The 46105-nt window shown below is 57.3% G+C and carries 48 protein-coding genes and 6 pseudogenes; 24 read left to right on the plus strand and 30 right to left on the minus strand.

Going from position 1 to position 46105, the window contains the following annotated elements; genetic code table 11:
- From KHQ23_RS25415 to KHQ23_RS25425, 3 genes are all read right to left on the minus strand, one after another.
- Positions 1–437, minus strand: a 437-nt coding sequence (locus KHQ23_RS25415) for a PTS transporter subunit IIC (RefSeq protein WP_277394868.1), incomplete at its 3' end; no start/stop codon positions are given.
- A gap of 30 nt (positions 438–467) precedes the next feature.
- Positions 468–734 (minus strand): PTS sugar transporter subunit IIB, encoded by a 267-nt coding sequence (locus KHQ23_RS25420; RefSeq protein WP_004176134.1) that lies wholly within the window; start codon positions 732–734, stop codon positions 468–470.
- An 11-nt stretch (positions 735–745) separates the two neighbouring features.
- Positions 746–1183: a PTS sugar transporter subunit IIA gene (locus tag KHQ23_RS25425; RefSeq protein WP_020802856.1), complete on the minus strand. Its 438-nt coding sequence runs from the start codon at positions 1181–1183 to the stop codon at positions 746–748.
- 217 nt (positions 1184–1400) lie between these two features.
- Here KHQ23_RS25425 and KHQ23_RS25430 point away from each other — a divergent pair, with 217 nt between their 5' ends.
- The gene (locus KHQ23_RS25430; RefSeq protein ID WP_004151868.1) at positions 1401–2453 is read left to right on the plus strand and encodes a LacI family DNA-binding transcriptional regulator; all 1053 of its coding nucleotides are present in this window, start codon (positions 1401–1403) and stop codon (positions 2451–2453) included.
- 97 nt (positions 2454–2550) lie between these two features.
- Here KHQ23_RS25430 and KHQ23_RS25435 read toward each other — a convergent pair whose 3' ends face one another.
- Positions 2551–2769 (minus strand): hypothetical protein, encoded by a 219-nt coding sequence (locus KHQ23_RS25435; protein WP_211776853.1) that lies wholly within the window; start codon positions 2767–2769, stop codon positions 2551–2553.
- A gap of 216 nt (positions 2770–2985) precedes the next feature.
- Between KHQ23_RS25435 and oxlT the strand changes: the two genes are divergently transcribed.
- Entirely contained in the window at positions 2986–4284 is a 1299-nt protein-coding gene (oxlT, locus tag KHQ23_RS25440) for an oxalate/formate MFS antiporter (RefSeq protein WP_073553715.1), read from the plus strand.
- Between the two features lie 37 nt (positions 4285–4321).
- On the opposite strand, the gene KHQ23_RS25445 is transcribed toward oxlT, so the two are convergent.
- Both KHQ23_RS25445 and KHQ23_RS25450 read right to left on the minus strand, forming a co-directional pair.
- Positions 4322–4855, minus strand: a complete 534-nt coding sequence (locus KHQ23_RS25445; RefSeq protein WP_023287654.1) for a GNAT family N-acetyltransferase — start codon at positions 4853–4855, stop codon at positions 4322–4324.
- 111 nt (positions 4856–4966) lie between these two features.
- A complete protein-coding gene (locus KHQ23_RS25450; protein WP_002905214.1) occupies positions 4967–5155 on the minus strand; it encodes a hypothetical protein in 189 nt (62 codons plus the stop codon).
- A 338-nt stretch (positions 5156–5493) separates the two neighbouring features.
- Between KHQ23_RS25450 and KHQ23_RS25455 the strand changes: the two genes are divergently transcribed.
- Positions 5494–6072, plus strand: coding sequence for a TetR/AcrR family transcriptional regulator (locus tag KHQ23_RS25455; RefSeq protein ID WP_032434548.1), 579 nt, complete (start codon positions 5494–5496; stop codon positions 6070–6072).
- Here KHQ23_RS25455 and KHQ23_RS25460 read toward each other — a convergent pair.
- The gene (locus tag KHQ23_RS25460) at positions 6048–7148 is read right to left on the minus strand and encodes an iron-containing redox enzyme family protein (RefSeq protein ID WP_004184110.1); all 1101 of its coding nucleotides are present in this window, start codon (positions 7146–7148) and stop codon (positions 6048–6050) included. The two genes, KHQ23_RS25455 and KHQ23_RS25460, sit on opposite strands and share 25 nt — an antisense overlap.
- A gap of 201 nt (positions 7149–7349) precedes the next feature.
- On the opposite strand from KHQ23_RS25460, the gene KHQ23_RS25465 reads away from it, so the two are divergent.
- On the plus strand, positions 7350–8264 hold the full coding sequence (locus KHQ23_RS25465; RefSeq protein ID WP_020805176.1) for a DMT family transporter: 915 nt from the start codon (positions 7350–7352) through the stop codon (positions 8262–8264).
- A 40-nt stretch (positions 8265–8304) separates the two neighbouring features.
- Here KHQ23_RS25465 and KHQ23_RS25470 read toward each other — a convergent pair whose 3' ends face one another.
- Positions 8305–9537 carry an MFS transporter gene (locus KHQ23_RS25470; RefSeq protein ID WP_004148411.1) on the minus strand — a complete coding sequence of 411 codons (1233 nt, stop codon included), beginning with the start codon at positions 9535–9537 and terminating at the stop codon, positions 8305–8307.
- Between the two features lie 275 nt (positions 9538–9812).
- Between KHQ23_RS25470 and KHQ23_RS25475 the strand changes: the two genes are divergently transcribed.
- The gene (locus KHQ23_RS25475) at positions 9813–11420 is read left to right on the plus strand and encodes an FAD-NAD(P)-binding protein (protein ID WP_020805167.1); all 1608 of its coding nucleotides are present in this window, start codon (positions 9813–9815) and stop codon (positions 11418–11420) included.
- Positions 11421–11527: 107 nt separating this feature from the next.
- Positions 11528–12628, plus strand: coding sequence for an NADH:flavin oxidoreductase/NADH oxidase (locus tag KHQ23_RS25480; protein ID WP_032434552.1), 1101 nt, complete (start codon positions 11528–11530; stop codon positions 12626–12628).
- A 232-nt stretch (positions 12629–12860) separates the two neighbouring features.
- Here KHQ23_RS25480 and KHQ23_RS25485 read toward each other — a convergent pair whose 3' ends face one another.
- Complete coding sequence (locus KHQ23_RS25485; protein ID WP_004179939.1) at positions 12861–13394, minus strand: hypothetical protein; 534 nt, start codon at positions 13392–13394, stop codon at positions 12861–12863.
- Between the two features lie 64 nt (positions 13395–13458).
- On the minus strand, positions 13459–14349 hold the full coding sequence (locus KHQ23_RS25490; RefSeq protein ID WP_004218747.1) for a LysR family transcriptional regulator: 891 nt from the start codon (positions 14347–14349) through the stop codon (positions 13459–13461).
- Between the two features lie 174 nt (positions 14350–14523).
- Here KHQ23_RS25490 and KHQ23_RS25495 point away from each other — a divergent pair, with 174 nt between their 5' ends.
- A complete protein-coding gene (locus KHQ23_RS25495) occupies positions 14524–15501 on the plus strand; it encodes a nitronate monooxygenase family protein (RefSeq protein WP_032434557.1) in 978 nt (325 codons plus the stop codon).
- Between the two features lie 32 nt (positions 15502–15533).
- Here the strand turns inward: KHQ23_RS25495 and hpxK are convergent, their stop codons facing one another.
- The 7 genes from hpxK to hpxU all read right to left on the minus strand — a co-directional run bounded on the left by hpxK (position 15534) and on the right by hpxU (position 21935).
- The gene (gene hpxK / locus KHQ23_RS25500; RefSeq protein WP_032434558.1) at positions 15534–16793 is read right to left on the minus strand and encodes an allantoate amidohydrolase; all 1260 of its coding nucleotides are present in this window, start codon (positions 16791–16793) and stop codon (positions 15534–15536) included.
- Positions 16790–18031, minus strand: a complete 1242-nt coding sequence (locus KHQ23_RS25505) for an alanine--glyoxylate aminotransferase family protein (RefSeq protein ID WP_004179945.1) — start codon at positions 18029–18031, stop codon at positions 16790–16792. The genes hpxK and KHQ23_RS25505 overlap by 4 nt, the downstream gene beginning before the upstream one ends.
- 15 nt (positions 18032–18046) lie before the next feature.
- The gene (locus KHQ23_RS25510) at positions 18047–18784 is read right to left on the minus strand and encodes an amino acid ABC transporter ATP-binding protein (RefSeq protein ID WP_004143660.1); all 738 of its coding nucleotides are present in this window, start codon (positions 18782–18784) and stop codon (positions 18047–18049) included.
- On the minus strand, positions 18765–19421 hold the full coding sequence (locus tag KHQ23_RS25515; protein ID WP_004176118.1) for an amino acid ABC transporter permease: 657 nt from the start codon (positions 19419–19421) through the stop codon (positions 18765–18767). Before KHQ23_RS25515 ends, KHQ23_RS25510 begins: the two co-directional genes overlap by 20 nt.
- On the minus strand, positions 19421–20086 hold the full coding sequence (locus KHQ23_RS25520; RefSeq protein WP_004176117.1) for an amino acid ABC transporter permease: 666 nt from the start codon (positions 20084–20086) through the stop codon (positions 19421–19423). Before KHQ23_RS25520 ends, KHQ23_RS25515 begins: the two co-directional genes overlap by 1 nt.
- 9 nt (positions 20087–20095) lie before the next feature.
- Positions 20096–20881, minus strand: coding sequence for a transporter substrate-binding domain-containing protein (locus KHQ23_RS25525; RefSeq protein WP_004143665.1), 786 nt, complete (start codon positions 20879–20881; stop codon positions 20096–20098).
- A 214-nt stretch (positions 20882–21095) separates the two neighbouring features.
- The gene (gene hpxU / locus KHQ23_RS25530; protein WP_004176115.1) at positions 21096–21935 is read right to left on the minus strand and encodes a MurR/RpiR family transcriptional regulator HpxU; all 840 of its coding nucleotides are present in this window, start codon (positions 21933–21935) and stop codon (positions 21096–21098) included.
- Positions 21936–22114: 179 nt separating this feature from the next.
- Between hpxU and hpxW the strand changes: the two genes are divergently transcribed.
- The 5 genes from hpxW (at position 22115) to KHQ23_RS25555 (ending at position 26182) form a co-directional block, all read left to right on the plus strand.
- The gene (gene hpxW / locus KHQ23_RS25535; protein ID WP_032434561.1) at positions 22115–23701 is read left to right on the plus strand and encodes an oxamate amidohydrolase; all 1587 of its coding nucleotides are present in this window, start codon (positions 22115–22117) and stop codon (positions 23699–23701) included.
- 10 nt (positions 23702–23711) lie between these two features.
- Positions 23712–23897, plus strand: a complete 186-nt coding sequence (gene hpxX, locus KHQ23_RS25540) for an oxalurate catabolism protein HpxX (protein ID WP_004179955.1) — start codon at positions 23712–23714, stop codon at positions 23895–23897.
- Positions 23894–25291 carry an AtzE family amidohydrolase gene (locus tag KHQ23_RS25545; RefSeq protein ID WP_032434563.1) on the plus strand — a complete coding sequence of 466 codons (1398 nt, stop codon included), beginning with the start codon at positions 23894–23896 and terminating at the stop codon, positions 25289–25291. The genes hpxX and KHQ23_RS25545 overlap by 4 nt, the downstream gene beginning before the upstream one ends.
- On the plus strand, positions 25288–25674 hold the full coding sequence (gene hpxZ / locus KHQ23_RS25550) for an oxalurate catabolism protein HpxZ (RefSeq protein ID WP_002905421.1): 387 nt from the start codon (positions 25288–25290) through the stop codon (positions 25672–25674). Before KHQ23_RS25545 ends, hpxZ begins: the two co-directional genes overlap by 4 nt.
- 85 nt (positions 25675–25759) lie before the next feature.
- On the plus strand, positions 25760–26182 hold the full coding sequence (locus tag KHQ23_RS25555) for a GNAT family N-acetyltransferase (protein WP_004176111.1): 423 nt from the start codon (positions 25760–25762) through the stop codon (positions 26180–26182).
- A gap of 37 nt (positions 26183–26219) precedes the next feature.
- Here KHQ23_RS25555 and asd read toward each other — a convergent pair whose 3' ends face one another.
- Complete coding sequence (gene asd / locus KHQ23_RS25560) at positions 26220–27338, minus strand: aspartate-semialdehyde dehydrogenase (protein WP_032434565.1); 1119 nt, start codon at positions 27336–27338, stop codon at positions 26220–26222.
- Between the two features lie 201 nt (positions 27339–27539).
- Between asd and KHQ23_RS25565 the strand changes: the two genes are divergently transcribed.
- From KHQ23_RS25565 to fabF, 4 genes and pseudogenes are all read left to right on the plus strand, one after another.
- Positions 27540–27662 carry a hypothetical protein gene (locus tag KHQ23_RS25565; protein WP_032434567.1) on the plus strand — a complete coding sequence of 41 codons (123 nt, stop codon included), beginning with the start codon at positions 27540–27542 and terminating at the stop codon, positions 27660–27662.
- Positions 27659–28216: a helix-turn-helix domain-containing protein gene (locus KHQ23_RS25570; RefSeq protein ID WP_032434570.1), complete on the plus strand. Its 558-nt coding sequence runs from the start codon at positions 27659–27661 to the stop codon at positions 28214–28216. The genes KHQ23_RS25565 and KHQ23_RS25570 overlap by 4 nt, the downstream gene beginning before the upstream one ends.
- 41 nt (positions 28217–28257) lie before the next feature.
- A pseudogene (locus KHQ23_RS25575) lies at positions 28258–28433 on the plus strand (EmrB/QacA family drug resistance transporter); the annotation flags it as partial.
- A 19-nt stretch (positions 28434–28452) separates the two neighbouring features.
- Positions 28453–29727 (plus strand): beta-ketoacyl-ACP synthase II, encoded by a 1275-nt coding sequence (gene fabF / locus KHQ23_RS25580; protein WP_032434571.1) that lies wholly within the window; start codon positions 28453–28455, stop codon positions 29725–29727.
- 3 nt (positions 29728–29730) lie between these two features.
- On the opposite strand, the pseudogene KHQ23_RS26435 reads toward fabF, so the two are convergent.
- Positions 29731–29898: pseudogene (locus KHQ23_RS26435) on the minus strand (EamA-like transporter family protein); the annotation flags it as partial.
- 177 nt (positions 29899–30075) lie between these two features.
- Between KHQ23_RS26435 and KHQ23_RS25585 the strand changes: the two are divergent.
- Together KHQ23_RS25585 and KHQ23_RS25590 are read left to right on the plus strand one after the other, a co-directional pair.
- The gene (locus KHQ23_RS25585; protein WP_072143287.1) at positions 30076–30432 is read left to right on the plus strand and encodes an ASCH domain-containing protein; all 357 of its coding nucleotides are present in this window, start codon (positions 30076–30078) and stop codon (positions 30430–30432) included.
- A 202-nt stretch (positions 30433–30634) separates the two neighbouring features.
- Entirely contained in the window at positions 30635–31534 is a 900-nt protein-coding gene (locus tag KHQ23_RS25590; protein ID WP_072001618.1) for a hypothetical protein, read from the plus strand.
- A gap of 464 nt (positions 31535–31998) precedes the next feature.
- Here the strand turns inward: KHQ23_RS25590 and KHQ23_RS25595 are convergent, their stop codons facing one another.
- Positions 31999–32772 (minus strand): helix-turn-helix domain-containing protein, encoded by a 774-nt coding sequence (locus KHQ23_RS25595; RefSeq protein WP_032435292.1) that lies wholly within the window; start codon positions 32770–32772, stop codon positions 31999–32001.
- 119 nt (positions 32773–32891) lie between these two features.
- Here KHQ23_RS25595 and KHQ23_RS25600 point away from each other — a divergent pair, with 119 nt between their 5' ends.
- Positions 32892–33617 carry a type 1 glutamine amidotransferase gene (locus KHQ23_RS25600; RefSeq protein ID WP_032434575.1) on the plus strand — a complete coding sequence of 242 codons (726 nt, stop codon included), beginning with the start codon at positions 32892–32894 and terminating at the stop codon, positions 33615–33617.
- Between the two features lie 134 nt (positions 33618–33751).
- On the opposite strand, the gene KHQ23_RS25605 is transcribed toward KHQ23_RS25600, so the two are convergent.
- On the minus strand, positions 33752–34501 hold the full coding sequence (locus tag KHQ23_RS25605; protein WP_306299044.1) for an SDR family oxidoreductase: 750 nt from the start codon (positions 34499–34501) through the stop codon (positions 33752–33754).
- Positions 34502–34820: 319 nt separating this feature from the next.
- Here KHQ23_RS25605 and KHQ23_RS25610 point away from each other — a divergent pair.
- A pseudogene (locus KHQ23_RS25610) lies at positions 34821–35328 on the plus strand (isochorismatase family cysteine hydrolase).
- Between the two features lie 45 nt (positions 35329–35373).
- On the opposite strand, the pseudogene KHQ23_RS26440 reads toward KHQ23_RS25610, so the two are convergent.
- The 5 genes and pseudogenes from KHQ23_RS26440 to KHQ23_RS25630 form a co-directional block, all read right to left on the minus strand.
- Positions 35374–35478, minus strand: a pseudogene (locus KHQ23_RS26440) (LysE family translocator); the annotation flags it as partial.
- Between the two features lie 110 nt (positions 35479–35588).
- On the minus strand, positions 35589–36209 hold the full coding sequence (locus tag KHQ23_RS25615) for a histidine phosphatase family protein (protein ID WP_211776854.1): 621 nt from the start codon (positions 36207–36209) through the stop codon (positions 35589–35591).
- Between the two features lie 71 nt (positions 36210–36280).
- Positions 36281–36424, minus strand: a complete 144-nt coding sequence (locus KHQ23_RS25620) for a hypothetical protein (protein WP_004184140.1) — start codon at positions 36422–36424, stop codon at positions 36281–36283.
- Between the two features lie 4 nt (positions 36425–36428).
- Positions 36429–36653, minus strand: coding sequence for a hypothetical protein (locus tag KHQ23_RS25625; RefSeq protein WP_023287665.1), 225 nt, complete (start codon positions 36651–36653; stop codon positions 36429–36431).
- Positions 36654–36855: 202 nt separating this feature from the next.
- Entirely contained in the window at positions 36856–37623 is a 768-nt protein-coding gene (locus tag KHQ23_RS25630; protein WP_004176100.1) for a helix-turn-helix domain-containing protein, read from the minus strand.
- Positions 37624–37732: 109 nt separating this feature from the next.
- Here KHQ23_RS25630 and KHQ23_RS25635 point away from each other — a divergent pair, with 109 nt between their 5' ends.
- Complete coding sequence (locus KHQ23_RS25635; protein WP_004184144.1) at positions 37733–38524, plus strand: sulfite exporter TauE/SafE family protein; 792 nt, start codon at positions 37733–37735, stop codon at positions 38522–38524.
- Positions 38525–38612: 88 nt separating this feature from the next.
- On the opposite strand, the gene puuE is transcribed toward KHQ23_RS25635, so the two are convergent.
- The 3 genes and pseudogenes from puuE to KHQ23_RS25650 form a co-directional block, all read right to left on the minus strand.
- Positions 38613–39545 carry an allantoinase PuuE gene (gene puuE, locus KHQ23_RS25640; protein ID WP_004176098.1) on the minus strand — a complete coding sequence of 311 codons (933 nt, stop codon included), beginning with the start codon at positions 39543–39545 and terminating at the stop codon, positions 38613–38615.
- Positions 39430–40301, minus strand: a pseudogene (gene hpxA, locus KHQ23_RS25645) (allantoin racemase). Before hpxA ends, puuE begins: the two are co-directional and overlap by 116 nt.
- Positions 40301–41017, minus strand: a complete 717-nt coding sequence (locus tag KHQ23_RS25650; RefSeq protein WP_004179987.1) for a GntR family transcriptional regulator — start codon at positions 41015–41017, stop codon at positions 40301–40303. Before KHQ23_RS25650 ends, hpxA begins: the two are co-directional and overlap by 1 nt.
- A gap of 144 nt (positions 41018–41161) precedes the next feature.
- Between KHQ23_RS25650 and KHQ23_RS25655 the strand changes: the two genes are divergently transcribed.
- Both KHQ23_RS25655 and guaD read left to right on the plus strand, forming a co-directional pair.
- The gene (locus tag KHQ23_RS25655) at positions 41162–42658 is read left to right on the plus strand and encodes an NCS1 family nucleobase:cation symporter-1 (protein ID WP_004176095.1); all 1497 of its coding nucleotides are present in this window, start codon (positions 41162–41164) and stop codon (positions 42656–42658) included.
- A gap of 101 nt (positions 42659–42759) precedes the next feature.
- Entirely contained in the window at positions 42760–44070 is a 1311-nt protein-coding gene (guaD, locus tag KHQ23_RS25660; protein ID WP_073553754.1) for a guanine deaminase, read from the plus strand.
- 98 nt (positions 44071–44168) lie between these two features.
- Here the strand turns inward: guaD and KHQ23_RS25665 are convergent, their stop codons facing one another.
- The gene (locus KHQ23_RS25665; RefSeq protein ID WP_021314003.1) at positions 44169–45425 is read right to left on the minus strand and encodes a sensor domain-containing diguanylate cyclase; all 1257 of its coding nucleotides are present in this window, start codon (positions 45423–45425) and stop codon (positions 44169–44171) included.
- A 398-nt stretch (positions 45426–45823) separates the two neighbouring features.
- On the opposite strand from KHQ23_RS25665, the pseudogene KHQ23_RS25670 reads away from it, so the two are divergent.
- Positions 45824–46105, plus strand: a pseudogene (locus KHQ23_RS25670) (LacI family DNA-binding transcriptional regulator); the annotation flags it as partial.

The raw sequence follows: 46105 nt of genomic DNA on the forward strand, positions 1-46105 counted from the left end.
ACCCATCCCCCTGACAACCCCCCTACAGACAGGATAACCGCCAGCATCGCAGCCATATAAAGCGTATGATGTCCGGTCAGAAAGATGTACTTTAATGGCGTTAGACGCGCCAGGGCGATATTGATCAGCATGCCCAATACCATAATGGTGGCGGTTTCCGTGCCGTAATTCTTCTGCGCCAGAGCGGCCATGGCATCAGTGTTGGGCACCACGCCCTGAATATGGAAAGAATGTTCAAATAACTGGCTAAAGATGGTTAACGTATAGGCTATAATACCGGCGCCGGCGGTCAATATGACAAAACCCATGATGGTTTTCAGCGTGCCTGAAATAACGTCTGAAATTCCTTTTTTTTGCAACAGCAGACCGATCAGTGAAAATAAACCAACCAGTATCGCCGGTGTTCCTAGCACATCATAAATAAGAAAATGAAGCATGTTAAACTCCACGAATCAGATAGCCGTTGCTTAAATGTTTTCTGCTAAAATTTCTTTAATTTTATTGTTATCAAGTAAATTACTTAATCCAACGACCTTTGCAGAGTGACTGCTAAGATGTTCTGCAATGTCTTTGGCGCTGAGAATAAGATCGGCAGTTTCGCTTTTTGCCGACGTCAGATCGGTATGTGCGACTTCAGCTTCTTTATTCATTTCGGCAAGGATCTTTTTGACATTCATTTCAACGATGAAGCTGCTGCCTAAACCATTACCGCACACGATAAGCACTTTTTTCATTCTGTTTTCCTTCAGTCAATAACGGCCTGAATCGCCTTGCTATCATCGGCATTTAACAATCGGTGTAACTTTTGCTGATCGCTAAAGATTTCAGCCAGTTCACCGATCATCGTGATATGTTCATTCCCGGAACGAGCGCATAGCATGATTACCACGTATACCGGATCGTTCTCTTTCGAGCCGAACGACACCCCTTCTTTAATATGAAGAAGCGATAATCCATTTCTTAATACCCCCTGTTCAGGACGGGCATGAGGCATCGCCAAGCCGGGAGCTAATACGTAATAGGGCCCAAGTTCTTTATGGCTTTGCAAAATCGCCTCAATATACGACCCGGCTATATACCCTTGCATCAGCAAGGGTTCTGCTGCAAGTCGAACGGCATTTTCCCAGCTATCTATTGAGTTAATGACTTTAATTTTATCCGGGGTTAACCAGTCTCTGATCATATGCTCTCCCGAGGGGGTCTATGTGCTGCACTATAAACAGCTAAATAAAATGCAACTGTGATACACCTCCCAAAGTTAGCGCTAACAAAGAAAAATGTTAAAAAGTGCGTTACCGCTAACACTGGCTATAATGTGCTTTCCCCCTCGCTGTGGTAAGTTATAATGCGATTCGCAGATATACTTTCGTTATATTTTATTTTTCAAACGGTTGGTGATTTTGGTGAAGAGTTTAGACGCGGACGGTAGCCCGAAAGAAAAACGACGTAAAGGAACGGGTAAGATAACCCTGACCGAGGTGGCTGAGTTTGTCGGTGTGAGCGCCATGACCGTCTCGCGAGCGCTGAGAATGCCTGAAAAAGTGAATCCTGAGCTTCGCGATCGCATCGATGCGGCCGTCAGTCAACTCGGCTATGTCCCTAATCTGCAGGCACGTAATCTGGCGTCGGTCCATTCCGATCTTATTCTCGCCGTCGTCCCCACCTTCTCTTCACCGGGTTTTTTGCCGGTCTCTGAAGCGCTGCAAAAAGTGCTGACCGAACGCGGATATACCATGATGTTTATGGAATCCGGGCATGACGGTCAAAGTGAACAAAAGACGTTTGAAAAAATGCTCGCCTATAACCCGGCGGCCATTATTCAGTTCAATATCGATACCATTGAGAGCTGCACCCAGCTGCTGGCCAACGTGGATGTTCCTATTCTGGAAATTGGCGCGCTAAATACCCACCCTGTGGGTATGTGCATCGGCGTGGATTACGGTAAGGCCGTAAAACAGATCGTGACTCATCTGGCCGACGCCTCATTAAAAAACATCGCACTGCTCTGTACCCCAGCTAATAACACAATGTTTCGCCAGTTGCTGAGCGGATGGAATACGGCGATGCTCGCTCTGAACCGCTCCCCGCACCGGGTGGTAACCACGCATTTGCCATCCACCATCGCCACAGGCGTCAATATATTCAAGGATATGATGATTACCTGGGGCGATCTGGATGCGTTAATTTGCACGTCGGATGAAATGGCCTGTGGATGTATGATGGCCTGCCACAGTGCCGGCATTAAGGTGCCCAATACCGTAGCCATTGCGAGTTTAGGCGGAGGAGTGTTATCGACAGTCTGTTCCCCTGCCCTGACAACCGTTGAGTTTCCCTGGCATGACATTGGGGTGAAAGCCGGTAAAGCTCTTCTCGAACTGCTTAACGATAAGCCTGGTGAAAAGTTCATTGAAATTCCGTCAGTGCTCAAAGTCCGGGCCAGTACCGCGGCATGAGCTTAATATGGGGCGGTAAGGCTTCCCGTGTGTAGTAGCCAGGCTTTCTACCAGGAAGAATGTCTCTCTGCGAGAGTCCATACAATAAATGCCCAGCTCATAAAGCAAAAAATAGTCGGGACAGTAGCGTTTTTTCGCTACTAAGCGGGTAAAGCGCCAGCCTCATTTCCCGTTTATCTTGCCAGCCGCCCCAGGCGGTGATTTCGTAGCCTCGACCCGCCTGGGCGGCTTTGCACTGAAGTCCGTCTAGCGCCAGTCCAGGATATACGATGTCTCCTACGCCAGTTAGCAGGTAAAGCGCACCGCGATAATTCATTTGCACCGCCCTGGTGCCGCACATTCACCATGCCGCCCCCCGTCAGACATGCCCTCATTACATTAACCAGTTGAATATAAAAAATTATTTTATATGGCACGTTTAATGCTCTTCGCTTGTATACCGCAATGTGGACAAGAACGTATGCCATATGGCCACAACAGGTCGCCAGTCTGCGGTCGCAACCTTCCCCTTTCTGTGAGGCATCCAGGGTGGATGCGTTTCACGGAAGCCTGCTTACTGAAAACGGAGAACAACATGACGACACTCAGCGAACCGTTGGTTACCCCGAAATATGGCAAGTGGCGCCAGCTGGTGCTGGGCCTGATCTGTATGGCCGCCATCTCCAGTCCGCAATATGTCTGGACGCTGTTGACAAAACCCCTGGCCGCCAAACTTGGCGTCGGTCTGCCAGAATTGCAGGTCACCTTCTCGCTGCTGATCATCCTGCAGACCTTCTTTTCCCCTTTTCAGGGACGGTTAGTGGAAAAATTTGGCCCGCGGCGGCTGATCGCTATTGGCACGGTGATGGCGGGAATGAGCTGGGTGCTTTCCGCGCAGGTGAATGGCCTGGCAACGCTCTGGCTGGTTTATGGCTGCATGGGCGGCCTCGGGACCGGGATCGTCTACATCGGCGTTGTCGGCCTGATGGTCAAATGGTTCCCACAGCAGCGGGGATTTGCCGCCGGCGCGGTGGCGGCGGGCTACGGGATGGGGGCCATCATAACCACCTTCCCCATCTCCCTGTCGCTGACCAATAACGGCCTTGAACACACGATGACGACTTTCGGGATCCTTTTCGCCCTCGTCGGCTTCCTCGCCAGTCAGGGGCTGAAGCTGCCGCCGCCCGCTGTCTCCCAGCCCGTCAGTCAGACGGTGGTGCAGAGCAGCAGATCGTTTACTTCCCGGGAAATGCTGCGCCAGCCGCTGTTCTGGCTGATGTTCGTCATGATGGCGATGATGTCGACTTCCGGGCTGATGGTCACTTCGCAGATGGCGGTGTTCGCCGAGGATTTCGGCATTAGCCAGGCGGTGGTGTTTGGCATGGCGGCGCTGCCGCTGGCGTTAACGATAGACCGCTTTACCAACGGCTTAACCCGGCCGCTGTTTGGGTTTATTTCCGACCGCTTCGGCCGCGAGCAAACCATGTTTATCGCCTTTGCGCTGGAGGGGGTGGCGATGATGCTCTGGCTGGCGTGCCGGGAAGATCCGCTGCTGTTTGTCCTGCTCTCCGGGGTGGTGTTCTTTGGCTGGGGGGAGATCTTCTCGCTTTTCCCGTCGACGCTCACCGATACGTTCGGCAGCGAGCATGCCGCCAGCAACTATGGCTGGCTGTATATTTCGCAGGGCATCGGGTCAATCTTTGGCGGTCCGCTGGCGGCACTGCTCTATCAGCACACTCACGGCTGGCATGTGGTCTTCAGCTGCGCGATTGGCCTTGATTTTGTCACCGCCGCCCTCGCGCTGTGGGTGCTAAAACCGTGGCGCGCGCGCTTTATCCGCCAGCATAGCTAATCGTACGCCGGGCAGAAGTGACGGCTCGCCCGTCACTTCACTGATATTCGCTACGCAACAGCGCGTACAGGTACTCATCGCCCCACTCGCCTTTAAAAAAGATATTCTGCCGGTAATGCGCCTCGCGACGAAAGCCCAGCCCTTCCAGGAGTTTGATCGCGCCGGTATTGCGGGTATCAACCACCGCCATCAGCCGGTGATGGGCTAACTGTTCAAAGAGTAAGGCCATCACCGCCCGCATCGCTTCCCGGGCATACCCCTGATGCTGATACGTCGGGGAAAAGGTCATCCCCAGCTCGGCTTGTCTGCCGTGATCTAAGAAGTGGATCCCCACATCTCCCGCCAGCGCACCGTTGGCCTGAATCTCTACGGCAAGCTGGAACCAGCTCTCATCCTCAGCAAAGGCCTGCGAACGCTGTTGTTCATAGAAGGCTGTCGCCTCTGTCATGCCGTAGTGGGTCCAGCTCTGAAAGCGGGCCACCTCCGGCAGATTGCGATAATGGCTGAAAGACGGCAGATCTTCCGTTCTGAACCGGCGCAGCAGCAGCCGGGGCGTGGTCAGGGGTAACATTATCTTTACTCTTCTTCCTCAGAGGTCAATCACAGGGCCATCTTAACCTGCGCAGCCTCAACCCAGCCATCGCACTTCCTTGTCAATTTAATATAAAGTTAAATTTCGATATTAAAATTTCACAAACCGATAAAACATTACAATAACAAATACGAAAAACAGGGGAACAAGCCAGAGAGGCGTCTCTGGAAAAAAGAGCCCTTGCGCCACGGCGAAGAGGATGGTCAGTACAGCTGGGCCATAATATGAAATTAACGACCTGAATATTCTTCGCAGCAATCTTTTAATAAGATTCATCATAGTTATCGGATCATCCTGGTAATGATGTCTGTAATACCCTCATTCGATGCCTGTCCTGCTGTAACCGTCTCAGACTTCAGAAATAGTGCCTATCAGAAAGTACATCATTCACAGCTTATGTGTATAAAGGTCCGAATAATACGTCGGTTCAGAAACATAAGGACATGACTTGTGTATGTCTACGCAATCTTGTTTTTATTGAGGGAACCGACGCCGCATAAACCGCGGCTGATTTACTTTTTGCCCGTCTGGCGGCAAGATCCGGCATAATGCACCGCTGTCGCAGGACGGCCGTGTCACCGGCAGTCGTGACAGCGAACCATTCGACAGGAAAACGCATGAAGCCAAAACAAGCGGACATTCTCCGCCACGCCAGCACGCTGTTTAATCGCGAAGGATATCAGTCGCCCAGCATCGAGCGGATTGCTGAACATGCTGGCATCTCCAAAATGACCTTCTACCGCTATTACGCCGATAAAGAGTCGCTCATTCTGGCTATCCTCAAGCAGAAAGAGAGCGAATTTATGCAGGATTTGGCGCAGATCACCGCGGATAAAGCCAGCGCACGGGAAAAGCTGTTCGCCGTGTTCGACTACTACCATCGCTGGTTTACCTGCGAAACGTTCCACGGCTGCATGTTTACTCGCGCGCTGTTTGAATATGGCGCGTCATCGCCGGCGATCCGGGAGCAATGCTCCCGATTTAAGTCGCTCCTCTGGCAGTTCTTCCGCGATATCCTCCTGCAGGTGTTAAAACCGGAACCTGCCGAGCGGGTGGCCATGATGATGGTGATGCTCATCGATGGCGCCATCGCCGCCCAGCAGGCCGAGTCCGCCGAATGCCGGGAGATCCCGCCAGGGGTGACCGCCTGGAGCGCGGCCAAAGCGCTTATTTACTCAGAAGGCGGTACGCTGTGAGATGATAAACTGCCGCCCAGCGACTGCAGGGCCGCCAGCAGACAATCATAGTAATCGTTGCAGGTTTGCAGACGCAGCGCGGCGCCAAAGAAGACCTCCTCCATCGCCGCCGGATGTTTTTTGCCAATCGGCACAATCACATTGTTCAGCCAGCCATCCGCATGACCGATGTCGACCGTGATATGTTCGGCATAGTAATGCACGTCGCGCTCGGAAAGCCCAATCCGCCGACAGCCCGCCACCAGTTTTTCATACTGCGGCGGGTCGAGCAGCTCGGTCATCGCCATCACGCCCAGCGATTTGTAGTAATGCTGACGGTTTACGCCGCCCAGCATAAAGGCGTTATACCCGGCCAGCCCCTGCCACTCGTACAAATGGGCAAAATGATTGTCCGGTAAGGCGATATTTCGCCGCTTCAGTAAATCTTTATACAGATTAACGTGGGTGATCTCGGTGCTGCCCTGGCCTATCTCATCCCACAGATTTTGCGCAATCTCAGCGCGGGTTTCCGGCAGCGAGCCCACCAGCCCCATCGCCACCAGATCGAAGAAAAGCAGATTGAGGGCGCTGTCGCTTTTGAAGAAATAGTCGATTTGCGCCGCAGAGGCCTCGCTGGCAAGGAAATCGAACAGCGGATGATGAGACGCCGGGTGCTGCTGGCATAAGGCGCGCAGTTCGTCGACGATATTGCCGGCGTTAAGCATTGGTCTCTGGTGGTGGAAGCGTTTGCTTTCCGCCCGCAGCCACTCAGACTCGATGTAATTTCTGATCCCGGAAAGCAGCGGATGAAACTGATTGGCAGCCGCTGGCGAGAGCGGGTCGGCAAGCCAGGACTGATAGAGAATGAACAGCGCGTGGTGCGCACGCTTTTTGGCCTGTGGATCGTCAGCGGAGAAGGCGCGGATGCAGGTATTCTCAGTGAGATGCCAGGCTCTGTCGGCCACCAGCGGGTTGGCCGTCAGCTTCAGCGACAGCGCGTTGCTGTGCAGAAGCTGGTCAATTAACTCATCCAGCGCCAGCCTGGCCATCACCGCGGTCTGGTCGCTTCCAATCACCCCATTATCTGTGTTACGCATGATTTATCCCTGTGAAATACATGGCTACTATACGGTATAGTACCGTCCATAATGCGGCAACGCATATTTCACACGCATTATCAATTTACTGTTTATTAAAGAATTTAAATGAATACAATAAAAACCACTAAAATATTATTGATATTATAAAAACAATAACATTACCATTCAGTACAGTGACAAACGACACAAGGAATCATCATGCCTTATCTGTTACTGACGCTGGCGGCTCTGTTCTGGGGCGGGAATTATGTTGTCGGGCACGTGCTGGTGCAGGGCGTGGATCCGATCCTGATGACCGAAGCGCGCTGGGCGCTGACGGCGCTGCTGCTGGGCCTGCTCTACCGACGGCAAATCGCCGGCAGTCGCCACCTGCTGCGGGCAAACGCCCCGGCGGTGGTGGTGCTCACCCTCTGTGGCCAGGTCAGCTTCCCGCTTACGCTCTATATTGGCCTGCAAACCACCTCTGCCCTTAACGCCGCCATCTATATGTCCGCCACGCCGAGCATGGTACTGTTGATTAACCGACTATTTTTCCGCGATCCGGTATCAGGGCGTAACTGGCTCGGAGTGGCTTTTAGCACCCTCGGCGTGATGATCCTCTTATTTCAGGGAAATCCGCTGCACGCCGCCTCTCTGCACACCTTTGCCGTCGGCGACCTATGGGCGATGGGGTCGGCGCTGAGCTGGGCGCTCTACTGTTCGCTGTTACGTCTGAAGGACCGCCGAATCCCGGCGAATGGCTTTGTCGCCGTCAGCTCGCTGCTCGGCGCCCTGATCCTGGTGCCAATCGTCATCTTCTGGCTGATGCGCCACCCGGCGCAGGACTGGGCAGCCTGGCGCGAGCTGTTTTTCCTCAGCGGCCTGGCGTATCTGGTAATTTTCCCATCGTGGCTGGCCTATTTGTTCTGGAACAAAGGTATCGCCACCATTGGCGCCACGCGGGGCGAAATTTACACCCACATCATCCCCCTCTCCGGCGGGGTGTTGAGCATCCTCTTCCTGCATACCCAGCCGCATGCCTGGCATCTGTTTAGCGCGCTGTTCATCATGGTGGGGATTGGGATCTGCTCGCTGGAGAAACGCCAGGCGGCGTCTATTTGTCTGCGTGACTAATGTATGCGACCGGGCGCCTGGCCACGCCCGGTCACAAAAGTTAACGGCTGGTGGAGAGCGGCTGGTGATGTCCCGCTCCTGCGGATTGGATCACCCGGCCTTCGCGACCAAAAAAGGTCAGGACGGTAATGACAATCGCCACCGTCCCGGCCACCAGGGCCATTGCCAGGCCGTAGTTATGCCCATGATGCTGGGCGATTGATGCCTGCAGCGTGGCGTTCACCGAAGCCAGCAGATTGCCCAGCTGATAGACGAAGCCGGGCAGCACCGCCCGGGTGTTGGCCGGCACCAGTTCGTTGAGCCAGGTCGGGATCACCCCCCAGGCGCCTTGCACCATAAATTGCATCAGAAATGCCCCAGCCCCCAGCGCCAGCGAGCCGCTGGCGAAGGCCCACAGCGGGATAACCGGCAGCGCCAGCAGAGCGGCAATCATAATCGCTTTGCGCCGGCCAATTTTCTCCGACAGCGAACCGAAGAACACTCCACCAATGATCGAGGCGATGTTATAGCAGACCGCGATGATGCTGACCGTTTTAGGCTCGAAGCCGTGCTGAACTTTCAAAAAGACCGGGTAAAGATCCTGCGTCCCGTGGGAGAAGAAGTTGAAAGCCGCCATCAGCACCACCAGGTACAGGCACAGCTTCCAGTGGCTACGCAGTACCGGCAGCAGGGCCGTACTCTCTTTATTCTGCCTGGCCGCCTGCCAAACCGGAGACTCCTCGACGCAGAAATAGATAAACGGCAGCAGCAGCACCGGCGCGGCGCCAATGACAAACATCCCGCGCCAGCCGAGTTGTTCAAACAGCAGCCCATAGGCGACGGCCGCCAGCAAATAGCCGAAGGGGTATCCCGCCTGGAACAGGCCGGACATCAGGCCGCGCGAGCGGTCGGGGATCGTCTCCATCGCCAGCGAAGAGGCCACGCCCCAGATCCCGCCCATCGCCACGCCGTACAGCACCCGCAGCAGGAAAAACAGCATCAACGACGGCGCGGCGGCGGAGAGCAGCTCAAAAGCCGAGAAGAACACAATGTTGAGCATCAGGATTGGTTTGCGACCAAACTTCTCCGCCGCCCTGCCGAAAATTAGCGCGCCGACGGGCCGCACGGCCAGAGTCAGCAGAATCGCCAGGGTGACCTCCTCAAGGTCGACATGAAACGAGTGGGCGATATCGCTCAGTAAAAAAACTAACAGGAAAAAGTCGAAAGCATCGAGCGTCCAGCTTAAAAAACTGGCTATCGCCGCATTACGCTGTCGTGAGGTCCAGCCGTGCATCTTGTCATCCCTATCCCGACGGCATTGCCGGGAGTGTGCGCGGCGTCCAGCAGAGCGAGCTGGGGTCACCGCCTGTGTAAATTGTTTGTATAGAAAGTTGCTCTTTTGTTAATTACACCCCTTTTACGACAATCGGCAAGTTTATTAGCATGCTAATTTGTTTCAAATTGCGTGTTCCCCTCACCGGTTCGGTAATTTTCGACCAGAATTAAAACCAGGTTCGCTTAAGCGAAGCGTCATCAATGCCGCATCTGCCCACAGGAAGGGAGAGAATCATGAAGAGAATTGCCATCGTCGGCGTGGGGCCGACGGGGATTTACACCTTTTATGAACTGGTGAAGCGCGGTGAGCCGCTGGCCATCACTCTGTTTGAAAAAGAGGCGCAGGCCGGGGTGGGTATGCCCTACAGTGACGATAATACCGCGGCGCAAATGCTGGCCAATATTGCCAGCATTGAGATCCCCCCCATCGACCTGACCTACCTGCAATGGCTGCAGCAGCAAAGCGATGACTGGCTGGCGGCGCGCGGGCTTGAACGGCACGCCCTGCATGAGCGCCAGTTTCTGCCGCGGGTGATCCTCGGCGAATACTATCGCGACCGTTTTCTGTACCTCGTTGAGCGGGCCCGGGACGTCGGCTTTGTGATTAGCGTTTGTGAATCCTGTGAAGTCACGGATATTGCGGTTCAGCCCACCGGGATCGCCATCCACACCGATAGTGCAGCAGACCCGGTAATTGTCGACCTGGTGGCGATTGCCACCGGCCATCTGTGGCCTGAAGAAGAGCGCGCCAGCCGACAGTACTTCCCCAGCCCGTGGACCGGCCTGATGGAGGCCCGCATTGCCCCCTGTCGGGTGGGGATCCTTGGGACTTCATTAAGCGCGATTGATGCCGCCGTGGCGGTAGTGGCCCGCCACGGCGTTTTCCATACCGAGGACGACAAAACGACCCATTTTTCCCTCCATCCAGGCAGCGAAGCGCTGGAGATCACCCTGATGTCACGCCACGGCGTGCTGCCGGAGGCCGATTTTTACTGCCCGATCCCGTGGGAGCCGCTGGAGATTGCCACTCCCGCCGCCCTCGAAGCGGCCATTGCGGAGGGTAGCGACGCTCTGTTAGATCGGATTTTTGAGCTGATCGTTAAAGAGCTGGAATATGCTGCCCCCGGCTGGAGCGAGGCGATCGGGCTTCGTCAGCTGACGCCTGACAGTATCGCCGACGCCTGGTTTGCCGACCGCCTCACCCATGACCCCTTTCAGTGGGCGCAGCGCAATCTGCAGGAGGTGGAGCGCAATAAGCGCGAACACCACACGGTGCCCTGGCGCTATGCCATTCTGCGCCTGCATGAGGCGATTGAAACCGTGGTGCCGCAGTTCAACGACGCGGACAGCCGTCGCTTCCGCCAGGGCCTCGCTCGGGTATTTATCGATAACTACGCCGCCATTCCGCCGGAGTCCATACGTCGGCTGCTGGCCTTGCACCGGGCTGGCATTCTGCGGATCCTGACGCTGGGCGAAGATTATGAGCTGCAGCGGGAGCCTGACCGGACGCTGATTGTTCATCATCGTCAGCGCTGCGAATTCGATGTCTTTATCGATGCCCGCGGACAAAAAGCGCTGAAAACCCGGGATCTGCCCTTCCCTTCACTGCGCCAGCAGCTGCTGGCCTGCGGCGACGACATTCCGGACGTCGGTGATGACTACACGCTGCAGGCGCCGGAGACAGTGCGCGGCCGGGTCGCCTTCGGCGCCCTTCCCTGGCTGATGCACGATCGCCCCTTTGTGCAGGGGCTGACGGCCAGCGCCGAGATTGGCAGCGCAATGGCCCGCGCCGTGTCGCAGCAGGCCGCCGGCCGACGGCGCCGTCTCTGGTATATCGAATAGCGGAGCGCTTAAGCGCAATATCTGAATACTGGGGGGGTGAACAGGCGTGCTATAAACAGCAACTGTCCGTCCCCTGCACGACCACGTTTAACATTTACGAGGTATTCATGAGTCATCTTTTTAGCGCGACGCGAATTGGTCAACTCACCCTTGATAACCGTATCGTTATCGCCCCGATGTGTCAGTACTCCGCCGACGAGGGTAAGGCGACCTCCTGGCACCGGATCCATCTTGGCCAACTGGCTTTCTCCGGCGCCGGCCTGTTAATTCTGGAAGCCACGGCGGTAGAGCCTGCGGGGCGTATCTCCCCGGGGGATCTGGGGCTGTGGGATGATGAAACCGAAAACGCCCTGCGCGGCGTAGTCGAAGATATTCGGGCCTGGTCGCCGATCCGTCTGGGGATCCAGCTGGGTCATGCCGGACGCAAGGCATCCTGCGCCGCCCCGTGGCAGGGAGGCCATCAGCTGGCGCTCAACGATGGTGGCTGGCAGACCGTCGCCCCTTCCGCCGTGGCGTTTCACGATGGCGATCGCGCCCCCGCTGAACTGAGCCATGCCGATCTGGCGCGCATCAAAGCGGCCTTCGTCGCCAGCGCGCTGCGCGCCCAGCGGCTGGGCTTTGAGCTGATTGAACTGCACGCCGCCCACGGCTATCTGCTGCACCAGTTTCTCTCGCCGCTCAGCAACCAGCGCCGCGACGAGTACGGCGGTTCGCTGGAGAACCGAATGCGCTATCCGCTGGAAGTCTTTAAGGCGATCCGCGAGGCAGTGGGCAACACCATGGCGGTTGGCGTCAGGCTGTCGGCTACCGACTGGGTCGAAGGCGGCTGGGACTGCGAGCAGTCCATTAAGTTTAGCCAGCAGCTGGAAACGCTGGGCAGTGACTATATTCACGTCTCCAGCGGCGGTTTGTCGCCGCAGCAGGCGATCGCCGTTGGGCCGGGATACCAGTTGCCTTTCGCCCGCGATATTCGCCAGCAGGTAGCCATCCCGGTGATTGGCGTGGGGCTGATCACCGACCCGCAGCAGGCGGAAGCGGCGCTGGAGAATGGCGATGCCGACCTGATCGCCCTCGCCCGCGCGGTACTCTACGATCCGCACTGGCCGTGGCACGCAGCGGCCAGCCTTGGCGCCCAGGTCCGTGTCCCGTCGCAGTATTTGCGCTCTGAGCCGCACGGCCTGAAAGGCACCCTGCTGCCAAACCGTTGAACCCACGGCGGGCATAAAAAAGGGGTATCGTAAGATACCCCTGAGCAGGATGTTATTGCCGTCCATGTGCCGGGCGGCGACGACGCCTTGCCCGGCCTACAAAAGGGTGATACCCGGTCATTGCGCAGCCAACCCGCCCCCTGCGTAGGCCGCGCAAGCGCAGCGCCGCCGGGCAATCTATCAGGCTCCGCTCCCTATATTTCCGGGCGGAGGGTCAGACAAACACCGCGAGTTACTGCTGTGCGGCAGGCGGTGCGGCGTTCTGTTTATCCTTCGCGATACTGTCCTGGATGGCTTTGGTTTTGCTCGCCGCTTCAGCCGAGAGCTGATTGGCGTCACCGATGGCGTTGTCTTTGATCTGACCCGCCTCTTTGACTATACGGTCACTTTCCTGCTTTGCGTTCTGCTTCACCGCATCGGCCTGGGCTTTCGCCTGCTGGGCGATGGCGTCCGCCTTCTTGTCCGCCTCGGCCTTGATGGCGCTGGCCTGATCCTTCAGGCGATCGGCCTCGGCGTCAGCCTGGCTTTTCAGCGTATCGATTTGCTTATCCGCATCCTGTTTAATTGCCTGCGCTTTATCCGCCGCGGCATCCTTCATCTGCTCCGCATTATCTTTAGCCTTATCCAGTTTGTTATCAACTTTCGACGCATCGTCGCAGCCAAACAGGGTCAGGCACAGGGCGGAAGCGAGTAGTGTTTTATTCCAGAGTTTCATCAGCATTCCCTTACAGGTTAAGTCGTTATCCAGCTTTGTGATTCGTTGCATTAATAGCATTCACATTTTATATATAAACGCTCAGCCGATAGAGTCAAGGCGACAGCGCCGATTGTCAGTCCAGGGTCGCCACCAGCCCCTGCAGCCAGTCGGCAAAGACCCGAACCTTATGCGAGAGATGCCGGTGCGGATAGAGCAGCGACAACGGTCGACGCGGCGCCGGAAAGTCCGGCAAAACTTCCACCAGTTGCCCGCTGTCGATATAAGGTTGCAAAAAGAAACGCATCCCCTGCAGCATTCCCAGCCCCGCCAGCCCGGCAGCAGTAAAGACTTCAGAGTTGTCCAGCACCAGTTTACCGGGAATGGCGATCTGCCTGATGCCCTCCGGGGTCTGGAATCGCCAGGGCATAATCTGCCGGCTGCTGCTGTTCACCCAGTTCACCGCCAGATGCGACTGCAGGTCCTCCAGCGTCGCGGGCGCCCCATAGCGCGCCAGATAGCCCGGACTGGCGCAGGTGGTTAACGCCACCTCCCCCAGTGAACGCGCCACATAGTCGCCATCCTCAAGATCCCCCACCCGCAGCAGGCAATCCAGACCATCGCGTAGCATATCCCGGCGTACGTCGGAGCTGCTGAGGACAATCTCCACCTCCGGATGGGCCTGATAAAAATCCGGCAGATGCGGGATCACCAGCAGCCGGGCAAAGGCGATCGGCATATCAACGCGCAGCTGACCGCGGATCGGCCGGTCCGGCGCGAACGACTCCAGCAGATCGTCGGCCTGGGAGAGCAACGGTTTGCTGCGACGATAAAACTCTTCCCCCTCCGGCGTAAGATACAGACGCCGGGTGGTGCGCTGCAGCAGCCGGACCCCGCTCTCCTGCTCCAGCTGCTGCAGTGCTTTGGTCACCGCCGGTCGGTGGATCTGCAAATTTTCCGCCGCCTGGGCAAAGCTGCCGGCATCGACGATTTCAATAAAAATTTTAATATTTTCAAACAGATTCATTTGCATGATGGCCCGCCTACCACCTCTTCATCAGTTCACATTATTACTAATTTAATAATAGCGATGAAAGTTTTTGCTCATTTTTTAAAACAATAAAGACGCCTACACTGCCCTCATTGCCGCATCGCTGGGGCGAACAAATTTATAACTTATTAACATACAAGGAAAAATAGCATGCAACCTAACCGCGTCGCCCGCATTCTGGGTATTGAAAAACCGGTGGTCCAGGGGCCCCTCTCCTGGCTAACCGATGCTCGTCTGGTGGCGGCCGTCGGCAACGCCGGTGGGCTTGGCGTGCTGGGCCCGAACGCCGGACTGACGGCGGCAACCGCCGTCTCCACCCCGGAGGCCACCGCCGAGAAAATGCGCGAAGAGATCCGCAAAACCAAACAGCTGACGGAGAAACCCTTTGGCGTCAACCTGATCCCGACGGCGGTAAATGACATCTGGACGCCGGCGATCCTCCCGGTGATCAAAGAGGAAGGGGTTAAGGTGGTGGTCTACACCGGCTACGGCGACGGTTCGTTAAAACCGGCGCTGTTCGACGAACTGAAAGCCGCCGGGATCACCATTATCTATCGTGACATCAACCCGACGCCGGAGAACAGCCGCCGCGCGGAGCAGGCCGGAGCGGATATTATTGTCGCCACCGGCTTTGACGAAGGCGGCACGCTGCCGGGTACCGCCCTCGGGACCTTCACCATCGTCCCGCTGATCGTTGACGCGGTACAGCGGGTTCCGGTGATGGCCGCCGGAGGGATCACCGACGCCCGGGGCGCGCGCGCCGTTCATGCCCTGGGGGCGGAGGGCGTCTTCGCCGGTTCGGTATTTATCAGCACCATCGAAAGCCGGGTTCCCGACTCGGTGAAAGCGAAAATTGTGGCCGCCAACGGTCTGGATCTGCGCCTGTTCCGTACCCTGCCGGACTACTACCGCGCGCTGCCCGGCAAACTGAGCGACACACTGGTGGCCATGGACCGGGCCGGCGCCTCAAAAGCCGAGCTGGCCCAGGCGATGGGCGGTCTGCGCGGGATGCGGCTGGGCATGCTGGAGGGGAATACTGATGAGGGGTATATCTCGGTGGGCGCGGGGATCGGCAACATCCATGCCATCACCTCCGTCGCCGAGGTAGTCAACCAGCTGGCGGTGTAAAGCCGCCAGCCGGGGCACGGTGACCGGCGCGATCAGGCGTCGGCCACCTTCTCTACTGCCCGGGAGAAAGCGTCGATAGCCAGCCCGACGTCGGCGGCGGTCACCGACTCCGCCGGGTGATGGCTGACGCCCCCCAGGCAACGCACAAACAGCATCGCCGATGGCCAGCGCTCGGCGATGGCGATAGCATCATGCCCTGCGCCGCTCGGCAGCGTCAGGGAACGCCCCTGCACCGCCGCCACCGCCTCGCTCAGCACCGCCTGCAGGTGACTGTCGCAGGCGGTGGCGGCGATGCGATAATACTCCTCGGCGGCGAAACGCAGCTGGCGACGCCCGGCAATGGCCTGCGCCTCGCCCAGCAGCTCATCCAGCAGCGCCGTCAGCGGCGCATCCTGCGGGCCGCGAATATCCAGCGTCAGCTGCACCTCGCCCGGTATCACGTTTACCGCGCCCGGCGCACAGCGCAGGGTGCCGACCGTCGCCACCAGGTTACCGCCGCGCTGCCGGGTCAGGTTTTCCACCTGCATCATCCATTCCGCCGCCGCGGCGAGGGCGTCCTTGCGATGGAGCATCGGCACCGTGCCGGCATGGCCAGCTTCGCCGGTAAAACGGCAGTTCAGCCGTCTGGCGCCGTTAATCGCCTCCACCACGCCGAGCGCCAGCCCCGCCTGCTCCAGGCACGGCCCCTGCTCGATATGCAGTTCCAGATAGGCGGCGATATCCCGCGGGTGACGGGCCGCGTGGGCGATCCGCGCCGGATCGAGTCCGGCATTCACCAGCGCCTGGGCGACGCTCACCCCGTCGGTATCGCACTGTGACAGCCAGCTTTCAGGCCAGGTGCCGGTGACGCCGCGACTGCCGAGCAGGGTGATGCCAAAGCGGGTGCCCTCTTCATCGCCAAAGCCGACGATCTCGATTGCCTTCGCCAGCCGTCGCCCCTGCTGGTGCAGACGCTGGACCACCTCAATCGCCGCCAGCACGCCGAGCATGCCGTCGTAGCGTCCGGCGTTGCGCACGGTGTCAAGATGAGAGCCCAGCAGCACCGCCGGCGCGCCCTCCTGCACGCCTTCATAGCGACCGCAGATATTACCGACGCTGTCCTGCCATACCATCATGCCGGCGGCCTGCATCCACTGGCCCACCAGCTGGTTGGCCTGCAGATGCTCGGGCGACAGATAGACCCGGGTCAGGGCGTCGGCGGTTTCGCTGAAGGCGGCCAACTGGTCGGCGCGCGCCATCACCCGGCTGGCCGCCGCCTCTCTCTCCGCCTGCTGGCGGACGGTGTCACTCATAGGGTGGCCTCGGTGCGGTAGTGATCCCAGGCCGCCTGCATCGCCGCGCCCTGAGTGGTGGTGAACCTGAGGTAGTTCAGGACCGCTTCCAGCGCGCTGAGCGTCTGCATCACGCAGTCTTTACGCGCGTTATAGCCCATGGTGCCAATGCGCCAGACTTTACCGTGCAGCGGACCAAACGAGGTGCCAATTTCAATGCCGAAATCTTCCAGCATCAGTTTGCGTACCTGATCGCCGTTGACCCCGTTGGGGATCACCACCCCCAGCACGTTATTCATTTTGTGCCGCAGGTCGCCAAAGGTCTCGAGCCCCATCGCCTGGATGCCCTTCAGCAGCGCATCGCCGTGCAGTTTGTGGCGGGCGATGCCGTTGTCGAGTCCCTCCTGGAGGATCAGGCGCGCGCACTCCCGGGCGGCGAACAGCGCCGAGGTCGCTTCGGTATGGTGGTTAAGGCGCTCCGGCCCCCAGTAATCCATCACCATGCCGAGATCGAAATAGTTGGAGTAGATCATCTCGTCGACGCCATCGTGATGGGCATCGGTGCGGATCCCCTGCTCAATGCAGCGGCGGCGGCGGATGACCTCTTCCATCCGCGGGCTGAGGGTGATGGGCGAGGTGCCGGAAGGACCGCCCAGGCACTTCTGCATCCCGGCGGACACGGCGTCCAGCTGCCAGGCGTCGGTTTCCAGCGGGTTACCGCCGAGCGACGCGGTGGCGTCGGTATAGAACAGCACATCGTGACGACGGCAAATCTCTCCCAGCTCCGCCAGCGGCTGCAGCATGGTGGTGGAGGTATCGCCCTGCACGGTGAGCAGCAGGCGCGGCCGCACGCGCTTGATCGCATCCTCAACCTGATCCGGCGTAAAGACCTCACCCCACGGCACCTCGATGGTGTGCACCTCTGCCCGGCAGCGACGCGCGATCTCGCACAGCAGATGACCAAACCGGCCGAACACCGGCACCAGCACCTTGTCACCGGGACGGATCGCCGACAGCAGAATCGCTTCGATCCCGGCGCGCGAGGTGCCGTCGACCAACATCGTCCAGCGATTTTCGGTGCGAAACACGCCGCGGTAGAGCGCCATGACTTCATTCATGTAGTGGGTCATCGCCGGATCGTACTGGCCAACCAGCTGGCTCGACATGGCGCGCAGCACGCGCGGGTCGGCATTGATCGGCCCCGGCCCCATCAGCAGGCGCTGCGGCGGGTTAATTTGCGAAAACTGAGTGATATCCATCTGCCATTCCTTACGTTAGTTAAGACCGCGCACCGAGGAGATAAACTGTTTCAGTTCGCTGGTCTGCGGGCTGGCGAACAGCGTTTTGCTGTCGCCCTGCTCCCAGACGCGTCCCTGATGCATAAACACCACGCGGTCGCCCACTTCGCGGGCAAAATTCATTTCATGGGTGACGAGGATCAGCGTCATACCTTCCGCCGCCAGTTGCTCCAGCACCTTCAGCACTTCACCCACCAGTTCCGGGTCGAGCGCCGAGGTGATTTCGTCACAGAGTAAAACTTTCGGCGACATGGCCAGCGCCCGGGCAATGGCCACGCGCTGCTGTTGGCCGCCGGAGAGGTTGGCCGGGTAGTAATCCAGACGGTCGCCGAGCCCGACCTTCTCCAGCATCCGCTGCGCCAGCTCCCGGCATTCGGCCTGGGACTTCTTCAGTACCCGCCGCGGAGCCAGCATGACGTTCTCCAGCGCCGTCATGTGCGGGAACAGGTTAAAGTTCTGGAACACCATGCCGATGGAGCGGCTGATCTCCCGGGCCTGTGAATCGCGGTTGGTGATGGTCATGCCCCCGAGCTTGATGCTTCCCTCCTGGTAGCCCTCCAGACCATTGATACAGCGCAGCAGGGTGCTTTTACCCGAGCCGCTGCGGCCGATGATCGAGATCACTTCCCCCATGTCGATATCCAGATCGACGCCCTTCAGCACATGGTTGTCGCCGTAGTACTTCTGCATCTGATTAATGGTGATGAGAGGCATTGAATTTGTTCTCCAGATAGCGGCTGTAGCGGGACAGCGGATAGCACAGAATGAAATAGCCCAGCGCCACAAGGGCAAACACTTTAAACGGCTGATAAGTGACGTTGGTCAGCATCGTCCCTGCCTTGGTCAGCTCCACAAAGCCGATAATCGATGCCAGCGCCGTGCCTTTGATCACCTGTACTGCGAACCCGACGGTCGGCGCGATGGCAATGCGCAGCGCTTGCGGCGCCACCACCCGGTACAGGGTCTGGCCGAAGCTCAGCCCGAGACAGCGCGAGGCTTCCCACTGGCCTTTCGGCAGCGCGCGAATGCTGCCGAACCAGATATCCAGCAGAAAGGCGCTGGTGTAGAGCGTCAGGGCGACCGAGGCGGCGGTCCACGCCGAGACGTCGACGCCGAACAGCGCCACGCCAAAGAATGCCAGAAACAGCTGCATCAGCAGCGGCGTGCCCTGGAACAGCTCAATATACCCGCGGATCAGCCGTTTCACCTGGCGTCCGCCGGTGAGGCGCAGCAGCAGTAACGGTAAGGTCACCAGCGCCCCGCCGGTGAACGCGACCAGCGACAGCAGCACCGTCCAGCGACCGGCCAGCAGCAGGTTGCGGATAATGTCCCAGTCAGTAAAAGTGGTCATCAGGCCTGTACCCCCAGCCATTTACGCCCCGCCGCCATCAGCAGCTGGCGCATCGCTATCGATAACGCTAAGTAGATCCCGGTGGTCACCAGATAGACCTCAAAGCTCAAAAATGTCCGCGACTGGATCAGGTTGGCGGCGAAGGTCAGCTCCTCATAGGAGACCTGCGACACCACTGACGAGCCGAGCATCACAATGATGCACTGGCTGACCAGCGCCGGGTAAATCCGCTGCAGCGCCGGGGGCAATACGACGCGAACGAAGGTTTGCGTCCGGCTAAGCCCGAGCACGCGACCGGCTTCCCACTGGCCCTTCGGCGTCACCTGAATACCGGCGCGGACGATCTCGGTGCTATAGGCGCCGAGGTTAACCACCATCGCCAGCAGCGCCGCTTCACCGGCGGTCATCTTCAGTCCGAGGTTCGGTAAACCAAAGACGATAAAAAAGAGCTGCACCACAAACGGCGTATTACGGATGATTTCCACATATCCGCCCCATACCCGGCTGAGCATTCCCGGGCGACCGCTGCGGATCGCCGCCCCAAGGATGCCGATCGCCAGTCCGCCGATCGTCGCCAGCACCGTCAACTGCACCGTCACCCACAGGCCGGCCAGCAGCTCCGGCCAGTGCGGCCAGAGCTCAGAGAAATGAAGTTGCTCCGTCATCCCCAGACCTTACGCGCCGAGGCTGGCAGGCAGTGGCGCTTTCAGCCACTTCTCAGACAGACCGTTGAGGGTGCCGTCCTTAATGCCCTGCTCGATGAGGGTATCCACTTTTGCCTTCAGCGCCGGTTCGTTCTTTTTCAGACCGATAAAGCACGGCGAGTCCTTCAGCATAAAGCTCGGGACCGGCGCTTTGTCGGCGTTCTGCCGGGAGATAGCCGCCACCACCAGGTTTCCGGTGGCGACATACTGCACCTGACCGGACAGGTAAGCCGACAGCGTAGTGTTATTGTCCTCGTAGCGCTTAATCTGCGCCGCCTGCGGCGCCACGCTGGTCAGCACCATATCTTCCACCGCCCCACGGGTCACGCCGATGCTTTTGCCGCTCAGCGCGGCCGCGTCCTTCAGCTCCGCCCCTTTCGGGCCAAACACCCCGAGGAAGAACGGGGCGTAGGCGCGGCTGAAGTCGATCACCTTCTCGCGCTCGGCGTTCTTGCCGAGGCTGGAGATCACCAGGTCCACCTTATCGGTCTGCAGATACGGCACGCGGTTGGCGCTGGTCACCGGGACCAGCTGCAGCTTGAGCTTCATCGATTTCGCCAGATAGCGCGCCATATCGATGTCATACCCCTGCGGCTGCAGGTCGGTGCCCACCGAGCCGAACGGTGGAAAGTCCTGGGGTACGGCAATGCGGATGACGCCGCGTTTTTCAATATCCTGGAGCTGGTCAGCCTGCGCGGCAGAAACAGACGATAGGAGACAAGCGGCCCCGGCCAGCGCGATCAACAGTTTCTTCATGATGTTTACCCGTTACGTTAGCATGAAACAAAAGATTCTTTGAATCTGTTTTTGCAACTAATGTGCCAGATACAGACGAGGCGAGGGTTGGCGAGAAATTAAAACAAAAAGTGAGAAAGGACAAGCGTTAACGGAAAAGTGCTCAGAGAGCGGCGGCGCCATGACGTGGTTTTTATTGCACCATAATAATGCACAGCACCACGCTGGCGCCCCATCAGCGTTGTTCCAGCTCGTCCAGCTGCTGGTAAAGCGTGGCGATATCGTGGATGCGCGGACGACCGCTGTCGAGCGTTTCATGGAGAAAGGCATTGGCCAGCAGATTAATCAGGCTGTTGACCGAGGCATAGCTATCGTAGGCGGAGACGCTGTCCAGCGGCGCGCAGAGCTGCCAGCGGGAGAGCGGAAACAGGCTGTGGGCCTGCGGCTCGCACATTAACAGGACCGGCACCCCGTCGCGCTGCAGCTGCTGCAGCAGCGGGCGTACTATTCGCGGCCGGCGGCGAAACGCCATCATTACCACCAGATCATCGGCGGTCAGATCGACCAGCTCTTCGCTGAGACTCTGACCCGGCTGGGGCAGCACCAGCACCTGGCCGCGGGCCTGCAGCAGCTGCTGGCGCAGATGCAGCGCCGCCGGATAGGCGTTGCGCATGCCAATCACCACAATGCGGCGGGCGGCCACCATCGCCGTCAGCGCCTCAGCGAACTGGCGGGCGTCGAGGGCGTTGACCCACTGGGTGAGGTTTGCCATCTCCTGCTTATAATGGCGCGCCAGCAGCGTGTTACCCTGCACCGCGTCGCGCTGGTCGGTGAGCGGCATCCCGCTCTGACGCAGAGTGCGCAGTTCATCGCGCATATCCTTATATTTGTCGTAACCGAGGCGCTTAAACAGCCGGCTGACGGTGGCTTTCGACACGCCGCTCAGCTGCGCCAGCTCGGCGCTGTTGTAGCTTATCAGGTCGTCAAAGTGGTCAAAGATGAAATCCGCCACCCGCTGCTCCTGCGGCGACAGCGAGGCGTATTGCCCTTTCAGTCGTTCATCGAGTTGTTGCATAGCGCCCCTGTAACTTTCGTTTCATCATCCATTCCTCATCATACTGTATCTGCTATGCCTTACACATAGCGTGCCAGTGGGAAAATTCTGGTCATCGTTTTTATCAATGAAACAAAACGTTCAGAGATGGAACAGCTTTTGCAGTGTTCTGCGGGTGATTCGTTCAGAAAGGATAATTTATGCACAGTAGCAACGTTTCGACCCACGGCATGGCGGTGGCCCCCCACCACCTCGCCAGTCAGAGCGCGCTGGCGATCCTGCGCGAGGGCGGCAGCGCCATTGAAGCGATGGTGGCTGCCGCGGCGGCCATCGCCGTCGTCTATCCCCATATGAATGGCCTCGGCGGCGATGGCTTCTGGCTGATCGTGCCGCCTGAGGGAGACCCAATCGCCATTGACGCCAGCGGGGCCGCCGGATCGCTGGCGACCCTCGAGGCCTACGCCGGACAGCGGCATATTCCCCACCGGGGACCGCAGGCCGCGCTGACCGTCGCCGGCACCGTCAGCGGCTGGGACGAGGCGCTGCGTATTTCACGGGACTTAACCGGCCGCGCGCTGCCGGTGGCCCGCCTGCTGGCCGATGCGATCGGCTATGCCGAAGACGGCATTCCGGTCACTGCCTCGCAGGCCCACGCCACCGCCAGCAAACTGGAAGAGCTGCGCCATCAGCCGGGCTTCAGCGAAACCTGGCTGGTCGCGGGCGAGGCCCCGCGGCCCGGCAGCCGCTTCCGCCAGCCCGCCCTCGCCGGTACCCTGCGCATGCTGGCCAGCGACGGTCTCGACAGCTTTTATCGCGGGCCGCTGGCCGAGCGTCTGGCGCAGGGTATGGCCACGCTGGGGATGCCTGTCACCCTCGGCGACCTGCAGGCCCACCGCGCCAGGCGTCCGGGGCCGCTGACGCTCCAGCACCAGCAGGGAACGCTGTGGAATCTTGCCCCTCCCACGCAGGGACTGGTGTCGCTGGCGATCCTTGGCATCACCGACCGCCTGAACATGGCCGATGCCGACGACGCGCAAACGGTGCACCGTATCGTCGAAGCCACCAAGCGGGCGTTTGCCCTGCGCGATGCGCATATCACCGATCCGCGCCATCTGGATGTGGATGTACAGCAGTTGCTCACCCCGGAAGCCCTGCAGCCGCTGGCCGACAGCATCGACGACGCCAGCGCTTCCCCCTGGGGCGGCGGCAAAGGCCCGGGCGATACCGTCTGGATGGGCATCGTGGATAACAGCGGACTGGCAGTGTCGTTTATTCAGAGTATCTATCACGAGTTCGGCAGCGGCGTGGTACTCCCGGACACCGGGATCGTCTGGCAAAACCGCGGGGCGGCCTTCAGCCTCGATCCGCAGCATCTCCTGGCGCTGGCCCCTGGCAAACAGCCATTCCACACCCTCAACCCTGCCGCCGCCCGCCTGAACGATGGCCGGGTGATGGTCTATGGCTCGATGGGCGGCGACGGTCAGCCGCAAACGCAGGCGGCGCTGTTTACTCGCTATATCCTGCAGGGGGTGCCGTTGCAGGAGAGCATCTCCCGTCCGCGCTGGCTTCTGGGCCGCACCTGGGGCCAGTCCTCCGATTCACTGAAGCTGGAGGGACGCTTTGCCCCCGCCTGTATCGCGCGCCTGCGCGAGCTGGGGCACGACGTAGAAGTGCTGGCTGATTTCAGCGAAGCGATGGGCCACGCCGGCGCCATTGTACGCCATCCCAACGGCCTGCTTGAAGGGGCGACCGATCCACGCAGCAACGGCGCCGCCGCCGGATACTAAGGAGCAGACTATGACCACACAGCCAGACTGGAGCGAGTATCTGACGCAGATGACTCACCTGTTGGATATGGAGCTGGATGCGCCGCGCCGTGAGGAGCTGGAGCGCCAGTTTGCCCGCATCGCCGCCATGGCGCAGCCGCTGATGGACTATCCCCTCGGGCCGCGCGAGGAGATTGCGGGGGTGTATAAAGCATGACACTTCAACATTTCACCATCGCCGAGATCCAGCGTGCGCTGCACGAAGGCGAACTGAGCGCCCGGGAGATCGCCCGCCAGACGCTGGACGATATCGCCCGCGTGAATCCGCAGATCAACGCCTGGACCGAGGTCACCGCCCAGCGCATGCTGGCGGAGGCCGACAGCATCGACGCCCTGCGCCGGGAAAAGCGCCCCCTGCCGCCGCTGGCAGGCATTCCTTACGCGGTGAAAAATCTGTTTGATGTCGCCGGGCATACCACCCTCGCCGGCGCCGAACTGCTGAGCGATCGGCCGCCGGCAGCCAGCGACAGCTGGGCGGTGCGCCAGCTGCACAGCGCCGGCGCCCTGCTCAGCGGGATGCTCAATATGGACGCCTACGCCTACGGCTTTACCACCGAAAACAGCTACTATGGCGCGACGCGCAACCCGCACGATCTGTCGCGGATCGCCGGCGGTTCTTCCGGCGGTTCGGCCGCGGCGGTGGCGGCCGGGCTGGTTCATTTCAGCCTCGGCAGCGACACCAACGGCTCGATCCGTGTCCCCGCGTCGCTGTGCGGGATCTTTGGCCTGAAACCCACTTTCGGGCGCCTGTCGCGCTCTGGCAGCCATCCGTTTGTCGCCAGTCTGGATCATATTGGTCCTTTTGCCCGCCGGGTGGCCGACCTCGCCGCGGTGTATGACGCCCTGCAGGGGCGCGACCCGGCCGATGACTTTCAGGCTGATAAAGCCAGCGAGCGCACCGGCAATCTGCTGGAACGCGGACTGGAGGGGCTGCGCTGCGCGCGGCTGGGCGGCTATTTCACCACCTGGTGCGATGACGACGCCCGGGCGGCCGTGGATCGGGTCGCCCACGCGCTGGGCGCCGACAGCGAGCTGCAGTTCGCGGATGCCGCGCTGGCCCGCTCGGCGGCCTTTATCATCAGCGCCAGCGAAGGCGGCAATCAGTACCTGACGGATCTTCGCCACTCGCCCGAGCGCTTTGAACCTCACTCCCGCGAGCGGCTGCTGGCCGGCGCGATGATCCCCTCCGCGTGGTATCTGCAGGCTCAGCGTTTTCGCCGTCATGCCCGTCAGGCAATGAAATCCCTGTTCAGCCAGGCCGACGTGCTGATCGCCCCGGCCACCCCATGCAGCGCCACGCCAATAGGCGCGGAGGAGATGGTGATTAACGGCCAGCCGCTGCCGGTGCGCGCCAGCATGGGAATGCTGACGCAGCCGATCTCCTTCCTCGGGCTGCCGGTGGTGACCGTGCCCCTGCGTACCGCCAGCGGTAAGCCGATTGGCCTGCAGCTGATTGCCGCGCCGTTTAACGAACAAGCCTGTCTTCGCGCCGCGCGGGCGCTGGAAGCGATGGGCATTACCGATGCCCGAGTGGCGGAGAGTGCAGCATGATCAATCTGGATAATGTAGACCGCCCGGCGATCCTCGCCGAGGTGACGGCGGCGTTTTATCAGTATGAAGAGGCGCTGGTCAGCAATAACATCGAGGCGCTGGATGCGCTGTTCTGGCACGACCCGCGCACCGTACGGCTGGGAGCCGGCGAAAATCTGTATGGCATCGAGGCGATCCGCGCCTTTCGCGCCGCCCGCCCCGCCGCCGGTCTGGCCCGCGATCTGCGCCATACCACCATTACCACCTTTGGTGCGGATATGGCGGTGTGCAGCACCGAGTTCACCCGCGAGGGCAGCGCCCGCCTGGGCCGCCAGCAGCAGACCTGGGTACGCTTCCCCTACGGCTGGCGGATTGTCGCCGCCCAGGTCAGTCTGATGGACTGAGTGGCGTATACGGGAGCGGACCGGAGACTAAGGTATCCACCGGCCCGCTTCCGGTCCGGTAACACGCTATTTGGAGTCGAATATCATGGTGTTCATCAGAGCTGCGGAAGCAAAAGATATCCCCTCGCTGCAAACGCTATTTCTGCAGCTGGGCTATCAGACGGAGACGGCGATCTTAGCGCAACGCATCACTGCCCCGCAGAGCATGATGAGTGCGCTGGTGGCGGAAACAGAAAACGCCGTGTGTGGCGTAATCGTTATCAATTTTATTTTACCGGTACATGAGAACCGTTTATGGGCATTAATTTCCGCGCTGGTCATCGAGGAATCGTCACGTGGATCAGGGATAGGCCAGCAGCTTCTCCAGGCCGCAGAGCGCCTCGCCCGTGATAAACAATGCGCTCAGATCGAGCTTTCAAGTAGTGAAAAAAGAATCAGAGCGCATCAATTTTATGAAAATAACGGCTACAAGGAGGTTCGCAAACGCTTCGTTAAACATTTGTCTTAACCGCCTGCGCGCGAGGGCTTTCCCCGGATGACCGTAACTATATTTTGCCCAGCAGGATATTTAACATGCGGCGCAGGGGTTCCGCCGCCCCCCACAATAGCTGATCGCCAACCGTTAACACCGAGTAGACTGGGTCATTATTTAGCGATATTTTCTTGTAGCGGCCAATACCTACCTGCAGCGAACCACTAATAGCAGCCGGGGTCAATTTACTGACACTCTCTTGCTTATTATTGCGGACATAGTTTACCCACGGATGGGAATGGGTGACTAACTCAGCAAATTCTGCTTCGCTGACCTCACGTTTAAGTTTCAGCGTAATCGCCGCGCTGTGACAGCGGATCACCCCGACCCGAATGCATAAACCATTGACCGGGATGGTACCCGGCGCAAGGCCAAGAATTTTATTAGTTTCCGCCTCGCCCTTCCATTCTTCGCGGCTGTTTCCATCGCCCAGATCGCTGTCGATCCACGGAATGATGCTGCCCATGAGGGGGACGCCAAAATTCTCCACCGGCATGCCCGCGCTGTTAATCAACTCACTCACTTTATTTACCAATGGCAGCACGGAACCTGATGATGTCAGTTCATCAGCGGATAAATGCTGACTGATATAAGCGCTTTGCGCGATTAATTCCCGCACCTGTTTGGCGCCCGCCCCGGAGGCAGACTGATAGGTCATCACGCTCATCCATTCGATAAGATCCGCTTTTATCAGCCCGGCCAACCCCATCAGGCTCAGCGTAATGGAGCAGTTGCCGCCGACAAACAGTTTCACTCCCGCTTTCACTGCGCGATCGATATTATCGCGGTTGACCGGGTCGAGAATAATGCAGGCTTTTTCATCCATCCGCAGCGCCGAAGCGGCGTCAATCCAGTAACCTTGCCAGCCATGGTTAATTAACGCCGGATAGATGGCTTTGGTATAATCCCCGCCCTGACAGGTGATGATGATATCCATTTCGGCGAGGGCGCTAAGGGAATTCGCATCTTTCAGTTTGTCGCTTTTACCATTAATAACCGGGCCCACGCCGCCCGCACTGGAGGTGCTAAAAAAATGCGCTGAAATACCGTCAAAATCATTTTCTTCGATCATGCGTTGCAACAATACTGAGCCCACCATCCCTCGCCAACCAACAATACCCACCTGCTTCATTTATTTAACCTTTATAAGTTATGAGAATGTTAATTTGAGTGTCGCCATACCTTATATCGTATCCCCCAATAAAGGTCATTACCCAGCACATCGATTTTTATCATTATTAAAATGTTTCATCTGCCATCAGCGATATTTATCTCTTATTACGGTCAAGCAGATATAAGGCGGCGGCGACTGTCCAGTTTTCGGCATTCAAAGGTGAAACGGCGTAGCGAAACGGCAGCAGCTTCTTCTCTGGGTACCATGAAGAGTAACTTGCATTTTGATAGTGACTATGTCAATTTGCTGGCAAAAGCCACCTGCTACCTGGACCGCCCATGAAAAATGAACCGCTTTGCCGCGCTCCCTGCCCCATCGCCCGCAGCCTTGGCCGCATCGGCGACAGCTGGAGCATCATGATCCTGCGCGATGCCTTCGCGGGCTTTACCCGCTTTGACGAGTTCCAGAAAAGCAGCAACGTCGCGCCCAATATTCTGTCGCGCCGCCTGAAGGAACTGGTCGATGACGGACTGCTGGAGAAGGTGTGCTACAGCAGCACCCCGCCGCGCTACGAATACCACCTCACGCCGCGCGGCCGCGATTTCCGCATGGTGCTGCTGGCGCTGGCGGAATGGGGTAATCGCCACTTCGCCCCCGAAGGGCGTCAGATGCAGCTGGTGGAAATGGCAACCCAGCGCCACGTGGAGCCAGTCATGGTGGATAAAGCGACTGGGGAAGAGATTATCCCGGGTAAATACGCCATGGTGCCGGGCCCCGCCGCCTCGCCGCTGATGAAATATCGTCATGAATATCTGCTGCGCAAACGCGAAGGCGATAGCGGACAAAAATTCCAACCGAAACCTTACAGAGATGCCAGCAATGAATCCGGCCAGTAAGAAAAGCGTCCTCGTTCTGGCGGCCATCTGAATAACGCCAGGATTTTGTTCAGCGCAGCGCGGCAAACTTCGCCACGCGGGGATCTCACCGGATGCCGCGCTGGCGCTGCGGGAGGCGCGAACCCAGGCCTTTTCCGATGCGTTCTACCTCATCATGATGGGTTTTTTACTTGCCGCGCTGCTGGTTCCCTTGATGAAAAAGCCGCCGGCACACTGATACTACAGGAGAGTTAACTATGGGCGTTTCCGTTAAACGCATTGTCGTCACCGGGATGGGGATTGTCAGCCCGCTGGGCTGCGGCGTACAGCACGTCTGGCAGTCGCTGCTGGCAGGAAAGTCAGGGATCACCCGACTCAGCGAGCAGTTGGTCGCGGATATTCCCTCCAAAGTGGCCGGCCAGGTGCCGTCCATTGACAGCGATCCGCTGCACGGCTTCGACCCGCTGGCGACCATCCCGGCGAAAGAGCGCAAAAAGATGGATCGCTTTATTGAGTTTGCGCTGGTCGCCGCCCGCGAAGCGCTGGCCCAGGCCGGTTGGTCGCCAGCATCCGAGGCCGAACAGGAACGCACTGCCACAGTGATCGCCACCGGGATTGGCGGGTTCAGCGAGATCGCCAATGCGGTACATACCACCGATGAACGTGGGCCGCGTCGTCTCTCGCCGTTCACTATCCCCTCTTTTCTGGCCAACCTGGCCGCCGGGCATGTGTCTATCGCCCACGGCTTCCGGGGCCCCATCGGCGCGCCGGTCACCGCCTGCGCAGCGGGTGCCCAGGCCATCGGCGATGCAGCGCGGATGATCCGCAGCGGCGAGGCGGATATTGCCCTCTGCGGCGGCGCGGAAGCGGCAATTCATCGCGTTAGCCTGGCCGGGTTTGCCGCGGCAAGGGCGCTGTCCAGCGCCTACAGCGACCAGCCGGAAAGCGCTTCCCGCCCCTTTGACCGTGACCGCGATGGTTTTGTGATGGGAGAAGGCGCCGGGCTTATCGTGATCGAGTCGCTGGAGCACGCGCTGGCGCGCGGCGCCACGCCGCTGGCCGAGCTGGTCGGCTACGGCACCAGCGCAGATGCTTATCACCTGACCGCGGGCCCGGAAGACGGGAACGGCGCACGTCGGGCCATGGAGACCGCAATTCGCCAGGCCGGGGTGACCGTCGACGAGATTGACCATATCAATGCCCACGCCACCTCGACGCAGGTCGGTGATAAAGGTGAGCTGGCGGCGATTAAAACGCTGTTTGGCGCGCATCCGGTCGCCATTACCTCGACGAAATCCGCCACCGGCCATCTGTTAGGCGCGGCCGGCGGGATCGAGGCCATCTTCACCATTCAGGCCCTGCGTGACCAGGTGGTGCCGCCGACGCTGAACCTGCATCACCCCGATGAAGACGCGGCAGGCATGAACCTGGTGGCGCTGCAGGCCCGCCCGCAGAAGATGCGTTATGCGCTGTCGAACGGTTTTGGCTTTGGCGGCGTTAACGCCAGCCTGCTGCTGAAACGCTGGCAATAATCGTCAGCTCCCCTGCGGTACTGGCCGACGGGGGATTTCCACCGTTGCGGCTTTTGCCCTGCTGCTGGAGTAAATCAAGTACAGCGCGATACCCAGGGAGACAATGGCGCCGATTCGGCTCATCGAGAATGGAATCGACGCATTGTCCAGCCAGCCGAAGTTATCGATCAAGGTCAGTTTTGAGCGAAGAACGGACCACACTATCTAAAGAATGATATCGCCTATTATGTTGGGACCGCTCATGTTAAAAAAGGGATAGCTTTTCTTTTCATTGACGATAACGAAGGAATTTTCATGGTTGAGGTTGAGGAAATAAAAAAGAAATATCCCGGCGCAGATGCCTGGCAAATGGGTGACAGTCCGCAACTGGCTAACGAGCTGGCTGACCTGATCAAAAAAGGGATCAAAACGGCCTCTTGCGGATCTTTTGCCTCTTACCAGCAGGAAGAATCCGCCCCGAGAATCGGGAGTTATAACATTATTCTTGATGGTCAGAATGTTCCAGTTTGCGTGATCAGACTGATTTCGATGCAGCTGGTTCGTTTTTGTGATGTCACTGAAGCGTTCGCCCGCAAAGAAGGTGAAGGCGATTTAAGCCTTGAATACTGGAAGAAAGAGCATCAGAGATTTTTCAGCTCTGAAGGTCATTTTTCTGAAGATATGGAGTTGATCGCAGAAGAATTTGAAGTGGTTGAGGTGCTGTAAGGCAAGGTCAACGGGCTGACGTTTTATCACTAGCCACTCATAACACTGTTCGCTTCTGGCGCGGAGCGGACAAGCTGTCGAGCTAAAGGTCCGCATTGAGCAAGGTGCTGACGTGCCAGCTATAATTGGTAATAAAGTGAGAGTAGAACTATTCTTATTTGTTTAAAAAAACATTTTTACATCCAAGGGCAAAATATTTTTTATGCTATCTTACATGCTATCTCAATATGCCAGGCTACCTGTGCCTGAAGTTACTCTACGTTCATGGTTAAAACAATGGTTGTCAGAGCAGGAATCGAGGTGTACAGATAGAAGTTTCTCGGCGCGATTTCCCTGGAGAGAAACTGGATTATGTCAGGCATATTTTTTACAACGAAAACTCAAAATTGATGGAAAGCAATTTCTTACTGGCCCCCGTTATCAGGGCGGAAATATTAACAAACCTTTTATTGATATTGTAGGTATGGATTCTGACCTAAATCATACTGCATTAGAACTCATTAGTAAGGAATGGTCACAACTCAGAGCTCAGTATGTCCGCATTCTTGTACCCGGCCAGTCCTTCCTGCAGGGTATTCCGGACCAGTATATATATGCCGCGTCTTTTTCTGAACCCCCTGAATTCAATGATAAATCTCTTACTTTGCAAGTGGCGACATACGAAGATTTTGACTGGTGTTGTCAGGCCCTGGGTGATGCCTATAAGCATACATGGCAGACAGTTCGCGAACTGTCTGCAAGCAATTTGGTAGCAGTTGATGACGAAGAGTTGTGTGACCATATTTCAGAGAGAGAAGTATATATTATCTATGAAAACGATGTTCGCGCCGGGTTGCTAATATGCCAGAAAGGAAACATCGCTTTTCTGAGAGGATATCGTATTACTGACAAAGTAATACTTCCTGCTTTTCGTGGTCGATCATTGTCGGCCCGAGCGCAACGCCTGCTGTACCGATTATTAACTCATTCCGATTCGGAACTATCTTTGTATATGGGCACAATTATTCCGCAGAATATCCCCTCGATGAAAACTGCAGAAAGAGCGGGACGAACTTGCATCCTAAGTTATCAATTTCTACCCATCTGCAGAACCCACGACTAACAGCAATGCTAATTTATCTTCAGCCTACTTCCGCTTTTGGCACACAGGGGATGTCCAGGGCCCGGGAGTACTCCCCTGGACGCATTAATGGGCAGGATGTGATTGTTGCGCAGGCGATCATATGGCCTGAGGTACAGCAGAATCAGGCTTCGTAGCAATGAGTCGGCTCACAGCGTCCGGAATCCACCACCCGGTGCCGTAAATCACCGCAAGGTCTGTCATAAGGTAATTTCATCACACATCGCGACACCTTTTTTCTTCATGCAGGCCTTCTCTTTCACGGTTTGTCAGAACTGTGGACCGCAGTAATCTCCACTCCGTGCTTTAATCAATGAGAGTGTGTCGGGTGCAAATTAAACTACCTTTCTCAACAGCAAAGGCGGGATACCCCTGCCCTCGCAGGGTTTCTGCGTCTGGTAATATGCCCATGACAGTCTCAAAGACCGCTTTGAGGGTTTCCCGGTTTATGGCACATAATCGCGTGGCGTTGCCCCCAAAATGCAGCGAAAAGCAGCGGTAAAGGCCGCCGGGCATGAGAAACCAAGCTGGTAAGCGACCTGTTTGATTGGAATACCGTTCGCGAGAAGATCCAACGAAGCGCAAATTCTGGCTCTCTGCTTCCATGTTCTAAAACTAAAGCCTGTATCCTTCATAAACAATCGGGAAAAGGTCCGTTCCGACATGGCCGACATAAAAGCCAGCTCGCTCAGCGATGCTTCCCAGCGCTGATTGACCAGTAGCGATCTGGCCGCGCTGAATAATCGCTCATCATTCGGCATGGGAAGCGCCATCGTTAAAGGTGGAGCCTCGCTGAGAATTTCCAGAAGCAACAACGCTATCTTCCGTTGACTCGGTCTGGCGTAGTCCTCACTGAACAGCCCAGCGATAAGCTCTTTGACTAACGGCGTAGCCGTGATCACATGTACCTGCTGACTCTTCGTAAAGCTCGTACATTCTGCGATAAGGCTACTGCTGAAATAGATCGCCTTGAGATCGGTTTGTGAAAGCAGATGATAACTATGGATATGCAGAGGCGGTAGCCATAATGCCCGCTGAGGAGGGATCACCCAACGGTCGCTCTCTGTTTGCACCAGCATAACCCCTCTGGTGGCGAAGAGTAGCTGCCCCTCAACATGATGATGGGGAGGATCTGCCTCGCCGCGTTGATAGCTTATCGCAGTACTGGACCAGCCTGTGGCTTCATCATGTCTTGGCGCTTTATCTATACTACCTGGCATTTCAGATTTAGCCCCTGCCATTATCATATCGAAACTGGAACCACCCGGAGTAGAGCCTTAGGCAATGGGTGCGTGACTTATCATACTGATCATCAAAGATATTACAGGAGCTTAACCTCATGCGTGTACACTTTATCGTACATGAAAGTTTTGAAGCCCCGGGCGCATATGAAACCTGGGCAATAAACCAGGGTCATGATGTAACTTACTCACGCGTCTATGCAGGCGATCGGCTACCTGATGACGCCGTAGGCATCGATTTTCTTATCGTTATGGGCGGTCCGCAAGATCCGGACACCACGCTTGAAGCGTGCCCGCACTTTAATGCTAAAGCGGAACAGGCGCTGATTGCTTTCGCGGTTAAAACCGGTAAGGCGGTGATCGGTATCTGCCTGGGTTCACAGCTCATTGGTGAAGCGCTGGGCGCGCCGTTCTCTCATAGCCCGGAAAAAGAGATTGGTAAATTCCCGATCACATTGACCGAAGACGGCAGGAAGGATGAGATGTTCTCTCACTTTGGGAAAACACTTGAAGTGGGTCACTGGCATAACGATATGCCAGGTTTGACGCCAGAGGCTAAAATTATCGCTTACAGCGAAGGCTGTCCCCGGCAGATCGTTGCCTATTCAGACCGAGTCTTTGGTTTCCAGTGCCACATGGAGCTCACATTGGACGTTGTAGAACGGCTGATCGCTCATTCTGAGAAAGACCTGAGCCGTGCAGCAGAATATCGTTTCGTTGACACGCCTGAAGCGCTCCGGGCGCACGATTACAGTGAAATGAACCAAGTGCTTTTTGACTTTCTGCATAAGCTGGAAGCACGTTACAAAGCAGCGCAAACATAATGTTATGCTCGGTGAGCTTGCCATCGGTTTTGATTTTAATGTCCGCTCCTGGCACAGAGCGGACAAGCTATCTGAGTTGAAGGTCTGATATGAGCGATCAGCGGACGTTGGCTACACTGTTAAACGTCGCAGACTCAGCTTCTGACTGCCATTTTTTCGCGAGTTGGGCCTTCAAAGTAGATGCTCCTGATATGGCAATTACGGGGTTGAGTCAGCACAAAGCGAATTGTTTCCCAGACTGAACGCCCATTCATCAGACGTTCCCCCATTTTGGGCTGGCTATCGACAAACGCCTCTAACCCTGTCAGCTCGAAATCCGGGGGATACAACCCAGTCACACGTATATTTTCTTTAGACAACTGGTACGAAAGTTTAGTTGTAAACCCGCTAAGCCCGTGTTTACTGGCAAAAAAAGCGGGGTGCGCAATTGAATCTGTAAAATTAGGAATCCCACATGAAGATATAATTGAGACGATATCCGCACTTTCTGAACGTCTTAACCCGGGTAGCAATGCCTGAGTCAGCAGAATAGAACCTGTCAGGCCTGAACTGATAGTATTTATGATTTCTGTGTCTGATTGATCGTCTAACGTTCCTGAAAGCCACTGAGCAGCATTGAGGATTAAAATGTCTATGGGCTTGTCTAAAGTTAACAACTGTGAAGAAAACTGAGAAAGGGATTCAGGTAGGGTTAAATCACAGAGATGCCCTTTCGCCATTCCGCCTTCAGCCGTAATGATACTGCAAGTTTTTTGAATGTCATCAGCGCGCCTCGCGCAAAAATCCACCTCGACGCCTTCTCGCGCTAACCATACGCTCAGCGCCTGACCAAATCCCGTGCCACCACCGGTAATTACAGCTCTTTTACCTCTCAGCATCTTCATCCATCCTTTATTAATGAATAGGGGGGGATGTAGATATATATGAGGAAGCAGATTGACATCTTTCAGTTAGTGCCATTTTTTGACGATAGGGATAAGTTGTACTGCTACATTTCCATCGCGCTCCTGTGGGCATGCAACATCCGCTCCTGGCACTAGTCTGCCGTAAAGGGCAGCTTTAAGGGAGGAGCGGACGAGCTAACGCAGGTGAAGATCCGCTGTGAGCGAAAAGCGGATTTTTGTCGTTCTGTCATCAAAACTGGCGACTTATATTAGGATATCGCAATACCCCTCGCCCTCAGGCTACGTCTGCTTGAATTGATTGCCTCAAGAAGGCGGAGGCGGCTTTCCGCTGATTGCCGCTACGCACAGCAGGCGTACCGGTCATTTATGTCAGCGTCGGATTCCGCAAGGGGTATCCAGAGGTCAGCAAAAACAACACTATCTTCGCTTCGATTAAGGAGAATGGAGTTTTTATGGCTGATAACGAGAGCACGGCTATTCATCCTGATGTTGCTCCAGCAGAAAATGAAGTCGTCATCGTCAAACGCAGAGTCGGAGCTTTCTCGTTTACTGAACTTGAGATGATCCTTCGTGCTCAAGGCATCGAAAACCTGATTCTTACGGGTGTAACTACCAGTCGTGTGGTGCTTTCCACAGTCGGACAAGCTTTTGATCTGGATTACCACCTTATCGTTGTGAATGATTATTGCGCAGATCCAGATCCTGACACCAATATGTTTTTACTTAAAAAAGTTCTACCTCAACATGCTTTTGTTACCAGTTCCTCTGAAATATCAAAACCTGGGCATAAAACTATGAATTTCTGACGTCAAAAAACGGGAGGATATAACCGGGGATCCCCAGTCATCTGAACGTCCGCTCCTGGTGGCGATAGTCAGCATCATGTCTGGCCCAGGAGAAATCTCCAGAAGCGTCAGTGCGAGAAGGAAAGTCATAAACGTTTCGATGGAAGGCATCCTGGTAGAGTCCGAAAACATATTTCCGCTACGTTACCTCCGTTCGATGCGGGCAAGAAGCGGACGTTGTACTTCAATCATCATCGATTTGAATGACAGCAAGGTAACGGCTAATCCAGGTGACGTAAATGTGTCGCGATCCCCCAGCTTAGAACGGTACAGCTTCCATTAATCAGCTCGAAAACGGCGTAACTCGCATTGGGTTGTGCATAGCGGTGAAAATCATCCACAGATCCACTTTTTAATGTCGCAAGCACGCCCTGAATGACCTGCCCGTGAGACACAATACATATTGTTCGATGATGATGTTTTTTTTCCAGACTGGATAAAAAATGTATCATTCGCTGCGAAGCATCTGAGAGAGACTCACCCCCTGGCGGACAATACTCTGCATCCAGGGTGATTAATGCTTCTGCGGCGTCCGGATTATTTTGCAGCAGCGCTACGGTTGTCATGCCTTCAAACTGACCAAAAGCCTGTTCTTTCAGAGCCGGTTCAGCTATCAGTGAACAATAAAAACGCTCAGCCAGGCGCTGTCCCATTTGCCAGGCCCGGCCAAGTGGAGACGCGTAAACACATTCTACCCGGTAATCACTCTCTGCAAACGCTGCCAATAAAGCTGATGTTTGACGCTCCCCACGAAGCGTCAATGCGCTATCACTGTGTCCCTGAATAATATTTTTTACATTCCATTCGGTTTCCGCGTGTCGAACCAGTATCACTTGCATCATTGCAGGGTCACATAAGCCGTTATTTGAAATGTTATCATCTAAAAACCCTCCTTTGATATGCAGGCAAGTTCTCAGCTCTCGACGAAAAACAGGAACAAGTGTAGCTGATAATGGTTATGTTCAGCTTCAGAAGTGACGTAGTTATCGACGTTAACGTCTGCTCTGGCACAGAGCGAACGCTTCCCCTTGTCGACGCGAAAAGCAACTCTGCCCATGCCTCTATCTCAGTAATACCTGTATCAGTTGAACGAGGATATACACTCCCGCTACCACCTGTATGATCCGAAACCCCCATCTCAGATAGCGCCATTGATGGCGTTCGCTGGCATCAGCGGCTTCAATCGCGGGATCATAACGTTTTCTTTTCCTGGTTCTAAATGTATCGAATCCCCACAGGACGAGAAGAAAGATGATGATTATTTTTTCAACGATAAGATGGTTCACAAAGAGAGACTCCGGTCTTCTCACGGTTACAGGCAGAATAGATAAACCGCCTGGATGTAGCCACCACTAAATGTAGGGGTACCTGAATACGAAGCCAGGCCTTCCCGGATTATCTGTCTTATGACCGCGTAAACGCATAGCAACGCCATAAAAGCGACATTCATTTCCGACACATGCTGCCGGAGTCCCCTTCTCCGACGCATCAGGCTGGGTGATAAAACGACGGCGGCTGCCCGGTCACGCGGCGGAACATGGTGGCGAAAGAGGACGCATTGTCGTATCCAAGGGATAATGCCACTTCGTTCACCGGTTTGCCTGCTATCAACCATGCCAGGGCGCTCACCACGCAGGCTCGCTGTCGCCAGGCGGAAAATGACAGGCCCAGCTGCTTCAGGAAATGGCGGCGAAAGGTACTAGGACTCATAAACAGCGCCCTGGCCCAGCGCGCCGCAGGATCATGGATAGAGGGGTTAAGCAAAAAAGCCTGACAAAGCGCCAGCAGCGCCGGATGCTGCGGCAACGGAATGTCAAATTCGCGGACCGGCATGGCGGCCAGTTCCAGCAACATCAACTGTATCAGCGTGCGATCGCGTGGGCTGTCGTACAACGGTGGTAAATCCACAGCCTCAAGCAGTAGCTGGCGCAACAGCGGCGAGACGCTGATCACTTCGCAACGACGGTGTTTAATGAAAGCGGCCACACAATCTGGCTCAATATACAAGCTACGCGTGGTCACCCCTGCAAATCTGACGGCATGCACGGTTTCAGGGGGGATCCAGACAGCGTGTTGCGGAGGAACCACCCATTCTCCGTCCTGCGTAGTGACATACATCAGTCCGGTCGCGCCATACAGTAGCTGTGCGCGACGATGCTGGTGCGGGGGCAGGATAAATCCCTGCGCATAGTCATTACCTAACGCCACCACATCACGATCGAGTCGATCGACCTCGTCAATTTTTACGTTGCGCACACCTGCCTCCCTCTGACCGATTTACAAAGGTAATTGAGCGCTACGCAAATGGGAAGCAGTACGCGACCGGTATAAGCTGCTCGCTCATTTTCAGGTCGGGGATACTCTCTTGAATGAGATCGTTATTATTGCGCTGGCAGGCTTTACTACCGGCATTACCACGGTGCTGTTCGGCTTCGGCGGCGGCTTTGTGGTGGTGCCCTTTGTCTATCAACTGATGCTCCGGCAGCCGGCGATCGCGGGCAACGCCATGCATGTCGCGGTGGCTACCTCAACGGCGGTGATGATATTTAACGCCGGCTGGGTCAGCTATCGAAACTGGCGGGCGGGCAGGCTTGCCGCGCAGACGCTGTTTCCGTTGTTATGGTTTATTGCCATTGGGGCGGTGGTGGGCTCCTGTCTGGCGGGGATATTGAGCGAGAATATTGTTCGCGCGCTGTTTATTCTCTATATGCTGGCAACCATCAGCGATTGTTTGTTGCGCAAGGGTTTTTTCACGGGCAGCGCTCGGCGTCGCCTGTCCCTGCCAGTGGTCACCGGCGGCGGTGTGATTATCGGTACGATCGCCGCATTGCTGGGCGTGGGCGGCAGCGTCATGACGGTGCCCCTGCTACGGCGACACGGGTATGCAATGCAGGAGTGCGTCAGCGCATCCAACCCGCTTTCTTTGCCCGTGGCGCTATGCGGGGCTGTGACCTATGCCGTTATTGGCTGGCACAGCATTCCGCTGAGCGGATTTCTGGGGTTTATCAGCCTGAAAATTTTAGGCCTGCTCGTCCTGACCGGCTGGGCCGGGATAGTGTTTAGCCGCCGGGCAATCCCTGCGGTACCTGATGTATGGTATGCGCGCATCTATGTGCTGCTGCTGTGCCTGGTACTCCTCGCCATGCTTATTCAATAATCAAATTACATTCTGGTGAACCGGTGTAACAGACGCGGCCGGGCGGAGCCCTCTCCCTGGAGAGAGGGCCAGGTTCAGGGGCAACAAGCTACCCGCGATACGGATGGGTTTCGCGCCAGTGGTCGGCAATCTGCTGCCGGGTGCAGACCCACACCTTGTCGTGCTGCTGGATATAGTCAAGGAAACGCTGCAGCGCGCGGAAACGGCCCGGACGCCCAAGCAGCCGGCAGTGCATTCCCACGGACATCATCTTCGGCGCGGTTTCACCCTCGGCATACAGCACGTCAAAGCTGTCTTTCAGATAGGTATAAAACTGCTCCGCGGTGTTGAATCCCTGGGCGGTAGCGAAGCGCATGTCGTTGGCGTCGAGGGTATAAGGCACGATCAGGTGCGGCCGCTGGCTGCCGTCGCTGCAGGCCACTTCGCTCCAGAAAGGTAAATCATCGCCGTAATAATCGCTGTCGTAGTCAAAGCCGCCGTGCTCCACCACCAGCTGGCGGGTGTTAGGGCTGTCGCGGCCGGTATACCAGCCGGTGGGCGGTTTGCCGAACAGGTCGGTCAGTACCTGCACCGCTTTTTGCAGATGCGCGCGCTCCTCGGCGATATCCATGTGCTGATAGTGGATCCAGCGCCAGCCGTGGCTGACCACATCGTAATCCGCAGCCTTGATCGCCGCCACAATCTCCGGATGCCGCGCCAGCGCCATCGCCACGCCGAAGACCGTCAACGGCAGCCCGCGCTGGCTGAACTCGCGATGGATGCGCCAGAACCCTGCCCGGCTGCCGTACTCATAGAGTGAATCCATCGACATATGGCGCGCCGGGTAGCTGGCGGCGCCGATAATATCGGACAGGAACTGTTCCGAACCCGCATCGCCATGCAGGACGTGATTCTCCGCGCCTTCCTCATAGTTGAGGACAAACTGCACCGCGATCCGCGCCCCACCCGGCCAGCGCGCGTGCGGCGGCTCCCCTGCGTAACCTCGCAGATCGCGAGGATAGTGTTCCTGGTTCTCTCCCATCTCCTGCCCCTTTTAAAATGGATTTAACGACTGAAACTGTCCGCTTAACGCTTTTTTCTCCGGGAACGCTAAGTCCCCATGCTTGCTGGTCGCCAGGCCCAGCGCGACCAGCGACTCCACCATCTTCACCGCCGCGCTGACGCCATCGATCACCGGCACCCGCAGCTCGCGGGTCAGCTCCTGCGCCAGGGTCGCCATCCCGCCGCAGCCAAGAACAATCGCCCCGCTACCATCCTCTTTCAGCGCGCGAATGCAGCGCTCACGCACTTTCTCCTGCGCCAGGCCACTGCCGTCTTCCAACGCCAGCACCGGCAAGTCAATGGCGTGCAGCGCCGCGCAGTGTTGATGAAATCCGTACTGGTGCAGCAAATGACGGGCGATGATCAGCGTGCGCGGCAGCGTGGTCACAATAGAGAAACGGGTGGCGACCATCGTCGCCATATGCATTGCCGCCTCCGCGATACCGATCACCGGCCCCTGGGCCAGCTCCCGCGCCGCCAGCAGCCCCGGGTCGCCGAAGCAGGCGATCACATGCCCATCCACTCCCTGCTCGCGTCCGGCCCTGATCTGCTCCAGCACGCCGACCGCCGCGATGGCTTCGTCAAAGTGGCCCTCAATTGACGGCACCCCGGCGCGGGGACAGACCGCAAGGATCTCGGTGCCCGGCGCAGCGACCGCACGCGCAGCGGCGCCTATCGTTTCAGTCATCGCCAGGCTGGTGTTGGGGTTAATCACTTGTATACGAACGGAAGACATCACGACTCCTTGTGGCCGGCGAACAGCCGGGAAAAATCGGGCAGGCTGACGCCATCGCGCTCGAAGCACAGGCTGGCGACAATATGATCAAAATGGTGCATCAGCGCCTCGCTGAGCGGCTGCAGGGCTTTATCCCGCAGCAAACCGACCAGCTGCTGGTGATCGTCGCAACGGCAGCCCTGTCGCCAGGGGGCGCCCCAGGCGGCAATCACTAAAGAGGAGCGCTGGCTGAGGCGGGTCACCATCTCGGTGAGCACCGGGTTGCCGGAGATAGCCTGCAGCTGAATATGAAAGTCAGCGGAGTGGCGGATCGCCGCCGGGCCGTCGTGCGCCGCATGGGCCTGCTGTTCACGCTGAATAATGTTCTCCAGCGCCGCCAGATGCGGCGGCTGACAGCGCGCGATCACATCGGGGAGATTGGCGACCTCGAGCAGCGCCCGGGTGCGAAAGATCGCCTGGGACTCTTCCACGCTCGGGCTGGTGACGTGTGCACCACGTTTGGGCGTCAACGTGACCAGTTGCACAGCGGCGAGTCGTTGCAGCACCTTTCTGATGCCGGTGCGGCTCACGGCGAACACCTCCGCTAGCGCCTCTTCCGGCAGTTTGCTGCCCGGCGGCAGCTGATGTTCGACGATAGCCGTCATCAGCGCCTGGTAAATGCTTTCGTCCTTGTCCTGCAGCGCTGGCGCGGCCTGGAGACGATGTTCATTATTCATTAACCCACTCCGGTTTCACTTATCGATAGCAGATCGTATACATAAAATTTAATTTTTGTATACAAGATTCATCATTCTGGCCTGGATCCTGCAATAGCCTCAGCAATCCATATCAAAGGGTTTTCATTCAGAGGAGCAGGTTTCATGCCACATTCATCCCACACGCAGCAGACGAAGACTCACAAGGCGGCCGCCGGCTACAGTCCGCGGCTATGTAATGACGATCTGGCGCCGACCCGCGACCAGAACTGGAGCTGGTACAATATCTTTTCATTCTGGATGTCGGACGTGCACAGCATGGGCGGCTACGTAGTGGCGGCGAGCTTCTTTACGCTTGGGCTGGCCAGCTGGCAGGTTCTGCTCTGCCTGCTGGTGGGCATCTGTATTGTCCAGCTGTGCGCCAACCTGGTGGCGAAGCCGAGCCAGATGGCCGGGGTGCCTTACGCGGTGATTTGTCGTCAGGCGTTTGGCGTTTTCGGCGCCAATATCCCGGCGGTGATCCGCGGGCTGATCGCCTTTGCCTGGTACGGCATTCAGACCTATCTGGCGGCGAATGCCCTGATGCTGGTCCTGCTCAAGTTCTGGCCCTCCCTTGCCTCGCTGACCAGCAGCAGCTTTCTCGGGCTGTCGCCCCTCGGCTGGCTGTGCTTCGCCACTATGTGGCTGCTGCAGGCGATGGTGTTCTGGCATGGCATGAACGCCATCAAACGCTTTATCGATATCGCCGGTCCGGCGGTTTATGTGGTGATGCTGGCGCTGGCCGGCTGGATTGTATACAAGACCGGTCTGGATGGGATCTCCTTTACCCTCGCCAGCAAATCCCTGAGCGCCGGCGAGCAGACCTGGCAGATGATCACCGCCACGGCGCTGGTGGTCTCCTACTTCTCCGGGCCGCTGCTTAACTTCGGTGACTTTTCCCGCTACGGCAAAAGCATGGGCGAGATCCGCCGCGGTAACCGCTGGGGTCTGCCGTTTAACTTTCTGCTGTTCTCGGTGGTGACCGTGGTGATTGTCTCCGGCACCCAGTCGCTGTTCGGCAAAATGATCACTGACCCGATCGAAACCGTCAGCCGCGTGGGTAACGATCTGGCGGTGGCCATCGGCCTGCTGACCATGATTACCGCCACCATCGGCATTAATATCGTGGCTAACTTCGTCTCGCCGGCCTTCGATTTTTCCAACTGCGCCCCGCAGAAAATCAGCTTCCGTACCGGCGGGATGATTGCCGCGGTGGGCTCGATACTCCTGACGCCGTGGAATCTGTTTAACTCGCCGGAGCTGATCCACTATACCCTCGACGTACTGGGCGCCTTTATTGGCCCGCTGTTTGGCATCCTGATCGCCGACTTCTACCTGATCAAACGCGGCCGGGTGTCAGTGGACGATCTGTTTGACGATACGCCGCAGGGTAAATATTGGTACCGCAACGGCTTTAACCCGAAAGCGATTGCCGCCCTGCTGCCGTCGGTGGGCCTGGGGCTGATTATCAGCTTTATTCCGGCCCTGCATGAAGTGGCGAACTTCAGCTGGTTTATCGGCGTCTTCCTCGGCGCCACCACCTACCGCTGGCTGGCTCGCGACGAGCGCGAAGTGCAGGCGAAAGCTGCCTTCCGCTCCGGCGCGGTGGCGCAAAAAGAGTAACCTTCCCCTTCTGCCGCGGCGTCTGGCCGCGGCAGGCTGCAAACTGGCACCAATCTTGCTGTTTATCACTATTCCCAGAGCGTTAAGAGAAGGCAGGTTCGATGATGGATTACCAGACCGCGGTGCGCGGTGCATTTTTTGATATCGCCGGCGTGGCGGAGACCCCGGATGAGGTGGCCGCCCAGGCTCGCTATCTCGATGATGGCCTGTTGTTTCTGCAGGAGGGGAAAATTATCGCCCTGCTGCCATGGCTGGAGGGTGAAGCCTTTCTGCATCCGCTGAAGGGCTATGTCGACCTGCGGGGCAAGCTGCTGTTGCCGGGTTTTGTCGATACCCACATTCACTATCCGCAGACCGAGATGATCGGCGCCTTTGGCGAACAGCTGCTGGAGTGGCTCACCACCTACACCTTCCCGGTGGAGAGCCAGTTTGCCGATGCGGAGTATGCCCAGGAGATAGCGCAGTTTTTTGTAAATCAGCTGATAAGCCATGGCACCACCACCGCGCTGGTGTTTTGTACCCTGCATCCGGCATCGGTGGAGGCGTTATTCAGCGAAGCGCTGCGCCTCAATATGCGCCTGATCGCCGGGAAAGTGATGATGGATCGCCATGTGCCCGACTACCTGTGCGAAACCGCCGGGGAGAGCTACGAGCAGACCCGGGCGTTGATCCGCCGCTGGCATCAGCGCGGCAGGCTGGGCTATGCCATCACCCCGCGCTTTGCCCCCACCTCGACCCCGGGGTTGCTGGAGGCGGTGCAGCGCCTGCGGGCCGAGTTTCCCGACACCTGGCTGCAGACGCATCTCAGTGAAAACCGGGAGGAGATCGCCTGGGTTAAACAGCTGTGGCCTGAGCATGCGCGCTATCTGGATGTCTATCATCACTATCAGCTCACTGGCGAACGCAGCGTCTTCGCTCACGGGATCCATCTCGATGATGCCGAGTGGCAGTGCCTGCATGACACCGGGTCCGCAGTCGCCTTCTGCCCGACGTCGAATCTGTTTCTCGGCAGCGGGCTGTTCCGCCTGCCCACCTGCTGGCAGCACCAGGTGCGGATGGGCATCGGCAGCGACGTCGGAGCCGGGACCACCTTCAGCATGCTGCGGACGCTGGGCGAGGCCTACAAGGTAGGACAACTGCAGAGCTATCGCCTGCGCGCCAGCGAGGCCTTCTATCACGCCACCCTTGGCGGGGCGCGCGCCCTGCGGCTGGAGGAGAAAATTGGCAATTTCCAGCCGGGCAAAGAGGCGGATTTTGTGGTGATTGACCCGGCGGTCACCCCGCTGCAGCGCTTGCGCATAGGCCGCTGCCATGACATTTATGAGCAGCTGTTCGTGCTGATGACCCTGGGTGATGAACGCAATATCAGCGAGACGTGGGTGAACGGCGAGCGGGTGTGGTGTCAGGACTGACCCCTCAGCCAGTCCCACTTCCTGAAAAGAACGAGAAAACGCACCATACCTTGTTTGCCACCTTAACGCAGGCTAACCCACTACAGGCGGGGGCTTATTCAGGCGGCGCCATCTCTACTGCGCCGTCGCTCAGAGCTGTCAAAAGGCATGCGCGTCACCCGATTACGCCCGTCATTTTTTGCCGCATACAGCGCTTTATCGACGCGGGAAAACAGTTGATCAACCGTTTCGCCGTCATGATGTTCAGCCACGCCGATGCTGACGGTCACCGACAGCGTCTGGTATTCGCTAACCGCCTGGCGGATCCCCTCCGCCAGTATCAGCGCGCGGCCGATCGGCGAATGGGGCAAAAAAAGCAGAAACTCTTCTCCACCCCAGCGATAAATTTTATCTTCGCGGTCGACCGACGTTTCCAGAATACGAGAGAGCACCAGCAGGACCTCATCGCCTTTTTGATGGCCGTGAATATCATTAATGCTCTTGAAATGATCGATATCGATTAACAGCAGACAATAACCCCGGGGGATAAAAGTTGGCGCCTCAACCAGACGGTGAAACTCCCGGCGATTAAGCAAGCCGGTTAACGGATCGTGGGCGGCGGAAAATTCCAGCTCTTTTTTCAGATGCACTTCTTCGGTGATATCGTGAATGATGCATAGCATCAGTCGAATATTATACAGCACCACCGGCCCGGCATAAGTTTGGACATGGCGTAGCGAGCCGTCAGCCAGAATATGCGTAAAATTAAGCGGTTTATGGCCGCCAGGCAGACTGGCAATATTATTCATAATGGGGATAACGTCCCGGCCCAGGGTATTTATTTGCCAGGTATGTTTGGTGCGCATTTCCTCATCGGAATAATGATAAAAACGTAGCGCGGCAATATTGGCATCGACAATCCGGCCATCTTTATGAGGGTCGATCAACAGCATCGGCGCGGTATTGGTCATAAAAAAGCGAGCGAAAAAGCCATTGTTACGCCGCTGGTAGCGGCGGGAGCCGGTATGAATCGACTGATTTTGCGCCAGCAGCTTCACGGCTTCAAACAGCAGCAAGCAACCACAGTCTTCGGTATCAATCAGGGTGGTTTTGCAATACACCGACTGCAACCCATTGGCGGTGGGTAACGTCCAGACTTCGAATATCTCGCTCATGGTGTCGAGATAGCGAAGGTAGTGCTGCAGTTGCGTTTCCGGACAGGTGGAATAAATACCGTTACGCATCTCATTGAGCGACATCTCGCCGCTCAATGTCCGGGAAGCCTGATTGGCATAGACCACCCTTTCGTTAAAAGGATGAACTACCCATATCGGGGTGCTTAAGACCTCAAAAACAGCCAGCTCTTTTAATAACATACAGGCCCCAAAACGACCCACTGCCGGCGCGGAACGGCACTTAACGCTGTGCAGCCCCAACGCTGGTTTAAAGTGAAAGCAAAATAGACACCGAGAAACCGCAATTACGCGCGAGCGCGCCAAGTATAGTCGGTTATGCGCCCAGTAAAGCCCTCTGAGGGTGACTTTGCGCGCAGTTTAACCAACAGAAGCGATGCTGCCTTTAATAATAATTTTATTTCAACAGCATAGCAGCAATGCCAGAACGGGTAGTCGCTTTTGATCACAGAGTGTGCATCGCCAACAGGGGTTACCCGGCAGGCGCAGCGGCATAGGCCAGGGCGGGCAGAGAGTCGCTTTTCTGCCCAGGCTAACCGTGATAGTTTCTATCATTACGCTCATTCATAGCGACAATTACCTTGAAAAAAATCGCCACTAAAATCACCCTTGCCGACATTGCGCGTGAAGCGCGCGTCGGCGTAGCCACCGTCGATCGGGTGCTCAATAAGCGCGCGGCGGTGAAAGAGTCCACGGCGCGGCGCGTGCTGGAGGCCGCCCGCCGGCTGGGTTTTACCCTCGAGCATCCCCCACTATCGCCTGGCTGCCGGCAAAGCGCCTGTCACGATCAGAATGGGCTTTATCCTGCTGCAGGAGAGCCACTCCTTCTACCTGCCGTTGGCCCGGGCGCTGGCGCGCGAGGC

The sequence above is a fragment of the Klebsiella sp. 64 genome, from assembly GCF_018223915.1.
GTDB lineage: Bacteria > Pseudomonadota > Gammaproteobacteria > Enterobacterales > Enterobacteriaceae > Klebsiella > Klebsiella pneumoniae.

Coding starts and splice junctions, on each gene's coding strand:
- KHQ23_RS25420 (WP_004176134.1), bottom strand. CDS start 734: ATGAAAAAAGTGCTTATCGTGTGCGGTAATGGTTTAGGCAGCAGCTTC.
- KHQ23_RS25425 (WP_020802856.1), bottom strand. CDS start 1,183: ATGATCAGAGACTGGTTAACCCCGGATAAAATTAAAGTCATTAACTCA.
- KHQ23_RS25435 (WP_211776853.1), bottom strand. CDS start 2,769: ATGAATTATCGCGGTGCGCTTTACCTGCTAACTGGCGTAGGAGACATC.
- oxlT (WP_073553715.1), top strand. CDS start 2,986: ATGCGTTTCACGGAAGCCTGCTTACTGAAAACGGAGAACAACATGACG.
- KHQ23_RS25445 (WP_023287654.1), bottom strand. CDS start 4,855: ATGTTACCCCTGACCACGCCCCGGCTGCTGCTGCGCCGGTTCAGAACG.
- KHQ23_RS25450 (WP_002905214.1), bottom strand. CDS start 5,155: ATGATGAATCTTATTAAAAGATTGCTGCGAAGAATATTCAGGTCGTTA.
- KHQ23_RS25455 (WP_032434548.1), top strand. CDS start 5,494: ATGAAGCCAAAACAAGCGGACATTCTCCGCCACGCCAGCACGCTGTTT.
- KHQ23_RS25460 (WP_004184110.1), bottom strand. CDS start 7,148: ATGCGTAACACAGATAATGGGGTGATTGGAAGCGACCAGACCGCGGTG.
- KHQ23_RS25465 (WP_020805176.1), top strand. CDS start 7,350: ATGCCTTATCTGTTACTGACGCTGGCGGCTCTGTTCTGGGGCGGGAAT.
- KHQ23_RS25470 (WP_004148411.1), bottom strand. CDS start 9,537: ATGCACGGCTGGACCTCACGACAGCGTAATGCGGCGATAGCCAGTTTT.
- KHQ23_RS25475 (WP_020805167.1), top strand. CDS start 9,813: ATGAAGAGAATTGCCATCGTCGGCGTGGGGCCGACGGGGATTTACACC.
- KHQ23_RS25480 (WP_032434552.1), top strand. CDS start 11,528: ATGAGTCATCTTTTTAGCGCGACGCGAATTGGTCAACTCACCCTTGAT.
- KHQ23_RS25485 (WP_004179939.1), bottom strand. CDS start 13,394: ATGCAACGAATCACAAAGCTGGATAACGACTTAACCTGTAAGGGAATG.
- KHQ23_RS25490 (WP_004218747.1), bottom strand. CDS start 14,349: ATGAATCTGTTTGAAAATATTAAAATTTTTATTGAAATCGTCGATGCC.
- KHQ23_RS25495 (WP_032434557.1), top strand. CDS start 14,524: ATGCAACCTAACCGCGTCGCCCGCATTCTGGGTATTGAAAAACCGGTG.
- hpxK (WP_032434558.1), bottom strand. CDS start 16,793: ATGAGTGACACCGTCCGCCAGCAGGCGGAGAGAGAGGCGGCGGCCAGC.
- KHQ23_RS25505 (WP_004179945.1), bottom strand. CDS start 18,031: ATGGATATCACTCAGTTTTCGCAAATTAACCCGCCGCAGCGCCTGCTG.
- KHQ23_RS25510 (WP_004143660.1), bottom strand. CDS start 18,784: ATGCCTCTCATCACCATTAATCAGATGCAGAAGTACTACGGCGACAAC.
- KHQ23_RS25515 (WP_004176118.1), bottom strand. CDS start 19,421: ATGACCACTTTTACTGACTGGGACATTATCCGCAACCTGCTGCTGGCC.
- KHQ23_RS25520 (WP_004176117.1), bottom strand. CDS start 20,086: ATGACGGAGCAACTTCATTTCTCTGAGCTCTGGCCGCACTGGCCGGAG.
- KHQ23_RS25525 (WP_004143665.1), bottom strand. CDS start 20,881: ATGAAGAAACTGTTGATCGCGCTGGCCGGGGCCGCTTGTCTCCTATCG.
- hpxU (WP_004176115.1), bottom strand. CDS start 21,935: ATGCAACAACTCGATGAACGACTGAAAGGGCAATACGCCTCGCTGTCG.
- hpxW (WP_032434561.1), top strand. CDS start 22,115: ATGCACAGTAGCAACGTTTCGACCCACGGCATGGCGGTGGCCCCCCAC.
- hpxX (WP_004179955.1), top strand. CDS start 23,712: ATGACCACACAGCCAGACTGGAGCGAGTATCTGACGCAGATGACTCAC.
- KHQ23_RS25545 (WP_032434563.1), top strand. CDS start 23,894: ATGACACTTCAACATTTCACCATCGCCGAGATCCAGCGTGCGCTGCAC.
- hpxZ (WP_002905421.1), top strand. CDS start 25,288: ATGATCAATCTGGATAATGTAGACCGCCCGGCGATCCTCGCCGAGGTG.
- KHQ23_RS25555 (WP_004176111.1), top strand. CDS start 25,760: ATGGTGTTCATCAGAGCTGCGGAAGCAAAAGATATCCCCTCGCTGCAA.
- asd (WP_032434565.1), bottom strand. CDS start 27,338: ATGAAGCAGGTGGGTATTGTTGGTTGGCGAGGGATGGTGGGCTCAGTA.
- KHQ23_RS25570 (WP_032434570.1), top strand. CDS start 27,659: ATGAAAAATGAACCGCTTTGCCGCGCTCCCTGCCCCATCGCCCGCAGC.
- fabF (WP_032434571.1), top strand. CDS start 28,453: ATGGGCGTTTCCGTTAAACGCATTGTCGTCACCGGGATGGGGATTGTC.
- KHQ23_RS25585 (WP_072143287.1), top strand. CDS start 30,076: ATGGGTGACAGTCCGCAACTGGCTAACGAGCTGGCTGACCTGATCAAA.
- KHQ23_RS25590 (WP_072001618.1), top strand. CDS start 30,635: ATGCTATCTTACATGCTATCTCAATATGCCAGGCTACCTGTGCCTGAA.
- KHQ23_RS25595 (WP_032435292.1), bottom strand. CDS start 32,772: ATGCCAGGTAGTATAGATAAAGCGCCAAGACATGATGAAGCCACAGGC.
- KHQ23_RS25600 (WP_032434575.1), top strand. CDS start 32,892: ATGCGTGTACACTTTATCGTACATGAAAGTTTTGAAGCCCCGGGCGCA.
- KHQ23_RS25605 (WP_306299044.1), bottom strand. CDS start 34,501: ATGAAGATGCTGAGAGGTAAAAGAGCTGTAATTACCGGTGGTGGCACG.
- KHQ23_RS25615 (WP_211776854.1), bottom strand. CDS start 36,209: ATGATGCAAGTGATACTGGTTCGACACGCGGAAACCGAATGGAATGTA.
- KHQ23_RS25620 (WP_004184140.1), bottom strand. CDS start 36,424: ATGGGCAGAGTTGCTTTTCGCGTCGACAAGGGGAAGCGTTCGCTCTGT.
- puuE (WP_004176098.1), bottom strand. CDS start 39,545: ATGGGAGAGAACCAGGAACACTATCCTCGCGATCTGCGAGGTTACGCA.
- KHQ23_RS25650 (WP_004179987.1), bottom strand. CDS start 41,017: ATGAATAATGAACATCGTCTCCAGGCCGCGCCAGCGCTGCAGGACAAG.
- KHQ23_RS25655 (WP_004176095.1), top strand. CDS start 41,162: ATGCCACATTCATCCCACACGCAGCAGACGAAGACTCACAAGGCGGCC.
- guaD (WP_073553754.1), top strand. CDS start 42,760: ATGATGGATTACCAGACCGCGGTGCGCGGTGCATTTTTTGATATCGCC.
- KHQ23_RS25665 (WP_021314003.1), bottom strand. CDS start 45,425: ATGTTATTAAAAGAGCTGGCTGTTTTTGAGGTCTTAAGCACCCCGATA.